The 52,887-nt window shown below is 34.6% G+C and carries 53 protein-coding genes, 3 pseudogenes and 1 riboswitch; of the genes and pseudogenes, 20 read left to right on the plus strand and 36 right to left on the minus strand.

Annotated elements, in window-relative coordinates; genetic code table 11:
* Nucleotides 1-46: 46 nt before the first annotated feature.
* The 3 genes from GFJ36_RS20585 to GFJ36_RS20595 form a co-directional block, all read right to left on the minus strand.
* Complete coding sequence (locus tag GFJ36_RS20585; protein ID WP_000536801.1) at nucleotides 47-175, minus strand: GapA-binding peptide SR1P; 129 nt, start codon at nucleotides 173-175, stop codon at nucleotides 47-49.
* 59 nt (nucleotides 176-234) lie between these two features.
* Complete coding sequence (locus tag GFJ36_RS20590; RefSeq protein WP_000536778.1) at nucleotides 235-363, minus strand: GapA-binding peptide SR1P; 129 nt, start codon at nucleotides 361-363, stop codon at nucleotides 235-237.
* A 194-nt stretch (nucleotides 364-557) separates the two neighbouring features.
* A complete protein-coding gene (locus GFJ36_RS20595) occupies nucleotides 558-854 on the minus strand; it encodes a DUF3055 domain-containing protein (RefSeq protein WP_088064496.1) in 297 nt (98 codons plus the stop codon).
* A gap of 127 nt (nucleotides 855-981) precedes the next feature.
* Here GFJ36_RS20595 and GFJ36_RS20600 point away from each other — a divergent pair, with 127 nt between their 5' ends.
* Nucleotides 982-1,374, plus strand: a complete 393-nt coding sequence (locus GFJ36_RS20600) for a DUF1885 family protein (protein ID WP_001163318.1) — start codon at nucleotides 982-984, stop codon at nucleotides 1,372-1,374.
* A gap of 1 nt (nucleotide 1,375) precedes the next feature.
* Here the strand turns inward: GFJ36_RS20600 and GFJ36_RS20605 are convergent, their stop codons facing one another.
* Nucleotides 1,376-1,603 carry a hypothetical protein gene (locus GFJ36_RS20605; RefSeq protein ID WP_048546134.1) on the minus strand — a complete coding sequence of 76 codons (228 nt, stop codon included), beginning with the start codon at nucleotides 1,601-1,603 and terminating at the stop codon, nucleotides 1,376-1,378.
* 246 nt (nucleotides 1,604-1,849) lie between these two features.
* Here GFJ36_RS20605 and GFJ36_RS20610 point away from each other — a divergent pair.
* Both GFJ36_RS20610 and GFJ36_RS20615 read left to right on the plus strand, forming a co-directional pair.
* A pseudogene (locus GFJ36_RS20610) lies at nucleotides 1,850-3,013 on the plus strand (MBOAT family O-acyltransferase).
* 29 nt (nucleotides 3,014-3,042) lie between these two features.
* A pseudogene (locus GFJ36_RS20615) lies at nucleotides 3,043-3,698 on the plus strand (DHHW family protein); the annotation flags it as partial.
* 40 nt (nucleotides 3,699-3,738) lie between these two features.
* On the opposite strand, the gene lpdA reads toward GFJ36_RS20615, so the two are convergent.
* The 4 genes from lpdA to pdhA form a co-directional block, all read right to left on the minus strand.
* Complete coding sequence (gene lpdA / locus GFJ36_RS20620; RefSeq protein WP_000260106.1) at nucleotides 3,739-5,151, minus strand: dihydrolipoyl dehydrogenase; 1,413 nt, start codon at nucleotides 5,149-5,151, stop codon at nucleotides 3,739-3,741.
* A gap of 5 nt (nucleotides 5,152-5,156) precedes the next feature.
* Nucleotides 5,157-6,446, minus strand: a complete 1,290-nt coding sequence (gene pdhC, locus GFJ36_RS20625) for a pyruvate dehydrogenase complex dihydrolipoyllysine-residue acetyltransferase (RefSeq protein WP_000863412.1) — start codon at nucleotides 6,444-6,446, stop codon at nucleotides 5,157-5,159.
* Between the two features lie 93 nt (nucleotides 6,447-6,539).
* Complete coding sequence (gene pdhB, locus GFJ36_RS20630; protein ID WP_000068162.1) at nucleotides 6,540-7,517, minus strand: pyruvate dehydrogenase complex E1 component subunit beta; 978 nt, start codon at nucleotides 7,515-7,517, stop codon at nucleotides 6,540-6,542.
* A gap of 3 nt (nucleotides 7,518-7,520) precedes the next feature.
* Nucleotides 7,521-8,636, minus strand: coding sequence for a pyruvate dehydrogenase E1 component subunit alpha (gene pdhA / locus GFJ36_RS20635; RefSeq protein WP_000536893.1), 1,116 nt, complete (start codon nucleotides 8,634-8,636; stop codon nucleotides 7,521-7,523).
* Nucleotides 8,637-9,149: 513 nt separating this feature from the next.
* Here pdhA and GFJ36_RS20640 point away from each other — a divergent pair.
* Both GFJ36_RS20640 and def read left to right on the plus strand, forming a co-directional pair.
* Nucleotides 9,150-9,296, plus strand: a complete 147-nt coding sequence (locus GFJ36_RS20640; protein ID WP_000274561.1) for a YjcZ family sporulation protein — start codon at nucleotides 9,150-9,152, stop codon at nucleotides 9,294-9,296.
* Between the two features lie 165 nt (nucleotides 9,297-9,461).
* A complete protein-coding gene (def, locus tag GFJ36_RS20645; RefSeq protein WP_076539891.1) occupies nucleotides 9,462-10,016 on the plus strand; it encodes a peptide deformylase in 555 nt (184 codons plus the stop codon).
* Between the two features lie 60 nt (nucleotides 10,017-10,076).
* On the opposite strand, the gene GFJ36_RS20650 is transcribed toward def, so the two are convergent.
* Nucleotides 10,077-10,850 (minus strand): Cof-type HAD-IIB family hydrolase, encoded by a 774-nt coding sequence (locus GFJ36_RS20650; RefSeq protein ID WP_157349729.1) that lies wholly within the window; start codon nucleotides 10,848-10,850, stop codon nucleotides 10,077-10,079.
* Between the two features lie 547 nt (nucleotides 10,851-11,397).
* Between GFJ36_RS20650 and GFJ36_RS20655 the strand changes: the two genes are divergently transcribed.
* Nucleotides 11,398-11,610, plus strand: coding sequence for a DNA-dependent RNA polymerase subunit epsilon (locus tag GFJ36_RS20655; RefSeq protein WP_048546139.1), 213 nt, complete (start codon nucleotides 11,398-11,400; stop codon nucleotides 11,608-11,610).
* Between the two features lie 4 nt (nucleotides 11,611-11,614).
* The gene (rnjA, locus tag GFJ36_RS20660) at nucleotides 11,615-13,282 is read left to right on the plus strand and encodes a ribonuclease J1 (RefSeq protein WP_000670370.1); all 1,668 of its coding nucleotides are present in this window, start codon (nucleotides 11,615-11,617) and stop codon (nucleotides 13,280-13,282) included.
* A gap of 38 nt (nucleotides 13,283-13,320) precedes the next feature.
* On the opposite strand, the gene GFJ36_RS20665 is transcribed toward rnjA, so the two are convergent.
* The 10 genes from GFJ36_RS20665 to GFJ36_RS20705 form a co-directional block, all read right to left on the minus strand.
* A complete protein-coding gene (locus GFJ36_RS20665) occupies nucleotides 13,321-13,986 on the minus strand; it encodes a potassium channel family protein (RefSeq protein ID WP_000504032.1) in 666 nt (221 codons plus the stop codon).
* A gap of 83 nt (nucleotides 13,987-14,069) precedes the next feature.
* Nucleotides 14,070-14,936 carry a hypothetical protein gene (locus GFJ36_RS20670; protein WP_046956446.1) on the minus strand — a complete coding sequence of 289 codons (867 nt, stop codon included), beginning with the start codon at nucleotides 14,934-14,936 and terminating at the stop codon, nucleotides 14,070-14,072.
* Nucleotides 14,937-15,190: 254 nt separating this feature from the next.
* Nucleotides 15,191-16,321 carry an N-acetyldiaminopimelate deacetylase gene (locus GFJ36_RS20675; RefSeq protein WP_000301171.1) on the minus strand — a complete coding sequence of 377 codons (1,131 nt, stop codon included), beginning with the start codon at nucleotides 16,319-16,321 and terminating at the stop codon, nucleotides 15,191-15,193.
* A gap of 61 nt (nucleotides 16,322-16,382) precedes the next feature.
* Nucleotides 16,383-17,105 carry a 2,3,4,5-tetrahydropyridine-2,6-dicarboxylate N-acetyltransferase gene (gene dapD, locus GFJ36_RS20680; RefSeq protein WP_000783245.1) on the minus strand — a complete coding sequence of 241 codons (723 nt, stop codon included), beginning with the start codon at nucleotides 17,103-17,105 and terminating at the stop codon, nucleotides 16,383-16,385.
* 71 nt (nucleotides 17,106-17,176) lie between these two features.
* The gene (locus tag GFJ36_RS20685; RefSeq protein ID WP_002008407.1) at nucleotides 17,177-18,061 is read right to left on the minus strand and encodes a LysR family transcriptional regulator; all 885 of its coding nucleotides are present in this window, start codon (nucleotides 18,059-18,061) and stop codon (nucleotides 17,177-17,179) included.
* 142 nt (nucleotides 18,062-18,203) lie between these two features.
* The gene (gene cbpB / locus GFJ36_RS20690) at nucleotides 18,204-18,647 is read right to left on the minus strand and encodes a cyclic-di-AMP-binding protein CbpB (RefSeq protein ID WP_000623572.1); all 444 of its coding nucleotides are present in this window, start codon (nucleotides 18,645-18,647) and stop codon (nucleotides 18,204-18,206) included.
* Between the two features lie 161 nt (nucleotides 18,648-18,808).
* Nucleotides 18,809-19,000 carry an antirepressor AbbA gene (gene abbA / locus GFJ36_RS20695; RefSeq protein WP_048546142.1) on the minus strand — a complete coding sequence of 64 codons (192 nt, stop codon included), beginning with the start codon at nucleotides 18,998-19,000 and terminating at the stop codon, nucleotides 18,809-18,811.
* A 108-nt stretch (nucleotides 19,001-19,108) separates the two neighbouring features.
* Nucleotides 19,109-19,627, minus strand: coding sequence for a ribonuclease H-like YkuK family protein (locus tag GFJ36_RS20700; RefSeq protein WP_097889651.1), 519 nt, complete (start codon nucleotides 19,625-19,627; stop codon nucleotides 19,109-19,111).
* Nucleotides 19,628-19,701: 74 nt separating this feature from the next.
* Entirely contained in the window at nucleotides 19,702-19,851 is a 150-nt protein-coding gene (locus GFJ36_RS29210) for a hypothetical protein (RefSeq protein ID WP_087985092.1), read from the minus strand.
* A 215-nt stretch (nucleotides 19,852-20,066) separates the two neighbouring features.
* Nucleotides 20,067-20,303 (minus strand): YkuJ family protein, encoded by a 237-nt coding sequence (locus GFJ36_RS20705; protein ID WP_000055151.1) that lies wholly within the window; start codon nucleotides 20,301-20,303, stop codon nucleotides 20,067-20,069.
* A gap of 233 nt (nucleotides 20,304-20,536) precedes the next feature.
* Here GFJ36_RS20705 and GFJ36_RS20710 point away from each other — a divergent pair, with 233 nt between their 5' ends.
* Nucleotides 20,537-20,773, plus strand: a complete 237-nt coding sequence (locus tag GFJ36_RS20710; RefSeq protein ID WP_001225788.1) for a glutaredoxin family protein — start codon at nucleotides 20,537-20,539, stop codon at nucleotides 20,771-20,773.
* A gap of 117 nt (nucleotides 20,774-20,890) precedes the next feature.
* Here GFJ36_RS20710 and GFJ36_RS20715 read toward each other — a convergent pair whose 3' ends face one another.
* From GFJ36_RS20715 to fadH, 3 genes are all read right to left on the minus strand, one after another.
* A complete protein-coding gene (locus tag GFJ36_RS20715) occupies nucleotides 20,891-21,379 on the minus strand; it encodes a DUF3993 domain-containing protein (RefSeq protein WP_001233813.1) in 489 nt (162 codons plus the stop codon).
* 182 nt (nucleotides 21,380-21,561) lie between these two features.
* Complete coding sequence (locus GFJ36_RS20720) at nucleotides 21,562-22,779, minus strand: EAL domain-containing protein (RefSeq protein WP_097889650.1); 1,218 nt, start codon at nucleotides 22,777-22,779, stop codon at nucleotides 21,562-21,564.
* A 255-nt stretch (nucleotides 22,780-23,034) separates the two neighbouring features.
* Nucleotides 23,035-23,799: a 2,4-dienoyl-CoA reductase gene (fadH, locus tag GFJ36_RS20725; protein ID WP_000660912.1), complete on the minus strand. Its 765-nt coding sequence runs from the start codon at nucleotides 23,797-23,799 to the stop codon at nucleotides 23,035-23,037.
* A gap of 244 nt (nucleotides 23,800-24,043) precedes the next feature.
* Here fadH and GFJ36_RS20730 point away from each other — a divergent pair, with 244 nt between their 5' ends.
* Nucleotides 24,044-24,901, plus strand: coding sequence for a metallophosphoesterase (locus GFJ36_RS20730; protein WP_048546146.1), 858 nt, complete (start codon nucleotides 24,044-24,046; stop codon nucleotides 24,899-24,901).
* A 97-nt stretch (nucleotides 24,902-24,998) separates the two neighbouring features.
* Entirely contained in the window at nucleotides 24,999-25,235 is a 237-nt protein-coding gene (locus GFJ36_RS20735) for a hypothetical protein (RefSeq protein WP_000283744.1), read from the plus strand.
* 169 nt (nucleotides 25,236-25,404) lie between these two features.
* Here the strand turns inward: GFJ36_RS20735 and GFJ36_RS20740 are convergent, their stop codons facing one another.
* The gene (locus GFJ36_RS20740) at nucleotides 25,405-27,513 is read right to left on the minus strand and encodes a polyphosphate kinase (protein ID WP_088064322.1); all 2,109 of its coding nucleotides are present in this window, start codon (nucleotides 27,511-27,513) and stop codon (nucleotides 25,405-25,407) included.
* A 107-nt stretch (nucleotides 27,514-27,620) separates the two neighbouring features.
* Nucleotides 27,621-29,159, minus strand: a complete 1,539-nt coding sequence (gene ppx, locus GFJ36_RS20745; protein WP_157349730.1) for an exopolyphosphatase — start codon at nucleotides 29,157-29,159, stop codon at nucleotides 27,621-27,623.
* Between the two features lie 177 nt (nucleotides 29,160-29,336).
* On the opposite strand from ppx, the gene GFJ36_RS20750 reads away from it, so the two are divergent.
* A complete protein-coding gene (locus tag GFJ36_RS20750) occupies nucleotides 29,337-29,795 on the plus strand; it encodes a YkyB family protein (RefSeq protein WP_000804864.1) in 459 nt (152 codons plus the stop codon).
* 31 nt (nucleotides 29,796-29,826) lie between these two features.
* Here GFJ36_RS20750 and GFJ36_RS20755 read toward each other — a convergent pair whose 3' ends face one another.
* Together GFJ36_RS20755 and GFJ36_RS20760 are read right to left on the minus strand one after the other, a co-directional pair.
* Nucleotides 29,827-30,489, minus strand: coding sequence for a YkyA family protein (locus GFJ36_RS20755; RefSeq protein ID WP_088064323.1), 663 nt, complete (start codon nucleotides 30,487-30,489; stop codon nucleotides 29,827-29,829).
* Nucleotides 30,490-31,148: 659 nt separating this feature from the next.
* A complete protein-coding gene (locus GFJ36_RS20760; RefSeq protein ID WP_087985096.1) occupies nucleotides 31,149-31,790 on the minus strand; it encodes a diguanylate cyclase domain-containing protein in 642 nt (213 codons plus the stop codon).
* A 163-nt stretch (nucleotides 31,791-31,953) separates the two neighbouring features.
* Between GFJ36_RS20760 and GFJ36_RS20765 the strand changes: the two genes are divergently transcribed.
* A complete protein-coding gene (locus GFJ36_RS20765; protein WP_000939452.1) occupies nucleotides 31,954-32,187 on the plus strand; it encodes an SPP1 phage holin family protein in 234 nt (77 codons plus the stop codon).
* A 31-nt stretch (nucleotides 32,188-32,218) separates the two neighbouring features.
* Here the strand turns inward: GFJ36_RS20765 and GFJ36_RS20770 are convergent, their stop codons facing one another.
* Nucleotides 32,219-32,719: a hypothetical protein gene (locus tag GFJ36_RS20770; RefSeq protein WP_088064324.1), complete on the minus strand. Its 501-nt coding sequence runs from the start codon at nucleotides 32,717-32,719 to the stop codon at nucleotides 32,219-32,221.
* 425 nt (nucleotides 32,720-33,144) lie between these two features.
* Here GFJ36_RS20770 and GFJ36_RS20775 point away from each other — a divergent pair, with 425 nt between their 5' ends.
* Together GFJ36_RS20775 and GFJ36_RS20780 are read left to right on the plus strand one after the other, a co-directional pair.
* The gene (locus tag GFJ36_RS20775) at nucleotides 33,145-34,686 is read left to right on the plus strand and encodes an MDR family MFS transporter (RefSeq protein WP_088064325.1); all 1,542 of its coding nucleotides are present in this window, start codon (nucleotides 33,145-33,147) and stop codon (nucleotides 34,684-34,686) included.
* Nucleotides 34,687-34,777: 91 nt separating this feature from the next.
* The gene (locus GFJ36_RS20780; protein ID WP_060488391.1) at nucleotides 34,778-35,335 is read left to right on the plus strand and encodes a PadR family transcriptional regulator; all 558 of its coding nucleotides are present in this window, start codon (nucleotides 34,778-34,780) and stop codon (nucleotides 35,333-35,335) included.
* A 190-nt stretch (nucleotides 35,336-35,525) separates the two neighbouring features.
* Here GFJ36_RS20780 and GFJ36_RS20785 read toward each other — a convergent pair whose 3' ends face one another.
* Entirely contained in the window at nucleotides 35,526-35,957 is a 432-nt protein-coding gene (locus GFJ36_RS20785) for an NUDIX hydrolase (RefSeq protein WP_046957439.1), read from the minus strand.
* Nucleotides 35,958-36,311: 354 nt separating this feature from the next.
* Nucleotides 36,312-36,499, plus strand: a riboswitch (cobalamin riboswitch).
* Nucleotides 36,500-36,627: 128 nt separating this feature from the next.
* On the opposite strand from GFJ36_RS20785, the gene metE reads away from it, so the two are divergent.
* Nucleotides 36,628-38,916, plus strand: a complete 2,289-nt coding sequence (gene metE, locus GFJ36_RS20790; protein WP_088064326.1) for a 5-methyltetrahydropteroyltriglutamate--homocysteine S-methyltransferase — start codon at nucleotides 36,628-36,630, stop codon at nucleotides 38,914-38,916.
* A 37-nt stretch (nucleotides 38,917-38,953) separates the two neighbouring features.
* Here metE and comJ read toward each other — a convergent pair whose 3' ends face one another.
* Complete coding sequence (gene comJ / locus GFJ36_RS20795) at nucleotides 38,954-39,343, minus strand: competence protein ComJ (RefSeq protein ID WP_048546163.1); 390 nt, start codon at nucleotides 39,341-39,343, stop codon at nucleotides 38,954-38,956.
* Nucleotides 39,344-39,379: 36 nt separating this feature from the next.
* Nucleotides 39,380-39,814: a DNA-entry nuclease gene (gene nucA, locus GFJ36_RS20800; RefSeq protein WP_000811502.1), complete on the minus strand. Its 435-nt coding sequence runs from the start codon at nucleotides 39,812-39,814 to the stop codon at nucleotides 39,380-39,382.
* Nucleotides 39,815-40,050: 236 nt separating this feature from the next.
* On the opposite strand from nucA, the gene GFJ36_RS20805 reads away from it, so the two are divergent.
* The gene (locus GFJ36_RS20805; RefSeq protein WP_000387495.1) at nucleotides 40,051-40,800 is read left to right on the plus strand and encodes a DUF3967 domain-containing protein; all 750 of its coding nucleotides are present in this window, start codon (nucleotides 40,051-40,053) and stop codon (nucleotides 40,798-40,800) included.
* A gap of 52 nt (nucleotides 40,801-40,852) precedes the next feature.
* On the opposite strand, the gene kinB is transcribed toward GFJ36_RS20805, so the two are convergent.
* A complete protein-coding gene (gene kinB, locus GFJ36_RS20810) occupies nucleotides 40,853-42,127 on the minus strand; it encodes a sporulation sensor histidine kinase KinB (protein WP_000420378.1) in 1,275 nt (424 codons plus the stop codon).
* A 309-nt stretch (nucleotides 42,128-42,436) separates the two neighbouring features.
* On the opposite strand from kinB, the gene GFJ36_RS20815 reads away from it, so the two are divergent.
* Together GFJ36_RS20815 and GFJ36_RS20820 are read left to right on the plus strand one after the other, a co-directional pair.
* Complete coding sequence (locus GFJ36_RS20815) at nucleotides 42,437-42,637, plus strand: hypothetical protein (protein WP_000929285.1); 201 nt, start codon at nucleotides 42,437-42,439, stop codon at nucleotides 42,635-42,637.
* A 123-nt stretch (nucleotides 42,638-42,760) separates the two neighbouring features.
* Complete coding sequence (locus GFJ36_RS20820; protein ID WP_157349731.1) at nucleotides 42,761-43,924, plus strand: aminotransferase A; 1,164 nt, start codon at nucleotides 42,761-42,763, stop codon at nucleotides 43,922-43,924.
* A 4-nt stretch (nucleotides 43,925-43,928) separates the two neighbouring features.
* On the opposite strand, the gene malR is transcribed toward GFJ36_RS20820, so the two are convergent.
* From malR to GFJ36_RS20840, 4 genes are all read right to left on the minus strand, one after another.
* A complete protein-coding gene (malR, locus tag GFJ36_RS20825) occupies nucleotides 43,929-44,960 on the minus strand; it encodes a maltose operon transcriptional repressor MalR (RefSeq protein ID WP_048546170.1) in 1,032 nt (343 codons plus the stop codon).
* 283 nt (nucleotides 44,961-45,243) lie between these two features.
* Complete coding sequence (gene malD / locus GFJ36_RS20830) at nucleotides 45,244-46,086, minus strand: maltosaccharide ABC transporter permease MalD (protein WP_001022607.1); 843 nt, start codon at nucleotides 46,084-46,086, stop codon at nucleotides 45,244-45,246.
* Nucleotides 46,087-47,388 carry a maltosaccharide ABC transporter permease MalC gene (gene malC, locus GFJ36_RS20835; RefSeq protein WP_001194989.1) on the minus strand — a complete coding sequence of 434 codons (1,302 nt, stop codon included), beginning with the start codon at nucleotides 47,386-47,388 and terminating at the stop codon, nucleotides 46,087-46,089.
* A 64-nt stretch (nucleotides 47,389-47,452) separates the two neighbouring features.
* Entirely contained in the window at nucleotides 47,453-48,712 is a 1,260-nt protein-coding gene (locus GFJ36_RS20840) for an extracellular solute-binding protein (protein ID WP_000709925.1), read from the minus strand.
* Nucleotides 48,713-49,035: 323 nt separating this feature from the next.
* Here GFJ36_RS20840 and GFJ36_RS20845 point away from each other — a divergent pair, with 323 nt between their 5' ends.
* On the plus strand, nucleotides 49,036-50,796 hold the full coding sequence (locus tag GFJ36_RS20845) for an alpha-glycosidase (protein ID WP_088064328.1): 1,761 nt from the start codon (nucleotides 49,036-49,038) through the stop codon (nucleotides 50,794-50,796).
* A gap of 40 nt (nucleotides 50,797-50,836) precedes the next feature.
* Here the strand turns inward: GFJ36_RS20845 and malL are convergent, their stop codons facing one another.
* Entirely contained in the window at nucleotides 50,837-52,513 is a 1,677-nt protein-coding gene (gene malL, locus GFJ36_RS20850; protein ID WP_097889648.1) for an oligo-1,6-glucosidase, read from the minus strand.
* A 262-nt stretch (nucleotides 52,514-52,775) separates the two neighbouring features.
* On the opposite strand from malL, the pseudogene GFJ36_RS29840 reads away from it, so the two are divergent.
* Nucleotides 52,776-52,887: pseudogene (locus GFJ36_RS29840) on the plus strand (sugar ABC transporter ATP-binding protein); the annotation flags it as partial.

The raw sequence follows: 52,887 nt of genomic DNA on the forward strand, positions 1-52,887 counted from the left end.
CTTTTCATTTCCCCCTGAGTTTTAATAATAATCTACTTATTTATAATTAAGCTTTCGCCTTGTCTCTATTAGCACAGTCACAATTTGTACCACATTTTCCGTAAAGCACTGTCGTTTTTTCATCTTCAAAATGTCCGATTGTTCCTTCACATACTTGGCATACGATTGTTCCCATTTTTCATTTCCCCCTAAGTTTATGGTCCTAAAAACTTTTAGCTGTCCATTTCCTATCAATTATTGGGCTTTTGTATGCTCTGTGTGATCACATCCGCAAGATCCACATTTCCCGTAAAGTACCGTTACTTTCTCATCCTCGAAGTGTGCAATTGTACCTTCACAATCTTGACATACGATCGTTCCCATTTTTCATTTCCCCCTAAGTTTATAATCCCAAAAACTTTTGTAACCGCTTAACTTTCTGTCTTTATTTTAATATGTTATACTTTTTACGTCAATAGGTTTTTAGTATAACACATTAAATATTTTTAATTTAAATTAGTATGCGATATTCGAACAAAAAAACAGCCATATTTATACGTACGACTGTTTTACATTAATTATTCTTCATATTCCGCATGCAAAGAAGTAGATGGGACTAAAAATTTAAAAAACTGAGCTAACTCTGCTGCTTCCTCTTCTGACCCTAATTTAAAAACTTCCTGTATATGTTGCACATTCTCTACATCATCTCTTCCAAGTAAAGTAGACCTTCCTGTTTGCATACAAACAATGAGCAGCTTTCCAAAAAACATATTTGTATAAATAACACCAAAATCATAACGAGTATCATGTGTCATAAACCCCAAAAATCGTACCTTCACACTTTCATGCTCATCATACAATTTTTCAAACATCGGTTTCCACCTTTCTACATCACCTTTCATTAGTATATTAAACAAAAAAAGGAATACTCCTTTTAATTGTCAAAAAATTCAGTAGGATGTAGAATGATAGTATTCTACTAAGTTAGGAGGAACTTATATGCAACATGCCTTTATTACGCTTGTACCTAAATCCAATCAACAAACTGTTTCAACAGATGATATAAAACAACTTTTTCAGTACTATAAAACAGTTACTTCCAAAACTGGTGTTCAAATTAATTACGCTTATACAAATACCGCTTTTCCTTATGAAATTTTAGATACATCAGCAACAACATTAAAACTACAAGCTACTCACGATCGATATGACTCCATATATGTTGGTGTTGGTATAGAAAAGGAACAATCTTTTATTCAGATTTCTTTACCACCTAATGCAACATTCGGTGATAAAGGAAAAGCAAATGAATTTTGCCGTTTTCTAGCGAAGAAATTAGAAGGAGAATTACAATTATTTAATGGAAGAACAATGTATTTCTATAAGCGTTAATTTAAAAACAAAAATAAATGATTAGAAAGATCATACTATTTGTGCAAGTAAGAAGCATCGCTTTTCTCCTTGCACTTAGTATGACATACGCTATTACATACGCTAAGTACAAAAATATAAGAAAAAGAAAAATTTTATAATGAAGTTTATCACGACTTGACAATAATAACACTACTGAAAATCCACTCCATAAAACTAGATGAAAAAATGAAGCTAGTGTAATTTTCATAGCGTTACCTCCTTTTTCTTCCTATTATATGCTTCAGCTCTTCCCTCTTAACATTTTGAAGGTAGACTTTTCCAAATCCCACCTAATTCATCGTTGTATTTTTCTTTTTCAAATTCTCCAACTATTCTAATGCGAATATTCCTCGTTTTTAACAATACATTCTCTCATATCTCCTATAAGATAGATTATTCATTCATCGCATGGCATACTCCTTAAAGAGAAAAGATAGAAAGGATTTAATGATACATGGTATTTAGCAATTTGTTTTTCTTATGCTTTTTTTACCTGCAATTCTTTTCGTGTACTACTCAGTACGGAAAGAATTACAAAACATAGTTCTTCTATTATTTAGTTTATTATTTTATGCTTGGGGAGAACCAATATATGTCTTCCTAATGCTTTTTTCTATTTTCATCAACTATTGGTTCGAAATATGGCTTAATAAAGACCGACTGTCTAGTACAAATAGAAAAGTTATTCTGACTATAGCAATCGTTGTCAATACTGCTATACGCGGATATTTTAAATACGCTAATTTCTTAGTAAATAATATAAATGGCATTTTTCATACAAACATTGTACTAGAAAAAATCCCCTTACAATTGGGATTTCATTTTTCACTTTCCATGCAATGAGTTATATTATTGACATTTATAAGAAAAAAGTAGAAGCTCAGCGAAATCTATTTGACCTTGCACTATACTTTACTATTTTCCCACAATTAATAGCAGGACCCATTGTTCGATATAATACAATCGCTTTTCAATTACATGTTAGAACAGTTACTGCTGATAAGTTTTCAGAAGGAATTCGTCATTTTATCATTGGATTAGGAAAGAAGGTTTTAATTGCGAATCAATTAGGAGCTATTGCCGATGAAATATTTGCGATGGATCCAGCAACAATGAGCGTATCCACTTGGAAAATCTATCGTAATCTCTTCATTGTATGGGCGTTAACCGGATTTTGGCATGGAGCTAGTTGGACATTTATGATTTTGGGGTATTTATTACGGATGTTTAATCGCTTTAGAAAAGGCTGGTTTCGAAAAATTATTACAAAAATTATGTTGGCCGATTCAACACGTATACGTTATGTTTTTAGTGATTATTGGTTGGGTGTTCTTCCGCGCTGATAATTTTAGCTACTGTTCTAAATTTTCACAAGCAATGTTCGGATTAAATAGATCGTTGACTGACATTACGAGTTATTTCTATGTGATGAATTATTGGTTAATCTTTAATACTTGCTATTATTACATCCGCTCCATTTTTCTCTTGGATCAAGAATCAATTAGCAAATAAAAAGGTCGTCATTTTATCTCCACTTTATTACTTGAGTGTCTTAATCATAACTATGATGTATTTAACGAATGCAACTTACAATCCATTTATTTACTTCCGCTTCTAAAGGAGGGCTAACTATGAAAAATTTCACTAAAGGAATTTACTCATGAACAATTAGAAGATCTATACTTTAAGACCGATCATCATTGGAATATGAAAGGTGCATTTTATGCATACGAGCAAACAATGAAGCACATTGCTAATGAATCTAAAACATTTAAAGGTAATGCTGTTAATCGAGATGATTATAAAATAACTATAGAAAAACCGAATGGACACTTTATCGGTAGTTGGAATAAACAACTGTATAATTTAATAGAAACACCTGAAACAATCCCATATGTACAATTAAAGCAAAACCCAAATATGTGGGATAATTACACTGTATATCTCGGTCCAAAATCAGAAGAATCGATGAAAATGCCGATGAAGGAATTCTTTGCAGTGGACAAAAATAAGCTTTCACCAGACTATAGTTTCGTTTACAAAACAGACTATGCACAGATAAATATTTTAAATCCAGATGCAAAAACCAAACTACATGCTGTCATTATTAAAGATTCTTATGCAGATGCAACTTATCCTTTATTTGCACAAGAGTTTGAACAAACAACATTTATTGATCCACGATTTGCGGCAAGCAAAAATGTAAAACAAGAACTCGAAAAACTAAATGCTGATATCGTGTTATTCCTTTATAATGACACTAGTACAAATAAAAAATGTATCAATTTGAAAATAAAGAATAAAAAAAAACGTCTTCTAAATTTAGAAGACGTTTTTTTATAATTATTTTACAATGTGAATTGGCATTCCAAGAGCAACTTCAGCTGCTTCCATTGTGATCTCACCTAATGTTGGGTGAGCGTGGATTGTTTGAGCGATATCTTCTGCTGTCATTCCAGCTTCGATAGCTAAACCAATCTCAGAGATAATATCAGAAGCGCCTGCACCTGCAACTTGAGCACCTACAAGAAGACCATCTTCTTTACGTGTTACAAGTTGTAGGAAACCGTCAGTGCTGTTTAATGATAATGCACGACCGTTAGCAGCGAATGGGAACTTAGATACAGCTACTGTCATTCCTGCTTCTTCAGCTTGTTTCTTAGTGTAACCAACAGATGCTAATTCAGGATCAGTGAAGCATACTGCAGGAATTCCGATATAATCGATTGCTGATGCATGGCCACTAATTGCTTCAACAGCTACTTTACCTTCGTAAGAAGCTTTGTGAGCTAATGGTGGTCCAGGAACGATATCACCGATTGCATAGATGTTTGATACGTTTGTACGACATTGCTCATCGATTTCGATGATGCCGCGGTCAGTCATTTTAACTCCAACTTGCTCAAGACCAATTTCTTGAGTGTTTGGACGACGACCTACAGTTACTAATACGTAATCTGCTTCTACAGTTTGGATTTCACCTTTAACTTCAAAGCTAACTTTTACGCCAGTTTCTGTTTCTTCAACGCCTTTAGCCATAGCTTTTGTATGGATATTTACGTTACCTTTCTTTTGAAGAGCACGTTTAACAACAGAGCTCATAGCTTTTTCGAAACCAGCTAAGATTTCGTCGCCAGCTTCTACTACAGTAACTTCTGTACCGAAGTTAGCATATGCAGTTCCTAATTCCATACCGATGTAACCGCCGCCGATTACAACAAGTTTTTTAGGAATTTCAGGTAAGCTTAAAGCACCTGTAGAGTTGATAACACGTTTAGAGTATTTGAATCCTGGAATTTCGATTGGTGTAGAACCAGTTGCAAGAACAGCATTTTTAAACGTATACGTTTGTGCTGCATCTTCAGTCATTACGCGTAATGTGTTAGCATCTACGAAGTAAGCTTCACCGCGAATGATTTCAACTTTGTTACCTTTAAGAAGGCCTTCAACACCGCCAGTTAATTTCTTAACTACGCCGTTTTTCCATTCTTGAACTTTTGTAAAGTCAACTTTTACGTTCTCTGCAGTGATACCCATGTCATCAGAATGCATTGCATTCTCATAACGATGACCTGCATTGATTAACGCTTTTGAAGGAATACATCCAACGTTTAAGCATACGCCACCAAGGTTAGCTTTTTCGATAATTGCTACCTTTTGACCTAATTGTGCTGCACGAATTGCCGCAACGTATCCACCAGGACCTGCACCAACAACGACTGTATCTAATTCAATTGGGAAATCTCCTACTACCATTGTTATTACGCCTCCATTACTAATAATTGTGGGTCATTCAATAGACGTTTAATTTGGTTTAATGCTTTTTGAGCAGTTGCGCCGTCAATTAAACGATGGTCAAAGCTTAGAGATAATGCTAATACTGGAGCTGCAACGATTTCACCGTTTTTCACAACTGGCTTCTCAGCGATACGGCCGATACCAAGGATTGCTACTTCTGGGTGATTGATAACTGGAGTGAACCATTGTCCACCTGCAGAACCAATGTTTGTGATTGTGCAAGAAGCACCTTTCATTTCAGCCGGAGCTAAACGACCATCACGTGCTTTACCAGCAAGATCATTGATCTCGTTAGAAATAGTGAAGATAGACTTGCGATCTGTATCTTTAACAACTGGTACTAATAGACCTTTGTCTGTATCAGCTGCGATACCGATGTTGAAGTAATGTTTATGAACTACTTCTTGAGAAGCATCATCTAAAGAAGTGTTTAACATTGGGTATTCACGTAATGCAGATGTTAAAGCTTTAACAACGTATGGAAGGTAAGTTAATTTAATACCTTTGTCAGCTGCAACAGCTTTGAACTTCTTACGGTGAGCAACAAGTTCTGTTACATCTACTTCATCCATTAATGTTACGTGAGGAGCTGTATGCTTAGAGTTAACCATTGCTTTAGCAATCGCTTTACGGATACCACTCATTTTCTCACGAGTTTCTGGATATTCACCAGCTGGGATTGGTTGTGCTTTTGGTGCTTCTTCTTTCGCTGCTGCTGGAGTAGCTTCTACTGCTGCTGGAGCCTCAGTTGCTGCTACTGCTTGTCCACCATTTGCAAATGCATCGATGTCAGCTTTTACGATACGGCCGTTCTTACCAGAACCAGCTACTTTATGAATGTCTACGCCGTTCTCACGAGCATATTTACGAACAGATGGCATAGCGATTACGCGCTCATTTACTACTTCTGCAGTTGCTGCTGGAGTAGCTTCCGCTGCTGGAGCTTCTACTGCTGCTTCTTCAGCTTTTGGAGCTGCATCATGATCGTCACCTTTAAATTTAAGGTTTTCGTATCCAGGAGCATCAAATTTAATTAATGTATCTCCTACAATTGCAACTGTTCCTTCTTCTACAAGTACTTCAAGTACTTTACCTTTAACAGGAGAAGGGATTTCTACTACTGCTTTATCATTTTGTACTTCAAGAAGTACATCGTCTTCGTTTACTTCATCGCCTGGTTTAATAAACCATTTTACGATTTCACCTTCGTGGATACCTTCACCGATATCTGGTAGTTTAAATTCAAATGCCACGGAATTCAGCCCCCTGATTCATTTCATTATTATGGAATATGTACAAAAGAAACCAGCATGTGCTGATTTCTTTTGCACATGAAAAGCTAAAAATTAGAAGTTCATTACTTTGTTAACAGCTTCAACAATATCTTTATGGTTTGGTAACCATACGCTCTCAGCTTGAGAGAATGGGAATACTGTATCAGCAGCTGCAACACGTACAACTGGAGCTTCTAAGTTTAAGATTGCACGGTCGTTAATTTCCGCTACAACGTTAGCTGCAATACCAGCTTGTTTTTGTGCTTCTTGAACTACAACTACGCGGCCTGTTTTTTCAACAGAAGCGATGATTGTTTCGATATCTAATGGTTGAACTGTACGTAAGTCAACTACCTCTAAAGAGATACCTTCTTTTTCAAGTTCTTCAGCAGCTTTTAATGCAGCATGAACCATAGCACCGTAAGCGATAACAGATACATCTGTACCTTCACGTTTGATATCAGCTTTACCTAAATCAATTGTGTAATCGCCTTCTGGTACATCTTGACGGAATGAACGGTACAATTTCATATGCTCTAAGTAGATAACTGGATCGTTGTCACGAATCGCAGAGATTAAAAGACCTTTTGCATCGTATGGAGTAGATGGAATAACAACTTTTAGACCAGGTTGTTGAGCCACTAATCCTTCTAAGCTATCAGCATGTAGTTCAGGAGTATGAACACCGCCACCGAATGGAGAACGAATTGTTACTGGAGCAGTCCAACGTCCACCAGAACGGTAACGCATACGAGCTAATTGACCAGAAACTGAATCCATTACTTCATAAATGAAACCGAAGAATTGGATTTCTGGAACTGGACGGAAGCCTTCTAATGCAAGTCCAACTGCAAGTCCACCAATACCAGACTCTGCAAGTGGAGTATCCATTACACGATCTTCACCGAATTCAGCTTGTAAACCTTCAGTAGCACGGAATACACCGCCGTTTACACCAACGTCTTCACCAAACACAAGTACGTTAGGGTCATTTTTCATTTCAACGCGTAAAGCATCAGTGATTGCTTGAATCATTGTCATTTGAGCCATGGCTTACTTCGACTCCTTTTCTTTGTAAATTTCATATTGTTCAGCTAAGTTGTAAGGCATTTTTTCGTACATGATTTCCATTAAATCAGTAACTTTTTGTTTTGGAGCTTGGTCAGCCTTAGCAATTGCTTGTTTGATATCTTCTTTTGCTTCTTCGATTACTTTCTCTTCAACTTCTTGAGACCATAGGCCTTTGTTTTCTAAGAATGCACGGAAGCGTACGATTGGATCTTTTTGTTCCCATTCGTTCTCGATATCTTTTGTACGGTAACGAGTTGGGTCATCACCAGCCATTGTATGTGGACCGTAACGGAATGTTAAAGTCTCGATTAAAGTAGGGCCTTCTCCGTTTACTGCACGCTCACGAGCGAAAGCAGTTGCTGCGTATACAGCTAATGGATCCATACCGTCTACTTGAATTCCGTAAATACCTGCTGCTACTGCTTTTTGTGCTACAGTTTTAGCTGCAGATTGCTTTTCTACTGGAGTAGAGATTGCATAACGGTTGTTTTGTACAACGAAGATTGCTGGAGCTTTGAATGCACCCGCAAAGTTCATACCTTCGTAGAAGTCACCTTGTGAAGCACCACCGTCACCAGTGTAAGTAATTGCAACAGATTTTTTCCCACGTAGTTTCATACCTAACGCAACACCAGCAGTTTGGATGATTTGCGCACCGATAATGATTTGTGGAGCAAGTGCATTTACATTCTCAGGCATTTGGTTACCCATGAAATGTCCACGAGAGAATAAGAATGCTTGGTATAATGGTAAACCGTGCCATACTAATTGTGGCACATCACGATATCCTGGTAAGATGAAATCTTCTGCTTCAAGTGCGAAATGACTTGCTAATTGAGAAGCCTCTTGTCCAGCTGTTGGTGCGTAGAAACCTAAACGTCCTTGACGGTTTAAAGAAATAGAACGTTGATCTAGTACGCGAGTATACACCATACGGCGCATTAATTCTTTTAATTGATCATCAGATAATTCAGGCATAGCCGCTTCATTCACAACTTCGCCTTTTTCATTTAAAATTTGTAATGTCTCAAATTGAGCTGCGATAGCTTTCATTTGCTCATCAACATTAAATAGGGTCTTTTTTGTTTTAGTACCCATTCCGTTCACCTCTTCCTCTCTTGAACCATATTCTGAAACGCTTTCACTATCTATTAGCTAGACTGAAAACGCAACAATGTAAACCAACAAATTTATCTGTCGGTTGAGAATAATTTTGTGTACCTAACAATCTGTACTAATGTTTTTTCAGAAACATATTAATACAATCTTGATCACGTTTTTTAGTTTACAACTATTCTAATTACGATGTCAATTACTTTGGATACGTTTTTTTATAAATAATCTGCAGGTTTCTTCTACACAAACGTGTTTTTATTTTTCACATCTGTATTAGTAAGCATTAACCTACTGTTATATTATTCCCTTTTCAACTTATTTTTTCTCTTAGAATAATATGTAAACGATTTAATTCTCTTTAGTTTTTCTCTCTTCTTAGCAAAAATATACAAACTCTTCTTCCTTTTATAGGTAATTACCCATACATTTCTATCCTTCCCTCCATACATTATAGTAACCGCAGTGTTAGCGGGAAATGATAAAGGAGGTCATCTCATGTACGGATACTCATATTGCTATCCAACTTGTTCAAATCCATCCTACGGTTATGGCGGTTCTTGTGGCGGGTCTGGACGCGGCTTCGCCTTAATCGTTGTGTTGTTTATTCTTTTAATTATCGTTGGTGCTGCTTGCATTCGCTAATGTAAAATGAAACAACTATGGAAAGAAACAGACGGCTTTGCCGTCTTTTCTTTTTATTACATACATAAATATTCTATAGTAAAACACTTTCCAAAGTGCTTCCCTACTTGTCGATGACTTTTTCCACCTCCTTTGGTAGACTAAAGAAGAAAGGAGAGATTACATATGCTTACAATGAAAGATGTAATTCGCGAAGGAGATTCTATTTTGCGAAACGTTGCAGAAGAGGTATCAATGCCGGCGAGCGAAGAAGATACAACTACCCTTAAAGAAATGATTGAATTTGTAATAAATAGCCAAGATCCTGAAATGGCTGAAAAATATAGTTTGCGCCCTGGAATCGGATTAGCGGCTCCACAAATCGGTATTTCGAAGAAAATGATTGCGGTTCATGTAACTGATACGGACGGTACGTTATATAGTCATGCATTATTCAACCCAAAAATCATTAGTCATTCTGTTGAACGTACATATTTACAAAGTGGAGAAGGCTGTCTATCAGTAGACCGCGAAGTACCTGGTTATGTCCCTCGTTACACAAGAATTACAGTGAAAGCAACATCTATCAACGGCGAAGAAGTAAAATTACGTTTAAAAGGTTTACCAGCAATCGTATTTCAGCATGAGATTGACCATTTAAATGGTGTTATGTTCTATGATCACATTAATAAAGAAAATCCATTTGCTGCTCCTGACGATTCAAAACCTTTAGAGCGATAATAAAAAAAGGCGGAAGTTAATCTTCCGCCTTTTTTTATATGAAATGGGTTCCATATTCACTTATAGCAATCCAGCCCATTTTAATCCATGATATATGCCGTCTTCACTAACATCCTTTGTCACGTGATTTGCAAGTTTTTTCAAGTCTTCATGACCATTACCCATCACAATACCTGTCCCAACTGCTTCGATCATTTCTAAATCATTTAAACCATCTCCAAATGCATACACTTGTTCACGGTTAAATCCTAATTTTTCAATGAATTTCTCAATTCCTTTTGCCTTCGAACCACCATTCGGAATAATATCCATTGAATATGCATGCCAGCGAATAAAATGAAAGTCTGGATAATGATTAATAAACTTTTCTTCTTCATTCACTTCACAGAAAAGAAGTGTTTGATAAATATTACGTTTCTCATAGAAATCAGGTTCATATGCCGGATGCTCAAAATTTAAGCTTCCAAAACCTTCCTTCACATAATCATGATATTCCACCGATGCTCTCATTTCTTGATGATCAAGATATACAAGTGGATATCCTTCTTGTTTTGCAAACTGAGTAAACTTATGTAAGGCAGCTGGATGTAACGGGTTATTAAATATTACCTCATCTTCAAATACAACGTACTGTCCATTAAAGCTAACATAATTATGTATATTGAGTTCCTCACGAATATCTTCAAACATAAATGGCGCACGTCCTGTCGCAATTGCTACATGCACACCTTTCTCTTGTAAATGTCTTACTGCATCTCGTGTAGATTGCAGAATCTTCTTATCATGATCTAATAATGTTCCATCAATATCAAAAAAGACAATTTTATCATTCATTTGTCAAAATCCTTTCTGTTACTCTATATTCCTATTTTGATTATCGCTTTTCAAATTCTAAAAAAAAGTATAACATATTAAACATCTGTGAAGAAAGCGTTCACTTTCTGACCTTATTTATGAAACCTGCATATATATATTAGTAAAAAATGTGGATACTTGTTCGTATGAATTTTCTTTTCTATTCTTTCTCATACTATACCTATAACTAACGGCTACTAATCGTTACTATAGAATAACTTTCCCTGTATGAGAAAGGACAAGATTCAACATTCACTTTTGTCTTCTTTCTTATATCAGAGACGGAGTTTTCACTAGTAATATGCATGTTTTAAATAAGGAAAGGAAGGAGTAATCATGCTGAAGAAGCTGAAGAAAAAGCTCAAGCGTTATTTAAAAGATCTAGTCCGTAAAAAGACAATCGCTTAAATTGTGCCCATTTCGGGCTTTTTCTTCATTCTCATTCGAAAAAACATGAAAATCGTGACTGTTTGCTTTATAATAAGTAACAGATAATGCAAAACATAGACAAGGAGAGGTTTTCCAAATGATTTTTAAAGTATTTTATCAAGTAAAATTGACTGAGGTTCCAGTACGTGAAAATACAAAAGTTTTATATTTAGAGGCTACGTCTGAAAAGGATGTTCGTAAGAAATTAAATAAGTTCGCATATAATATCGAGTTCGTTCAGTCTGTTACTGGTGCTCATCTTGAATATGAAAAAGAAAACGCTGATTTAATATTAGCGGAAATCGTATAGTCATATGAAATTTCTAAAGAATGATCAAGCTGCCGTTTTTGCTTTAGGTGGACTTGGTGAAATCGGTAAAAATACATATGCTGTTCAATTTCAAGATGAAATTATTATTATTGATGCTGGAATTAAATTTCCAGAAGACGAACTCCTCGGAATCGATTATGTAATACCAGATTACACTTATTTTGTGCGAAACGAAGATAAAATTAAAGGATTATTCATTACACATGGTCACGAAGATCATATCGGTGGAATTCCTTACTTATTACGTCAAGTAAACATCCCGATTTATGGCGGAAAATTAGCAATTGCACTAATCAAAAACAAATTAGAAGAGCACGGATTACTTCGTAAAGCAAAACTTTATGAAATTCAAGAAGATGATGTTATTAAATTTAAAAAGACATCTGTTTCCTTCTTCCGTACAACTCACAGTATCCCAGATTCATACGGAGTTGTTGTGAAAACACCTCAAGGACAAGTTGTTCATACTGGCGATTTCAAATTTGATTTCACACCAGTCGGTGAACCAGCGGACTTAACAAAAATGGCTGAAATCGGAAAAGACGGCGTACTTTGTCTCTTATCTGACAGTACAAACAGTGAAGTTCCAAACTTTACAATGTCTGAGCGCCGTGTTGGTGATAGTATTCAAGATATTTTCCGCAAAGTAGAAGGTCGTATTATCTTTGCAACCTTTGCATCAAATATCCATCGTCTACAACAAGTTGTTGAAGCGGCTGTTGAAAACAATCGTAAAGTGGCTGTGTTCGGTCGCAGTATGGAAGCGGCGATTGAAATCGGACAAAACCTTGGTTATATTCGCTGTCCGAAGGATACATTCATAGATACAGCTCAACTAAACCGCCTACCGGCTAATAAAGTTGTTATTTTATGTACAGGTAGTCAAGGTGAGCCAATGGCAGCACTTTCACGTATTGCTAATGGTACTCATCGTCAAATTCAAATCATTCCTGGCGACACAGTTGTTTTCTCTTCTTCACCAATCCCTGGTAATACAATTAGTGTAAGCCGTACAATTAACATGTTGTATCGTGCTGGTGCTGATGTAATCCACGGAAAACTGTCAAACATTCATACGAGTGGACACGGTGGACAAGAAGAACAAAAACTAATGCTTCGTCTAATTAAACCGAAGTATTTCATGCCAATTCATGGTGAATACCGCATGCAACGTATGCATATGAAGTTAGCAAACGATTGTGGTATTCCAGAAGAAAACTGTTTCATCATGGATAATGGAGATGTTCTTGCTCTTCGTTCTGATGAAGCAAGCGTAGCTGGTAAAATACCATCTGGATCTGTCTATATTGACGGAAATGGTATTGGAGATATCGGTAATATCGTGTTACGCGATCGTCGTATTCTTTCTGAAGAAGGACTTGTTATTGTAGTTGTAAGCATTGATATGAAAGAGTTTAAAGTTGCAGCAGGACCTGATATTATCTCACGTGGTTTTGTGTATATGCGCGAAAGTAGTGATTTAATTAATGATGCTCAAACATTAATTACAACTCATTTAGAAAAAGTAATGGAGCGTAAAACAACACAATGGTCTGAAATTAAAAATGAAATTACAGATACATTAGCACCATTCCTATATGAGAAAACGAAACGTCGCCCAATGATTTTACCAATCATTATGGAAATATAAGAAAAAGGACAATACCTTCATGGTATTGTCCTTTTCTCTTATCTTAAAAAGTGTTTAAAACGATCTACTTCATCGTCATGACCAATTACAATTAATATATCTCCCGCTTGAATATTTTCCGTAGCTCGAGGAGATACAATAACTTCTTTACCACGTTTAATCGCTACAATATTCAATCCAAACTTCGCACGAATATCTAATTCGATTAAAGAATGACCATCAATTTTTTTATTTGCAATAATCTCTACAATACTATGCTCATCTGAAAGCTCAAGATAGTCTAATACATTACTTGATGCAATATTATTAGCAATCCTTTTTCCCATATCACGCTCGGGGTGCACAATGTGATCTGCCCCTATTTTACTTAACACTTTTTCATGGTAATCATTTTGAGCTTTTACAGTAATATTTTTTACACCTAACTCTTTTAAAATTAATGTTGTTAAAATACTTGAATTTAAATTGTCTCCAATAGCAACGACTACATGATCAAAATTACGAATACCAAGACTTTTTAATACCATCTCATCTGTTGAATCTGCAATTACAGCATGTGAAGCTATATTTGCAAACTCATTAATTTTATCTTCATCTGAATCAATTGCCATTACTTCCATACCTAATTGAGCGAGTTCTCGGCAAATGCTTCCACCAAAACGTCCAAGGCCAATGACAGCAAATTCTTTCTCTTTTTCACCCACAGGAATTCCTCCAATAACATCGAATACTATGTATTTTTATTGTAACATACTTTAGATTTGCTACAAAAACCTGTATATCATTCTTATTTTTGTTTTTGCATATAAAAATACTGTTGTAAATAAAATGCGATACTGAAAATTAACATACCAAATACAAATATATTTCCAAATGAACTAAATGTTTCAAAAACGAATAATAACGTTTCTTGTCCGAAGAAAGCAAATAATAGTTGTGTAAATGCGAATAGCAATGCCAATATATAATGATGTTGATGGAATAAATAATGTGTTGCACCTAAAAAAGCGATAAACGAAATAATGAAAATCCACCAATTTTCTAAAAACAGTTGCCAATTAGTAAATTGATATCCATTTACTAATATCGCAATAATTCCTATAACAGCCATCGTTGGCACACTCCAAAATAATGCTCGCCCTCTAAAGAAGCGTGTTCCTTTAACATCACCTTTTTCATGTGCAATGTATGTGAGTACTACCGTACTTATGTACAAAACTGAAAGAATTGTTAAAACGATAATAAGCCAAAAATGTAATTGATAATACTCATGCTCTATGTTTGTCACGATAGCCGCTAACATACACGGGATTAACATTCCAGTCCAACCATCTACTTTTCTTTCATTCCAAAACACTGTGTTACCAATCCGTATCCCTAACAACATAAAAATAATGATACCTAGTACAAATAATGTCGTTTTATTCCCTACTAAACTCGTCGAGAAAGCAATTAATCCAATAAATAAAAAGAGCACAAACCCATTCATAATTTCTAATACAGGTGATAAATATCTTTTCACCCATTTATATGTTTCGTCATATTCGTGATTATCTACTAAACGGTAGGCATAAAAACTTATCCCAAAATACACCGCCGCAATAATAACATACGCATATAAGACGAAACACAACATTGCACTGCTAATTTGCACGTAATTCCCCACCCTTTTTTCTATGTTTCACCTTGATTTTACACACTTTCTACACGAAATGTAAACATATATAAGCTAGTTAACTAATCATCTTCTCAATAAGCGATAATGAATAATGAGCAGCGGCTCAAAACCGCTGCTCATTACTTTATCCATTTGTATGCCCATGTGTATCCAAAACAAATATGAAAGATGTTTTCGTCTTGGAACTAACAAGTACCCACTGTAAGTTTTTTCAAAGTTGGCGAGCGAGTTTACTTTCTAGTTCCTTTCCACTTTACATATTGATCTAAAAATGCGATAGCTTTCTCAATAACCTCTTCATCTGGTTTTAATTTTGCATGATGTAAACCATATTCTGAATTTACCCCAAGCCAAAACATAAATCCAGGAATCTCTTGAAGCATATAACCAAAATCTTCCCCTGTCATTGCCTCAGTACATGTAATTACATTCATATCAGTTTGTTCACTTACAAACTGCATAAACTCTCTCGTTAATACTTCATGGTTATATACTTGATGATACATCGCTCCATAGTCAATAACAGCTTCACATTGGAAGGAAGCTTCTATACCTGCAACAATTGCCTCAATCCTACTTTTAACACGCCTCATTGATTCCACTGATAAAGTTCGAATCGTTCCTTCTAACCGAGACTTTTCTGCTATGATATTTTGAACTGTACCACCTGTTATTTTTCCGATTGTAATCACTGCACTATCAAGAGGATTCACATTACGACTAATAACGGATTGAAGTTGTGTAACAAGGTGACTTGCCGCTACAATCATATCATTTGCAGTATGCGGGTAGGCTGCATGTCCACCTTTCCCTTTCAAATCAACATATAACTCTGATGTATTTGCAAATAATAGCCCCTCTTTTGTGGCAATTGTTCCTACAGCGTATTCAGGTGCAATATGAAGACCAAGAATTATATTCGGCTTCCATTCTTTTAACTCTTCACTCTCTAACATAGGAAGAGCCCCTCCTGGCCCTTCTTCAGCTGGTTGGAATAGAAACACAAGGTCATCATCTATTCTTTCTGTTACAGCTGCTGTTAGAAGGCCTAAACCGATTGTTGTATGCAAATCGTGTCCACATGCATGCATCATTCCTTCATGAATAGAAGCAAACTCATATCCAGTTTCTTCGGTAATTGGTAAACCGTCTATATCTGCGCGATAACCGATAATTTTTTCTGGATTTTTTCCATTTACTTTAACAATGACACCCGTTTTCCATACTTTCACTTCCACATATTCATTCGAAAGCGTTCCTATGTAATCTAAAATATACTGTTGTGTTTTCCACTCTTTAAATCCAATTTCCGGTATTTTGTGTAAGTCTCTACGAATTTGAACGAATTTGCTTACTGCCATTTTTGCACCTCTATCTATAAAAAGCGCAAGAGCCTGTTATGCTCTTACGCTTTTTTTGTGTTTATTTCTCTGGGTTTAATTGACGAAGCTCTTGTTTAATTTCAGTTTTTGCTTTTGTCTTCTCATCAATCTCTTTAATTACACGTGCTGGAGTACCGGCAACAACTGTATATGGAGGTACATCTTCTGTTACAACAGCTCCTGCTGCTACAACTGCACCCTTACCTACTGTAACTCCCTCTAACACAACTACGTTTGCACCAATTACAACATCATCTTCAACGATAACTGGTTTTGCTGAAGGCGGCTCAATAACACCTGCAAGTACTGCACCTGCACCTACGTGACAGTTCTTACCAACAGTTGCACGTCCACCAAGTACCGCGTTCATGTCAATCATAGTACCTTCACCAATTACAGCACCGATATTAATTGTTGCATTCATCATAATAACAGCGTTGTCGCCGATTTCAACGTGATCACGAATAATCGCGCCTGGCTCAATACGAGCTTTAATACCTTTTAAATCAAGCATTGGAATTGCAGAATTACGACGGTCATTTTCAACAACGTAATCAACGATGTGCTTGCTATTTTCATCAAGAATTGTCTTAATTTCAGACCATTCTCCAAATAATACACCAGACTTTTTATTTACAAATGCTTGTACCGTTTCAGGGAATGTTACTTCTTTTAAATCCCCTTTTATGTATACCTTTACAGGAGTTTTCTTTTCACTTTTTTGAATAAACGAAATAATTTCGTTAGCGTCCATCATTTTCATTCTTGTTGCCTCCTAAATCCATTTATAATGTTACTCTACCAAACGATAGAGCGAGTAGCAAGATAATAATCCTATTTTTCCATTTGAATTTCTTCTATAATTTCTAAAAATGCCCTTACTTGCTTCAATTGTCTGGCCGATTCACTCGTCAATAACCATGTTTCTCTCGTTAATTGAACAGGTGTTTTATACATATTTTCCTGTACTTCTTTTAAAACAGTAGAAGGTAAAAGAGCATAACCTATACCATTTAAAACGAGTTGCTTGCAAGTCTCAATTTGATCAACCACAATTGTTCTCTTAGGTGGATTAGAAAATAAACCATACCACCAATTTTGTATTTGTCCATAATAAGTCGAATCACTTTTAAATTGAATAAATGGTCTATTTGTTTCTTTTAACATCGTAATATCTTTTATTTCTTTATCCACTAAATAAAGTTCATCTTCAAATAATTGTTGCTTCTGACCTTTATATTCTTGTGTTCCTCTCAATATAGCAACATGAACGTCCCCTTCATAAAATTGCTTTTGTACTTCACTACTCCAGCCAGTAAACAGCGATATTTTCACAGAAGGGTATTTATGTACAAACTTCTTCAAAACAGGAGGAAGCCAATATTGACCAATAACTGATGCAACAGCTATTTTTAACGTTCCGTGAGTTTCTGTTCTAAAAACAGCTAGCTCACTTTTAATATCCTCTTCCTTTTGCAGCATTTCTTTTGCATAATTTGCGACTTTTTCCCCTTCAGGTGTAATTGTCAATCCTTTTTGTGAGCGAATAAAAAACTTCATTCCCCATTGTTTCTCCATAGATTGTAATCGTTGACTAAGCGCAGGTTGTGAAACAAATAAACGTTCCGCCGCTTTTCTCATATTTGATTCCTGAGCTAACACAACCATCATTTGAAAATCATCAATTTGCAACTTTCTCCCTCTTTCCTTAGCTTCCATACACCTTATCTCAATAAGCTTTTCATCCTTAATTTAACTATATACTCTTATATTTTTTATCTTTTTAAATATAATACATACACAACTGATATGCACGAAAAAAAAGTGACTTCTCCGCTTCTATGAAGTCACTTTTCTCACATTATCGATTATGTTGCCTTACTTTTTTATTCAACAATTTTAAAATAGCCCGACGTGTTAAAATCCCCTCAAAATACCCATCTTCATTGACAGCGCAAATAAAAGGATGATCAATTGTCATTTCTAAAGCTTTTGCAAACGAATCTTCTAACTTAAGAACCGGAATGTCTTCCTTCATCACCTGTTCTACTTTCATTTCGTCAAGTCTTTCAAACTCAATACGTTCTAACCCTAACATACCATCTAAAATCATAGCAGTACTAATTAACCCATGCAATTTATACATCGGGTCCAAAACAGGTATCGCCGAATATCCAGATTTCACAAGAACGAGTAAAGCATGCTCTAAACCATTCCCCATTTGGACATGTGCTACTTTTTCTGATGAAATCATTAAATCTTTCACAAAAATTTGTTGAAACTCGTCTTTCGGAATACTAATCATATTACATCCCCCATTTTCCTACTTTTAATCACCGAATCTATTCATATTTTATGACAGCGTTTTCATATTATTATTTTGTCCTTACTTTATTTCAATAAAAACAAAATTACACAGCTATTTTAGCATACAACACAAAAAAAAGACTACCATCCCGGTAGCGCTTAATACCCCTTATTTTTTAATCTGTAAAATAACCTTGTGATTTTTTTATATTGTGTCACATCTGTCTGTTTTAAACCATTCTCAATATCTGTAATTTCCACAGCTAAAATTTCACTCGCATAATTTTGCTGAAATAGAATATCTAGTAACAAACTCTCTTCTTCTTCTGTTAAAACAAATTCCCTTTTCATATACCCCTCTCCTTATACTCGCATCGTTACTCTTATTATATATAATTTCCAACCTATTTAATAGATGTAATATTCAGTTTTTAGCAAAGGATATATAAAAATTGTTTTTTATTTCGTATATCGATTTGCATAACTAAACGCCGCATAAGCATCTGGCTTAATTTTTGCAGTTAATCCCATCGCTTGAATTTTCGCTGTCATATCTAGAATAAATTCTTTTGTTAAACCATCATTTCCGATATCCAAGTGAATTTCCATTATAAATCCAGCTCCCTCTTGAGCATATGGATGCAATAAATCCCATATTGTTTGTATATGATTTGGAGTAAATAGGCATGCGATCTCTTGGCTAAACTGCGTTTCTAAATATATTTTCTCACGTAAATTTGCTGGCTTATCTTTCACTGATTTATGGTGTAAACACCCCCAGGCACCTTTTCCAACGCGATGAATATGAATTGCCGTAATAAACCTCGTATCCTTTTGATGTGCTTGTGAGTCTGTCCCAATGGATAAGCGATATAAATTTCGTGGATCCTTTTCAATGAAACTACAAATACGGCTAAAGACCATATCAAAATTTAAATGTCTCTCTGAAACATTATAAAATGTATGTTCACCGGCCACATAGTCACGTCCTTTCAATTAGACAGACTTTTCGTATTCTCATTGTATGGGACAAAAATAAAAATTATAACTTCCTATCCTTTATTCGTTTCAATATTTCGAATTACATAATGGCAAACTTGGCACGTATAAATTACATTTTGATTCGATTGAGCTGTTAATACATGAATAATCTCAGCAGAATTGTGACATTTAGGACAAAGCACAACTGGTAAACGTTCCATACAACACACCTCCTCGTTATTTTTATCTCGCTTTTGCTATCTGTAAACAACCAATTGGTGATGACTAATATTCAGTATAGGACGAAGAAGCCCCACTGATTACAATTTCACTTTATTACCATTGTAGGAAAAATGAAAACTCCCTATACATATATGCTAAAAAGTAATAGAACTAAAAAAGGTGTTGCCATATGGCAACACCTTTTTTATATGTATCAAGAAATGATATCGTAAATCTCAATTGCAACCATATCGATATTATCGAATTGATACACTTGAGGTTTTTCACCTTGTTGATACACTTCTAACTCATACATTTCACTTTTATCGAAAAATTTCACGCTACATTTGCGCTCACCGTTCACTTCAAAATAGCGTTGTGCTACTTCACCGCTTTCAGCTTGTTCTTGTAGACTAACAAGTCGAGTTAAAATTCCTTGGAGTAGAGACATGAAATCTCTCCTTTCTCTGATCTTCCTACCAATAGGTTTTACAGCTATACTCATTCTATCCGTCATAACAGAAAAAATGTTCCACAGTCTAGGATAAAGGTTATTGGCCAGAAACTCAACTAAAAATTTGTCGAAATGCGAAGGAAAAAACAGAAAGAATATCTTTTCCCTTCTTTATTGCGATTTTTATACTGGAAGAATATAATAAAAAACAGAAAAAAGGAGGAATTACAATGAGAAAAATTGAGGTTTACACACAACCTGATTGTCCGCCATGTGTCATTGTGAAAGAATTTTTAAAGCATAATAACGTTGTATATGAAGAATTTGACGTAAAAAAAGACGCTGCTGCACGCAATCGTCTTTTATACGACTATGATTCGTATTCAACTCCAACAGTTGTAATTGATGGAGAAGTTGTTGCTGGTTTTCAAATTGAAAAATTACAACAGCTACTCAATATTGAATAAGAATAGGTAAAGACCTATTCTTATTTTTATCCCACTATTTGTGGGCAGTAATAGCCCGATTGGTGCGAGCTATTAATCAGTGAGAGATAAACATCCCCCACCAATTACAGTTTCACTTTATAATTGTTGTAATCGTTTTATTTCAGTTAAAAGTTCTTGGCTTTCATGATATCCGGCCAATTTCCATTTCCCTTGATCTCTTTGCAATGTTACAATTTGATATTGTCCACTTTTCGCCCGCTCATATACATATAAAATTTTATGCTCTTCATCATATGACATTTTCGTTTCTGAATGAAAAGAAAACGGCGCTTCTTTTGCTGGAAGTAAATATTCACCACTTTGTTTATCACTTCTACTATTTTCATCTGTAAATACTTGAAGGAAATTCTCTGTAAAATATGGTGATAACGTTTCTATCATCTTATTCATCGGCAAATGCTTCCCACGAATTGAAAATTGGGTTTCATAGCCCTTTTGTATCGTTGTAAACACTTCTTCCCGATCGACTTTCACTTCCTCTTTTCCTAAAACAGTTGTGACACTATAACCAACTAGAAAGGCAACGCATACAAATAGAACTAACCATATTCCATATTTCCTCATTTTTTCACCTTCCTTTTAAGAAAACTTGTCTTTGTAGTATTCATTGTAACAATGATTATGCAAAGACAGGGGTGGTTTCGTTCGTAAAATCTTTACAACGATAGACAGCATTTTCATCACCATTTTCACTATTACCAATTTATGATAAAAACAAACAAAAAATGCACGAATCTCTTCGTGCATTAAAATAAAACATCTTCTTCATATAAATATTCATACGATAAATCTATAAATAAAAAGTTTTCATCATCAATTGGGAAGGAAAATGTTCGTACCATCTCACCGGTTTCAATATCAGCATATAAATCTGAAAGTCTTGCCTTATTCTCAAAACGCATTTTCATAATATTTTCTAGAAAATACGGACGCCAACTCCAGTTCTTCATATAATACTCAGGCATCACAATCCATTCCCCATCTTTTTTTATAACGTTTCCTGATTGTTGGAAACCATCTTCGTTACAAATAAATATGCGGAAACTACACTGTGATACACTTTGGCTAAATTGTAATAACCAATCATTTATATCTTCATTCTTTTTCTGTTTGGCTAGAACATCACCAATTCGATCACGTAACATTTCTGTTAAATTATAAATTTTTTGTAATTTCTTCTTCTCATGTTGAATAAATTGATGACACTCATTACCAAGTCGTTCTTTCAAAACATTCGTTTCAATAAAATCAGGTAAGCACTCTTTCAAATAATTCCCTTGATAATATCTACCACCGTTTTTCCAAGCATATTGTAGTTGATAAAAAGCATCTATTTCTTCATATAACAATGTTGCACCAATTCTTCTAGCAAGTAATGATAAAGAATATAAAATATCTTGATAAGATTGTAAAAGTGCAGTTTGCCTTAAGTTTGTTAAATCTACTTTTAAAATATCCGGTGCTAACACGCTAATACGTTCTAAATTACTTGTACCCGTTCCGACTTTATTAATCGAAATTTGAATACCATATGTACGATAATACATAAGCAAATGATTAAATTGCTCTATATCTTCTTTACATTCATGTTCTGTAATTTCTAAAACAATGTGTTTCAAATTTAAACCTTGCTCTTCATACATCAATAAAAGTTGAAGTAAACTTTCATCATCATCGTTCATTAATACGTTAGCATTCCGATGTATGAATAATAATAGTTTTTGATCACTTTCTAAATAACGATTTAAAGCTTTTTCTACTATAATGTTATCCGCTTCCAGTTGAAACTCACTCGGAATAGAATCATCATGAAAGAAAGAAGCTAAACTTTGTATGCCCTCTTCTGTTTGAATACGTCCTACTACCTCATATCCAATTACAGTATGCTCATCAGCACTAAAAATAGCTTGATAATAAGGAAGGACTTTATCCAAGTTACTCATTACATCTAATGCATCTATCAATGTACTTCCCTCCCTTTACTTTTCAAAAATTATAACATGATATTTACGGAAAAATAATAAAAAATCCCTTCAGTTTTCCTGAAGGGATTAGAGGGGTAAAATGCTAAGGGGAATTAGCAATTCTACTATGAAGAAAAAAGAGGTCTTAAATATAACGTATATATGACCTCTTGTAAACACTTTTCTTTCACATGTCACAATTCCGTCACATTTAACCGTGAGAATATGAATCAAACATTCATTTTCTTATCCCTTTTAAAATGGATATTGATGTAAATGTTGTCCTCCATCCATTGTCATGCAAGTTCCATTTATGTACGCAGCTTCATCTGAACATAAATAATAAGCTAGACCTGCAATTTCTTCTGGCGTGCCCAGTCTTCCAAGCGGAACACTTTGTATCGTACGCTTAGCCATTTCTTCTGAAATCCATAATTTATCAGCACCGCCCGTACGTTCAATTGGTCCTGGCGCGATAGCATTAACTCGTATTCCATATTTACGGCCCCACTCAACAGCGAGTGTCTTCGTCATTGCTAATACTCCAGCCTTCGCAGCAGCCGAATGAATAACTCCCGGACCTGCATCCCATGCATATGTTGCTACCATGTTAATGATATTCCCTTTTATGCCTTTTTCAATCCAATATTTTCCGACAGCATGGCTGCAGTAAAATGTACCGTTTAATACAATATTAATGACTGAATTCCAGCCATTCACGGATAAATCTTCTGCTGGACAAATAAAGTTTCCAGCTGCATTGTTTATTAAAACATCAATTCGACCAAACTTCTCATCAATCTCTTCAATCATTTTCTGAATGTCATCAGTATTTCTTACATCCATTTGTACGGGTAATACTTGCCCCGGAAATTGTTCAATTTCCAACTTTGTTTCCTCTAGTTTTTCCTTTGTACGTCCTGTAATAACAACTCGTGCCCCTTCTTTTGCAAAACGGGTCGCCATTCCTTTTCCCATTCCGCTCGATCCACCTGTTATAATAACTACCTTTTCTTTCACATACATCCCCTCCCAAAAATGAATACACATTCATTTTATCATTTTATTTAATAGAAATCTTTATATTTTTAAACTTTTCTGATATTTTAACGTAAAGAGGTTTCTTTTTATTCGTTTTTTTCGTAATCTATACTACTTTTTTATTATTTAAAATATATTTTAAATAAACTGAAAGGAGATTTGAGTAACCTATAAATGTAACGAAAACATGTGATATAAGTTAAATAGGTATACTCATATTTTTATGAAGAAAATTACAAGAAGAGATTTTTTTAAAGCTGGAATGCGCACTTGTCTATATTCATTTATAACCACTAGCATCGGATACTATTACGCTAAATATATTGAGCCTCATTTACTCTCTTTTACAGAGCATACACTTAAATCACAACTCATACCCAAAAGTTTTCATGGTATGAAGATTCTTCAATTTAGCGATTTACATCTCGGATACTATTTCTCTCTCCAACATTTATCTCAAATCGTTTCTAAAATTAATGCTGTAAAACCTGACATTGTTCTTTTCACTGGTGATCTCATTGATAATTATCAAACATATACTGACACTCCTTTCGTTCCATCTATTTTAAAAAATATACAAGCACCCTTCGGTAAATTTTCTATTTATGGTAACCATGATCACGGCGGATATGGAACGGAATACTACGAGCACATCATGCGTGAATCTGGATTTGAACTACTACTAAATAGCGAAAAGAGAATTCGTCTACTGGATAATAGTGAAATTTCAATTTTCGGTCTTGATGATATACTACTAGGCAAACCCAAAATAGAGAAAACACTACAGCACGCGAGGCAAAACACTTATAACATTGTTCTTGTTCACGAGCCAGATATTGCACCACAAATCGCTAAATATCCAGTTAACTTACAACTTTCTGGTCATAGCCATGGCGGACAAGTACAAATTCCCTTTTTAGGTGCTATTATTACCCCATCACTTGCTAAAAACTATGTTGAAGGTTTCTATACGATTCAAGATTTAGCTCTCTATGTCAATCGAGGTCTTGGCAGAACACGCGTCCCATTCCGATTTATGGCAAAACCTGAAATTACAATTTTTACGCTCCAACATTCGTAATAATTCGCCTATTTTCTTACATATCCTTTCTTGTACGCGCTCATCCACGTTTCATTTACCATATGATAAAAATGAGTCCAATAAAGGAGGTTTGTTCATGTATCCATATTATCAACCAATCCCAGTCCGTTCAGCACCTATTGGTCCAGTAGGCGACTCACGCTTCTTTCCGTTTTTTGGTGTTCCATTTCTAGCTGGGATTGCTGGTGGACTGCTCGGTGGAGCATTAGCTTTCGGTCCTAGACCGTATTACCCACCATATCCACCACCTTTCCCACCGCCAACACCTTATCCTTGTTATGGCGGACCTTGTCAACAACCATTCTATTATTAATGTACTCCAACAATTCTACCAATGTTATTCCCTCTCTTAACTGATCCATTAACATGCTTACAATAAAAACTATTCTCTCTACGCATCCTTCTATTTAGAGAATGTATAATAAGTAGAGAACAAAGTAAAAAAACCTCTTAAAAAAAGAGGTTTTTTTACTTTGTTCTCATTATTCAGCATCCGTGTTTTGATACGCCATCTTAAACAACTTCACTTGGCTATCAATTTCTTCTGTACTACTATTAATAACATAGTAGTACTCACCAGATTTATTCTGTTCACGTGTTTTCACATTATCAGCTAATATAAGTTGTAAAATCGCCTTAATTCTCGCCTTCATTTCAATATCTAATATCGGGAAAGATATTTCTACTCTCTTCTCCATATTCCGCGTCATCCAGTCAGCTGAAGATAAGTATATTTTCTCTTCTCCATTATGATGGAAATAATAAATTCGGCTATGTTCTAAATATCTCCCGACAACACTAACTACCCGAATATTTTCACTTACATTTGGAATACCAGGCCTTAAACAACAAGTTCCTCGAACGATGAGCTCTACCTTTACTCCAGCTTGTGATGCTTCATACATTTTTTTGATTAATGGTTTATCTGTTAATGAATTCATCTTAGCGATAATATATCCATTTCCATATTGCCTATGATAACGGATTTCTTCATCTATTAAATCCATAAATTGCTCTCTTATATCAAATGGTGCAACCGATAAATGATGAAAATGTGGCTTGGTTGTATAACCACTCAAATAATTAAAGAAATTTGTTGCATCGACCCCAAAGTCTTTTCGTGATGTAATATACCCAAAATCAGTATATAACTTTGCTGTTGCGTCATTATAATTTCCAGTCCCGAGATGTACGAACCTTTCGATTTTTCCGTTTTTTCTTCTTACAACTAGCGTAATTTTACTATGTGTTTTCAAATGACTTACACCGTAAATAACGTGACAGCCTGCCTTTTCTAATTCTTTAGCCCAATGCACATTATTTTCTTCATCAAATCTTGCCTTCAATTCAACTAATACCGTAACTTGCTTCCCTTTTTCAGCTGCTACCTTTAGCGCCTGAATAATCGGTGAATCCCCACTTACTCGATATAATGTTTGTTTGATTGCAAGTACATTCGGATCGTCTGCCGCATCACGGACAAAATCAACTACTGGCTGAAATGATTCAAAAGGATGATGTAATAAAATATCATGCTCAATTGCTTTTTCGAATACATCTTCCGCATCCCCCAAGTCTTGAGGCCGTTGCGGAATAAGAGCCGGATATACTAGATGTTCATATAAAGGAGCTAGTTTTTTATATAAAGAAAATAGACATGTTAAATCTAATGGTCCATCCATTATATACACATCTTCATCTTTTACTTCCAACACCTCATATAATAATGCTAATACTCTTTCATCAATATGCTCTTTGCCAACTTCTAAACGTACAGCAGCTCCCCACTTACGCTTTTTTAATTCTTTTTCAATTACCTTTAATAAATCCCTCGCACCTTCTTCATGAATCGTTAAATCCGCATTGCGTGTAATACGGAAACGAGTAACAGACGATACTTTATATCCTGTAAATAATTTATGAGTAAAACCACTAATTACATCTTCTAATAAAATAAATTTATGCTTTTGCCCCTCACTCGGTAAAAATATGAAACGTTCAAGTAATGAAGGAACTTGTACAATTCCTAACTTCGTGCGGTTTTCTTCCTCCACTTGTTTCTCATCATATAAAAGAGTAGCTAAATTCAAACTTTTATTTAATAACATCGGAAATGGACGATATGCATCAATAGCTACAGGTGTTAAGACTGGAAAAATCTGCTCATCAAAATACTCTTCTATAAATTCCCTCTGTTCTTTCGTCAAATCGTGGAATGTTAAACGTTCAATCCCCTCTAACTCCAGCGCTGGCAACACATAATTTTTAAACGTATCATATTGTACAGTCATTAATTCATGGGCCTTTATCGCAATTTTATTTAATTGCTTTTTTGGTGTTAAGCCAGCCTTATTTTCTGGTTGGTTAAACCCAGCACTCACTTGATCCTTCAATCCTGCTACGCGTACCATAAAGAATTCATCTAAATTGGAACCGAAAATGCTAATAAACTTTAACCTTTCCAAGAGCGGATTTGTTTCATCCTGCGCTTCTTGTAGTACACGTTCATTAAATGCTAACCAACTTAATTCTCGATTATTGTAATAAGCTGTATCATTTAAATTCACTATATTCCCCATCAACATTTCCATCCTCTTCACACTTCCCCTGAAACTTTTTTACTATAATTTAGTTACTTTTATTTTAGCAAATTACAATATTCCAAGGTGTTAATTTTTTGTAAAGACATCCGTACAACTTAACGTTTTGATTCGAAGGATAAATTAATAGTCGTTTTCAACACTCTTTCCAGCTGCTTTTTTTGTTTTTCAGCTTGCACTTTTTCCGCTAATGCCGATTGCTCACATACAATTTTAAATGTTAATCCTTCTTTACTTTCTGTTATAGATATCGATTCAACAAGCGATCTTTGTCTTATATTCAGAGCTGCTGAAAACTGTAAAACAGCCCCTAATAGGCGGATTTTTTTTTGTTCATTTTTATCAAACCATCCTTCAAATGGGGACAAATGTTGTTTGAATAACATTTTTGATTTATAAGACGCAATAAGCGCTAATCTAACTCGCTCTTTATGCATCATCCCATCAATTGTTTTATTCGCTAATAAATAAAACGTATGTAAGCGGCTCGCTTCTTCGTCTATATATTTACCTATATTAAATACTTTCGCTGCTTGATGGAATACTTCCCAGTCTTTTACTGACATAGAAATCAGCCCTGTTTCTTCAAGTTGTTGACAAATGAGTCTTCCATGTTTAATAAGCTGCATTACAAATTCCATATCCATTTCATATTCATGTGATAATAAATACAAACTTTCTTCGACTACGTTCGGATAATATGAAATCCCCAAATCTTTTGTCAACTCTTCATAGAAAACACCTTCTCGTAACCCTTTTCTACTTAACACAAATGCTGGTGCCTCTATAACATTAACAAGCGTATGAAAAACTTCGACTGCTGGAATAATTGTATCTGCTCGATCTTTTGCCAATCCTTCCAATTTTTGAAGTTCTATGAACGACAATGCTTCCAATTCTTCTTTCACATTTTTAATATCTTCTTCTTTCATTTTATATAAATGTACCCCTGCTATAGGATAACAAATTAAATTTTGATGGATTTTCACTAAGTTCCTCGCACTACCACCAATTGCAATAAGAGGCAATTCCTTATCAATTAACCATGGTAATGTTCGAAATTGATATTCTAAGTACGTTTGAATCTTTTCCAACTCGTCTTCAGTAGGTATATCCTCTTTAATAAATTGTTGCTTTAAAGAAAGTGCTCCAAAGGGAAAGCTATGGTACTCTAGAATCTCTCTATTTCGAAAATATGTAACTTCTGTACTTCCTCCACCAATATCTACTGTAATTCCTTCAGAGAACGAAGTTGAATTCATAACCGCTAAATAGCCGTAACGTGCTTCTTCATATTCTGATAAGACTCTAAGAGTAAAGTCTGTTTGTCCTTCAACCAGTTTTTTAATTGCCTCTTGATTCTCAGCCTGTCTAATTGTTGCTGTTGCAACACAAAGTACATGATGCAACTGGTGGAATCGTGTACTTTCTTGAAATTGAAATAACGTTTGTAACAATACCTCTATTCCTTCTTCATTTAACACACCATCAATTAAGTAATTCCTTAGCCGAGCAACCACTTTCGTATTTTCAATCTCCTTATAAAAACCTCCGTTTTGCTTTTCATAAATAACTAAACGCATTGTATTAGATCCAATATCTATAATGGCATATTGCTGTTTTAATATTTCTTTCAAACTTCTCACTCTTTCATTATCAAATTTCTAAAACACGTTCTATTACTATTATACAAAATAGTTGTTTTTTGTAACAATATTGCTTTAATATTGAAAATATATACAATCACTTTTTGCATATAATAAAAACCTCTTTTATTTATGTTATAATAATGAAAAATTGAAAGGAGATTCAATATGAAGCCTTCACAACCACAATCTCAATTACAAAACCAACATTCTATTAATCGACTAGCTCAATCTATTTTCGTTGTGAATCGTCATGCTAAAGCTGCAACTAATCCGAAGTATTTATACTGGTTAAAAAAGACGGCTTTAGAACGCTTAATTGCTGAGAAAAAAGCTATTAAAGAAGGATTACATTTTTCTAGAAATCCACGTTTTAGCCAACAACAATCTGATGTTCTTATACGTTTAGGTGATTATTTTTTCCATATTCCTCCTACCAAAGAAGATTTTCGAATCCTACCACATCTTGGTCATCTTGAATCCTCCTATCGAAATCCGAAAACAACCTTATCTTTAACAGTAGCAAAAAAAACACTTCAAGATTATATTGGTCCTGAAGCATTGAAACAAGAAAAAAAATTAAGTGAACCTGTTCCATGGTATAGTCGTACTTATACAAAAAAATAAAACAGTTTGGCCAATTGTAGGCCAAACTGTTTTATTTTTTCTCTTCTTTAATTTTAATATTTGCTTGTTTATAAAAAGCTATTTTTTCTGTATTATAAGATTTCGTAAATTCATTAAACTTGTCTTTTTCTGATTCAATATCCTTATAAGATTGATTTACTACTTTTACCTTTTCACTAATATCTTTTAATTTTGTACCTTTATCTTGTAACATTGTATATAATTCTTTTTCTTGTTTTAACGATTTATTATAGCTATCATACATCTTGTTAAATGAATCTTGTCGTTTCTCATATGCGCTTTTCACTTTACCTGCTTGATCTTTCAATTTCTTATCTTCAATTTTCTTCACATATTTATCTACTGATTTCACTTCTTCTTGTGCCTTATTTAAAGATTCTTTTTCTTTTTTTAGCACTTTTTCTCGTTCATCTGTATTTTTCACTGCTTGGTTCAGTTTTTCCTTAACAGTTTGATTATTATCTTTTCCTTCTTGAACAATCTGGTTATATAATTCTTGTCCTTCTTTCTCTAAAGTTTCAAGTTTCTTTGCATCTTCAAACATTGTTTTTTCTTGCTTTGCAGCATTTTCAAACGCAACATATAATTCCTCTTCTGGTTTCGGCCCGAAACAACCAGCTAATAAAGTCATTGATAATGCAGTTACAATTGCTAATTTACTATACTTCAACATCTTTTTCCTCCTACTTATATACGATCATCGTGTAAAAAGCTATGAAAATTATATACCCTTCTATAAACTCCACACTCGCACCTTTTTTACGAAAATCATTGATATTATTTATTATACTTGTCAAATTGTATTACTTGAAATTACATTTTGCGTCTTTGAACTCAATAGCAGTTTCGTATCCATCTTTACATATACTTTTACTTGGTACTTTTTAAAACTTGTTCATACTATGTATTACATAAAAGTACAACGGAATTCATCACAGCCATAATAATTTGAAGAACAACAGTAATAATTCACCTGATAAGAGATGTTCGTTGTTCTCTCACGTCTATCATTCTATCATTCCCTTTCCGCTTTCTATCAAATAATTTCTTTGTTCATTTTACACAGTTTAAATGCTAACTTGCAACAACTTACAATTATTCTTGTCATTCCCTAAAAAGGAAAAGTGTAGAGCATGCTTCCCTCTACACTTTTAAAATGAAACACATTGTGCAAAATGCATTGACACATCCATCATAATTATATGCTTATTCCATATATTTTTAAAGACTTTTATTACAATAAAAGTTCTTTTTGTAATAAAAGTCAAAAAAATGTTACATTAAAAACTTCTTCATATCATATTTCTTTAAATCAAAGTTTCACTCATTTTCTTACAAATCCCTATGCTGGTACAATTGATTTTGTGCCTTTCTTAACAATTCTTCAAAAGTTTTTCCTCCTATTGGATAACTAGCAGCTCCAAATAATAGCGTCATACTTAACAAACCATTTTCTATTTCACTTTCAATATTTTTCATTAATCGATTTGTTATTGTCGACTTTTCATGTCCGTTATCAATCGCCACAATAACATACTTATTTTCATCCCACCTAGTAACGACATCTCCTTTACGAATTGTCTTTACAATCGTACTCTCCAATTTTTGTACTAACACCTCCAATTTTTTTTCTTGCACTGTTTCTTTTAGTTCTTTCCATTCTTTCACAGAAAGAATGTACACTGTAATATTATGAGAATCCCGTTCTGATAAAGCAGCTACTTTCTCAAAGAAATCAACTACAAAATCATTACTTGCCATTCCCCCTACTTCCGTATCCATACGCCCACTCGCTCTTTTATCATACCAATGTCCAAAATAATAGCTGAGTATCATTTGCAATATATAAATAATAAAGACGGTATAAAATGATCGCGAATCCAGTTTTGTAATTACATCCTGAAGCGCAATCCATTCTGTAACTGCCACTGTATTCCCAAGTAATAACCCACTAATTTTCCCTTTATGTTTCATACTTCCCCTCCTTTCTATACCAATATATGTTTCTATAACAATTATGTTTTTCTACAAAATAAAAAATGTACATATTGAGTGTACATTTCCGCTTAAGCTTGTCTACCATTTCTATTCTATTTCATATATATACTATATATCGTTTTAGAAAGAGGTGACTTATATGCTACAAAAAGAGAATCTATCAGATATTATACGTTTACTAGCAGGTTTTCTATTATCATTAAAATTACTGTTTAATTCTTTCGGAGTGAACTTTATTACAAACGATCAAATTGATGCTATTGTAAATGTTGCTTCCTTTCTTTTCATTTTATATTTTGGTTATAAAAATAATTATGTAGGAAAAAAAGGAATCGAGCAAAAAAAAGTACTCAAAAAACACAATCTTCATTAAAAAAGGAACCTTTCTTACAGGTTCCTTTTTATCATTGCCGCACAACAACTTCATTTGTTTGCAGTGGACCATATGATACTCCTTTATATTGAAATGTATATGTAGCCTGAAATAATGCGTTTTTAAGTGCTTTATCTTTATTTGCTTTTATTTTACAAATTAGTTCTACCTTCTCATTCGGTAATAAATTATCAATCCGCCACCTTACAAGCTGGAACAGGAACTCACTCATCCCCTTATCAGCCTTTAATGAGTTTGGAATATAGGCAAAATAATCTCGAATCATATGACTTACTACAACTCGTGAAATCATTTCCATTCCTTTATTTTCAACTTCAATTCGAATAATAAGTATGTCATTTACATCATAGGTCAGTTCATATGCAAATTTTTCTTTATACATACTACGGATTTGCAATGTAACTGCTACATTAGGACATTCGTTTTCTTTTTTTGAGCCATCAATCCATAACACCGGTTGTAGCGGCATTGAACGCCTACCTTGATCTGAAATTCGTTTCCAGATTTTCATAATAATATTCACCCCATTTCAGATGCATCATATCCATACGACCTTATTCTGCCTCTCCACACAATATTAATAAAGCTTGTTACAAACGATATATAGTTATTACTCTTTCTTTTATCCTATTCGACAATATAAAGAAAAAACCATTTTTCCTCTGTTAACAGAAGGTATTCTTACTGAAATATTTTTTTACAATTTCCTTCATTGACTTTAAACCAATACTAAGTATTGCTCACTCTTTCTCTGTCCATACAACAGAATATTTTGGCGGAAGAAAAAGTTTGCCTTTTAGTCAAATTTGACTATAATATTCTTTATGGCTTTGTCAGTGCACTTATGTAAATTAATTTTAAAAACTATATTTCAAATTTTTATGCGCTGCACTCAAAACTTCATATAGTTTACTTATTATTAAAGGAGGGTTATATTTGGAATCTCAATTATCAAAAAAAGACTCTAACAATACAAAATTTGTTGTTGCAGGTTTATTACTTGGTATTTTAATGGCGGCAATGGATAATACAATCGTTGCAACAGCAATGGCAACGATTGTTGGAGACCTAGGAGGATTTGACAAGTTTGTTTGGGTCACGTCTGCATATATGGTAGCAACAATGGCAGGGATGCCTATCTTCGGAAAACTTTCTGATATGTACGGACGGAAACGCTTTTATATTGGTGGTCTCATTCTTTTCTTATTCGGTTCTGCACTTTGCGGGACAGCATCTAGTATTGAGCAACTAAGTATTTATAGAGCAATTCAAGGGATCGGTGGCGGTGCTCTTATGCCTATCGCCTTCACGATTATGTACGATATATTCCCACCAGAAAAGCGAGGAAAAATGACAGGGCTATTTGGTGCGGTTTTCGGGACATCTAGTGTATTTGGCCCTTTATTAGGTGCTTATATTACAGACTATATAAGTTGGCATTGGGTCTTCTATATTAATATTCCATTAGGAATTATCTCCTTCTTCTTCATTACTAAATACTACAGTGAATCTCTAGAATTTAGAAAACAAAAAATTGATTGGGCTGGCGCTATTACACTTGTTATTAGTATCGTTTGCTTAATGTTCGCCTTAGAACTTGGTGGTAAAGAATACGCATGGAATTCCACTGTAATTATCGGTTTATTTACAACAGTTGTTATTATGCTTATTATTTTCTTCTTCGTAGAACGAAAAGCAACTGAGCCTATCATTTCTTTCCATCTATTTAAAAAACCTTTATTCGCAGCTAGCCAAGGCGTTGCCTTTTTCTATGGTGCCGCTTTTATTATCTGTACAGTTTATATCCCAATCTTCGTTCAAGGCGTTCTCGGTGGTTCAGCCTCCAATGCTGGATTAATTTTAACACCTATGATGGTTGGCTCTGTAATTGGAAGTCAAACAGGTGGACAGTTAGCTTCTCGAACAAGCTATCGTAACATCATGATGGTATCTGGCATTTTCTTCGTAATTGGTATTTATTTACTAAGCACTTTAACAATGGATACACCTCGTCTACTTGTAACGCTATTTATGGTTCTCACTGGACTTGGAGTTGGTTTCTCGTTCTCAGTTTTAAGTATGTCTTCTATCCACAAGTTAGAAATGCGAGACCGTGGTTCTGCTACATCAACAAACTCATTCTTCCGTTCACTCGGTATGACTCTTGGTGTAACGATTTTTGGTACAATTCAAAACCATATTTTTACTACTAAATTAAACACTGTGTTCCCTCCAGAACTAGCTAAATTAGCTCCAAAAGGCGGAGACACAAGTTTCTTATTATCACAAGGTGCTACCGAGAAGATTCCAGCTGAAATATTAACTGGTATTAAAGATGCTCTCGCTACCTCTATTGCCAGTACATTCTTCTGGGCACTGATCCCGGCTGTACTAAGTGTTATTTGTATTTTACTTATGGGAAATGAACGCCTCTTTACAGGTCCAAAAACGAAACAAAAACAAAAGCAAGTAAGTTAATATAGAGAAAAGAAACGGCATATCCCTTTATGAAAACGGATATGCCGTTTATACTATGTATAAAGTTTTTATTTATAGGAGTTGAGACAGCATGAGCATGAAACTAGTCATTCTCGGCTTGCTACTCGAAGGGGATAAACATCCATATGAAGTGCAGCACATCATGAAAGAACGACAAATGGATTGTTATATTAAATATGCAAAAGGATCACTTTACTACGCCTTCGAGCAATTAGAAAAGCAGGGTGCAATTCGTATTACCACGATTGTTCGGGATACGAATAGACCCGATAAAACAATCTTTCATATAACAGAAGAAGGTAAACGGTTATTTCACACGTTACTATTAAAACAATTCGAGGCAAAAAATCAAATATATAAACCAATTTATTCAGCACTCTCTTTCGCTCATTTTGGTGATGATCAAGAGTTAATTCCTATTTTAGAAAAAAAGAAAAATGATACCGTTCAATATTTACATAAAATGCAAACTATATATGATTGTAGTAAAGGACAAATTCCACGTGCACAACTATATATTTTACAAAGCGTTATTGAACATATTACAGTTGAATTGCAATGGTTAAACACCCTCCTTACAGATGCAGTTGCAGGGCGACTGTCGGAAATTGATATAGATACAAATTAAACTTATAAAGAAGAAACTGTAAAAAGACAATAAAGTTATTTCTTTTTACACCCTAAAACAAGCATAGCCCCGTTCTAATTTAGGACGGGGATGCTTGTTTTATTTTCGCTATAAGATACTTATTTCACTGCACTCAAAAATATAACAAAGATTTATTTATCACCGGCATCCCATAATAGAAGATTATTTCTTAAAATTCTATATAAAAAGGTTGTTGATTTTCATCCAAACTGTATTCAATTCTTTGTCTGAAATTCATAAAATTCACCATCTCTAACGCCTGCTCAATAGGATAGAACCCTACTTCCAAACTTTCTGGTGTAGTCGTTAGTTTACCTCCAACTGGTCTAGCTAAAAACAACGTATTACATATTGAATGGTTCACATTTTGGAATACTCCACAAAATTTTAAAACTTCAATATCAACACCTGTCTCCTCTTTAGTCTCCCTTATTGCAGCATCCTTCAAAGACTCTCCTTCTTCAACTTGTCCACCTGGCATTTCCCATCCTCTTCTAGGTCCCTTAATTAATAAGATTTCTTTTTGTTCATTAATTACAATTGTCGCTGCTGAAACTATATGTTTTGGTGGTGAATAAATATTTTGTGTACTTTGTTCCAATTGAAATTCCCCATTTCTATAAACTTAGTATATGTATCTTTATACAGAAACCTTTTTCTTTCTTGTGATAACTTACTATTTCAAAATGAACCATTCAATCCCCTTCCTTATTCCAGAATATGGATTAATTTTCAAGTAACATAACTAGCATCTTAGCTCTGTACAAGTACATACTTCTTTGTATGTTTAATCGTACTTACTTTCAATTCCTCTTACTTTTCTTCGCCTTATAAAAACCAGAATAATCCGAATAATAAAAATAAAAAACTTTAGAATTTTCTTATTTTAAAACAGTAGACAAAATTCCAAAAATTGTGTTAGAATTTGTTTCAATATCATATCGCTTGTTAACTTCCTTTCAAAAGGAAAATAGGTACACGAAAATTTTGTTTCGTGTTTAAAAGGGAAGCTTGGTGAAACTCCAACACGGTCCCGCCACTGTAAATGCTGAGATTTCTTTTCTATGCCACTGTGAAAACGGGAAGGTAAAAGAGATTATATGAAGCATAAGTCAGGAGACCTGCCTGTTTTAACAACACTGATAGATTCACGGATGATGATGAGGTGTTAAAACAAAAAGGAAGGCTTATTTTCTATGCCTTTATGCTTTTTGTTATAGGTATTTCCTAGTAAACGGAAATGCTTACTTTCAATTAGGGAGGAATTTAAAATGGCAATTCAAACAAGTAACTTAGGTTATCCACGTATCGGACTACAACGAGAGTGGAAAAAGACATTGGAAGCTTTTTGGTCCAATAAAATCGATGAAGAACAATTTTTAACAAAGATGAAAACAATTCGCCTTCAACACGTAAAAGTACAGCAAGAAAAAGGGATTGAACTCATTCCAATTGGCGACTTTACATATTATGATCACGTTTTGGATACTGCTTATATGCTAGGATTTATCCCATCACGTTTTTCTGAGTTTACATCTTACCTTGATGTATATTTCGCAATGGCGCGTGGCTCTAAAGATCACGTAGCTTCTGAAATGACAAAATGGTTTAACACAAACTATCATTATATCGTTCCTGAATATGAAGAGGGATTACAAATCTCTTTAAAAGATAATCGTCCACTTCGCTTATACGAAGAGGCAAAACAAGAATTAGGAGTAGATGGAAAACCTGTTATTTTAGGACCATATACTTTCTTAAAATTAGCTAAAGGCTACACACAAGAGCAATTTGCTACGATTTTAAAACAGTTAGTTGCACCTTACGTACAACTGATTTCAGAACTACATGCAGCTGGTGCACAAGTCATTCAAGTTGATGAACCGATTTTTGCTTCTTTAACGAAAGAAGAAGTTCAACAAGCAAAAGAAATTTATGAAGCTATTCGTAAAGAAGTTCCAAATGCGAATCTTCTTTTACAAACATATTTTGATAGTGTAGAAGAAAACTATGAAGAAATTATTACATTCCCTGTATCCGGTATTGGATTAGATTTCGTTCATGGTAAAGAAGGTAATCTAAATGCTATTTCAAAATATGGATTCCCAGCTGATAAAACTTTAGCTGTCGGTTGTATAGATGGCCGTAACATTTGGAGAGCTGACCTTGATGAAGTTCTTACGTTATTTACAACGTTACAAAAACAAGTCCAAACGAAAGATTTCATCGTTCAGCCTTCTTGTAGCTTATTGCATACGCCAATTGATAAAACAGAAGAAACTCACTTATCAACTGAGCTATTCGATGCGTTAGCATTTGCAAATCAAAAATTAGAAGAGTTAGTTCTTATTCATTCCGCTCTTACTCAAGGTACAGAAAGCATTAGTAATGAGCTGGAAACATACCGAAATGTACATCATACAATTCGTTCATCTGCTGCACGTAACCGAGAAGATGTTAAAGCAGCACGAACAGCACTAAAAGAAGAAGATTTTTCACGTCCTCTTCCATTTGAAAAACGATACGAATTACAACAAGTTGCCCTGGAGTTACCGTTATTACCAACAACGACTATTGGTAGCTTCCCGCAAACAACTGAAGTTCGTCAAACTCGAAAAGAATGGCGTAACGGTGTTATTTCAAATGAACAATATGAACAATTTATTGAAAAAGAGACAGAAAAATGGATTCGTTACCAAGAAGAAATTGGTCTTGATGTTCTTGTACATGGTGAATTCGAAAGAACTGACATGGTCGAATATTTTGGTGAGCGCCTTGCTGGTTTCTCATTCACTAAAAACGGTTGGGTACAATCATACGGTTCTCGCTGCGTAAAACCACCTGTTATTTATGGCGATGTTGCCTTTATTAACGGAATGACTATTAAGGAAACAGTTTATGCACAAAGCTTAACAGAGAAAGTTGTAAAAGGAATGTTAACTGGACCTGTTACGATTTTAAATTGGTCCTTCGTTCGAAATGACATTCCAAGAAAAGAAGTTTCGTATCAAATTGCATTAGCTCTTCGTCACGAAATTGAACTACTTGAATCTTCCGGAATTCGAGTAATCCAAGTCGATGAGCCAGCACTTCGTGAAGGAATGCCACTAAAAGAAAAAGATTGGGATGCTTATATTACATGGGCAGTACAATCCTTCCTTTTAGCAACTTCTTCTGTAGCAAATGAAACACAAATTCATACGCATATGTGTTACAGTAACTTCGAAGATATTGTTGATGCGATTCGCGCATTAGATGCAGATGTGATTTCTATCGAAACATCAAGAAGTCACGGTGAATTTATTGACACATTAAAACATACAACATACGAAAAAGGCATCGGTCTAGGTGTATATGATATTCATAGCCCACGTGTACCGAGTAAAGATGAAATGTATAAAATCGTAGAACAATCTTTAGAAGTATGTGATCCTAAATATTTCTGGATTAATCCTGATTGTGGTTTAAAAACGAGAAGAACGGAAGAAGTTATCCCGGCTTTAGAACACATGGTGCAAGCAGCAAAAGATGCTCGTTCCCTGCTAAAAACAAACGCATAACAAAAATGGGTTATCCTTTTTGAGGATAACCCATTTTTTATTCTTTACTTTCAAAAAAGAATTCGTATTGTATTTTATATAATTCATCATCCGTTGGTTCTTCAAGAGGAGTTGCCTGTAATACAACCGTATACTCACCATTCGGAATAGGGATTTGGAATTTATTCGAAAGAATACTTGTTACAACGATACATTCATTTTTAACTGTAAAAGGAACTGTAACCGTTCTAATCACCTCTTCTTTCTCAATATGTTTCCCAGGGGTCACTTTTACTTCACAAGTATAATCAGAGAGTGCTTCAAAAATAACAGTTCCATCCACCTTCGCATAACCTCTTTCAAAATCTTCATCCGTCCAGTCTACGTAAGGCTGATCACCGTCATAGTTCATCAACATTAATTGCGAATAAGAAATTGTTAACTCCATCGTTCCCCTTCTCCTTCATTATGAAATATGCAACTACTACTTTACGTCAAATTTCACACGCGTACCATCTGGGTATTTATCTAACTTATTTCCTACCCAAGACCCTGCTCCGCGGTTATCTGCTGGACTTATATATTCAATATGTGCCCCTTTTCCGCCTTCTTTACACATCGCCATTGGCCATTCATCACGATCATACCCTTTTTTTGATGGGTATGGAGCTAACGATAATTTTCTTCTATCCGCAGCACCACCACGGTCGATTGTACAAACTTCTGAATGTCCTTCTTTTATAGCATCCGTAATATGTTTCCCTGTCTCTGGATATCGCTCTTTCGGAAATTCTAGAACTTGATCATATGCATTCGTTTTTTTGATACTTGTTTCCTCTGGAACAAGTACTTCATAAACCGCTACTACAATAGAAAGAATTGCAATAATTGAAATGATAATACCTTTTAATTGCTTCATGTATACCTCCATGCTTCTACCAGTTTCTTTTCCTCAGTTATTATAACAAACTTCTCCTGTATATGTTTTCAGACATTATTTTAGCTCTTCTTCGCCATTCCGCCAAAAACTCTCATTTTTCTTCATCTTTTCACTAATGCTGTAGAAAACTAATAACCTTCCGACATTCTTTTTTAAAGGAAGTCCTCATAAAAGATTGAAATGATATATACGATACTTTTTGGGGAGGAAATAACATGGAAGCTATCTATAAAACGAAAGATGTCACGAATAAAACAGGCATCCCAAAACATATAGTCCGTAAATATAGCCAACTGTTAGAGGAACATGGTTATATCATTTCAAAAACAGCTGATGCTCGTATTTATAAACTGGATGATTTAAAACTATTGAAATCTATACATGAAAGAGCTGCTAAACTGCAAGAAGATATTTCAGAAACGATACCTATTATTTTAAAAGAAAAAGAGGCCCCGCCTGTACCCGCTATACAAGATAAGCAAGAAATACAAACGAAAGAAAAAGAAGATGGGCGTAACTTTGAGGAGTTCATGTTAAAACTTGAAATGCTCGCTCAATTAAATGAAGCAATTATTCATCAAAATTCTACCCTTATTACCCAAAATCGTTTAAAAGATGAAAAGCTAGATGAATTGATGCAACAAGTTTATGTAAAAGAAGGCTCTCAAGAAAAAATGCTACAAGAGTTAGTAGATCATGCCGCTCAAACAGATGCCCTGCAAAAAGAAAAGATGGACTTATTAATGAATCATATGTATAAACGAGAATCCAAGCAAGAGGAAAAAATGAATAAACTCGTAAATCAAATTTATAATAAAGACAGCAACCGGGATGCACAACTTATGCAAGTGATTCGCGAAATTCAAGAAACAAAAAGATTAGTCGCAGCTTCGAAAGAACAAAGTTTTTTTCAATCATTTAGAAGTTTATTTAGCCGATCAAAACAAGAAAAAACATCTGAATAAAATAATATTTTTTTCCTATATAAAATAAAAAGTTACCTTCCATCGGTAACTTTTATTCCTTATTTCTTACAGCTGGCAATATAATAATCGCTTCAGTTCCTTTCCCACTTTCGCTTTTATATTCCAGCGTACCATTATGCGCTTGTAAAATACTAAATGTTACCATAAGTCCTAATCCTGTCCCTTTTTCTTTTAAAGAATAATACGGTTGTCCCAGTCTTACTAACTGTTCTTTCGTCATTCCAACACCACTATCTTTAACTCTTATTACTATCGTTTCATCTTTTTGCATAGCCGTTACTTTTAAATATCCTTTATTTCCTTGGATTGCTTCAATACCATTTTTAACAACATTCATAATAGCTTGCTTCAATTTCGTCTTATCACCGATCGTATAAAGACTTTCAGAAATCTCAACTTGCAAATATACACCTTGCATCGCTGCAAATGATGACATAAGAGTTGTCATTTCAATTAATTGAGCGGATAAGCAAATGTGTTCTTTTTTCTCAATTTGCGGCCTTGCTAAATTCAAATAATCTGAAATAATTTGTTCTGCCCGATCCAATTCGGCTAATACGAGACGCATATAATCCTTATTCTTCACATCTTCCGTACTTTCTAACAATTGAATAAAACCACGAACAACAGTGAGCGGATTTCGAACCTCATGTGCAACACTTGCTGCCAACTCACTTACAATATTAAGCTTTTCTGACTTTTGCATCTCTGTACGTAATATTGCATTTTCGTTTAAATATTCTGTTAAGTACACTTGAAATACCATAGTCATAACCATAATAAGCGAAGCAAATATATATCCGCTATATAAGTGTGAAATGTGTGGTGTAAACCCCGTTTCTAACAGAACGTTAATCATACCAATCACTAAAGAAACAAGTACGTACAATGATGAAATCATAAATGCTAAAATTAGCTTCTTATCCCTTGAAAATAGAGACCATTTCTTTGATAAAAATAATGGAACTATCAATAGAAATATTACTTCTATGACCGGAAGAAGGCTCATTCCCTTTAGCGCCCATTCATATGCAACAAAAATAACGGCCGGGATTAAACCAACAATCCCACCATATAAAAAACCACTAACAATCGGGATTGGGTGAAAATTATACCCACAAATGTCACCAAAACAAATAGAGTATGTCATGGAGAGAATGAGTGTAATGCTGGATAAAAACATAATAAAGTAGCGGTTCGGCTTCGGAGGCATTTCTTGATAACGATTTAAACGAATCGCTTCATATAAAAATAGTGGCAAAATAATGATGGCAATTTGGATCATTAAATCACGGATCAGCTCCATAGCCTCTCATCCCCTATATGTATTTTGATATGATTATATCATTTTACGGGTTTATTTGTTTTAAAATTTTGATTTTTCTTAACATATTTGTTAATTCTTTGTTAACAGCACATAATAATTGTTACAGATTTTCGAAATGAATGTAAACCCTGTACCAAATTTCTGCCTGACAGTATACAATGAATACGGATTACAAAGAAAATAAAAAATACTTCATGAGACGGACAACTATAGCAAAATACAGCATATAATCCATACTATCTATGTTTACAAATAAGTGATCATTATTTTAGTAGGAGGAAGATAAATATGGCGGGTACTACGCTTGTTTTAAAAGAAGAAAATTTGGTCGTTCTAGAAAATGTTGAAAAATCAGTATATGAAGAGTTACAGCATAAAACCGGAGAAGAAAATTGCACATGTGCTGTGAATGAATCAGTTGTTCACCTTGGCAAAGTATCCTCTGTACTTTGGAATGAAGATGAAATAGATTGGGAGTACGGATATTAAAAAGTCGCTTACAGCGGCTTTTTTTCTATTATCCCTCTCTTTCTACATAACATATACGCAAGCGAAATCATAGAAAATATGTTAAAATGAACTTAATTTTCAAACGGAAGAAAGGGAGATACAATGGAAAAATTCATTAATCCTAGAGTGAAAGACATCCAAATTTCTGGAATCCGTCAATTCTCTAACATGATTCAAAACTATGATAATCTTATCTCTTTAACAATTGGACAACCCGATTTCCCTACGCCTTCTCTCGTAAAAGAAGCGGCAAAACGGGCTATTACAGAAAATTATACAAGCTATACACATAACGCTGGTTTACTAGAATTACGCAAGGCAGCTTGTAACTTTGTAAAAGATAACTACGATTTACAGTATTCACCTGAAAACGAAACCATCGTTACAATCGGTGCTAGTGAAGCAATTGATATTGCATTCCGAACGATTTTAGAGCCAGGAACAGAAGTTATTTTACCTGCCCCTATTTATCCAGGATACGAACCAATTATTCGATTATGCGGTGCTACACCTATTTTTATCGATGTTCGTGAAACTGGCTTCCGTTTAACAGCCGAAGCGCTAGAAAATGCTATTACAGAAAAAACAAGATGCGTTGTACTGCCATATCCTTCTAATCCAACTGGTGTAACTTTATCAAAAGAAGAATTACAGGATATTGTAACTGTTTTAAAAGATAAAAATATTTTCGTCCTTTCTGATGAAATTTATAGCGAACTTGTATATGAACAAAAGCATACATCTATCGCTCATTTCCCAGAAATGCGTGAAAAGACTATCGTCATTAACGGTTTATCAAAATCTCATTCTATGACTGGCTGGCGTATCGGTCTATTATTCGCACCAAGCTATTTAGCAGGACATATACTAAAAGTTCATCAATACAACGTAACGTGTGCTACTTCAATCGCTCAATATGCTGCAATTGAAGCATTAACAGCTGCTAAAGATGCACCAAAAATGATGCGTCATCAATACAAGAAACGCCGCGATTATGTATATAATCGACTCATTCAAATGGGCTTAACAGTTGAAAAGCCAACAGGTGCATTTTACTTATTCCCATATGTTGGTCATTTAACATCTTCATCATTTGATTTTGCACTTGACCTTGTCAAAGAAGCTGGACTAGCTGTCGTTCCTGGAACTGCATTTTCTGAATATGGTGAAGGCTATCTTCGCTTGTCCTATGCGTATAGTATTGAAACTTTAAAAGAAGGCTGTGATCGATTAGAGGCCTTTCTACAACAAAAAGCTAAGAGTTAAACTCTCAGCTTTTTGTTGCATAATGATCGCAAGTTTGGCGCTTTAGTAATTTATGAGGAATAATAATACACTTTGCAGTAGACTCTGCATTCTCTACTTTATCCACTAAAGCTTTTGCTGCCTCATATCCTAGTTGATAAATATTCACATCAACTGTCGAAAGTGGCGGACTCGCAATTTCTGATAATAAAGCATTGTTAAAGCTTATAATGGAAACATCCTTTGGTACAACGAATCCTTTTTTAGAAAGAGCACTTAACACACCAAGTCCAATTAAATCATCCGTTGCCACAATTGCTGTCGGTGGTTGCTGTAGTCCCATTAACTCCTCAACGGCTTGTTGACCACTTTCCCTCGAAAAATCAAAATGTAAAATATACTCTTTTGGTAATACAATGTCCGCTAATTTTAAAGCATCACTCATACCAGCCAAACGATCTCTCGTTACAAGTAAATCTGATCCACCGCCGATGAACGCGATTTGTTTATGACCTAATGAAATCAAATATTCTGCTACTTCTCTTGCAGCTGTATAATTGTCATTATCTACATATGTAATTTCATCTTTTCGATCATACGGTTTCCCAATTAAAACAAACGGGAAATTTTGTTTATGCAAATATTGAATAATCCGATCATTCTCTCTTGAATATAAAAGAATAATGCCACCAATTTGGCGCCCCTGTACCATCTTTACAACACCATTAAAAATTTCATCTTCCGTCTCACCTGTCGACATATAAAGCGCATACCCTTCCACATGTGCAAATGAACTAATCCCTCTTATAACTTCTGGGAAAAACGGATTTTGAAAAGCTTTACTTGCAGAACTTGGCATAACAAGACCAAGTGTTTTTGTTGTTTGGTTAGCTAGGTTTCTTGCGTTTAAATTGGGATGATACCCTAGTTCACTCATTACTTTCCGAACACGACGCTTTGTTTTTTCACTTATACTTGGATTATCAGCAATTACACGAGAAACGGTAGATGGTGCTACATTCGCCTTCTTCGCCACATCTTTAATTGTAACTGTCATAAAAATCCCCCTCCTCTCACTTCTCTGCCATTTTGTTATATATTTTAATCTTGCACCCGTTGCAAGTAATAGGAGCAATCATAAACTTTCATTGATTCTATCTTGTAATACCTATCATATTCTCCCTCTCCATGTATTGTAAGGGATATAGCTCTTTTTTCCTATACTATAATATACTATTTATTTCACTTCTTTTCATATGTGATGTCAAATCTCTTTTCATCTCCCTATAAAGCTTTTTATAGGGAGATGAAAAGAAAAATGGGACATAATGTCCCATTTTTCATCCTTTCGTACCTCCAGCAGTTAAACCAGAGATAAAGTATTTTTGTAGTGATAGGAATAAAATTGAAATTGGGATTGCAATCAATACTGAACCCGCTGCGAACGTTGTGAATTCATTACCAAATTTCTTCGCTACCATTTCATATAACCCAACTGCTAACGTATAATTTTCTGGTGTGCGCAAAATAACACTCGCTAAAATGAAATCTGTAAATGGACCGATGAAAGTGAATAACGCCACAACCGCTACGATTGGCTTTGCAAGTGGCATAATGATTTGCCAAAAAATACGGAAATGTCCTGCCCCATCCATACGAGCTGACTCATCCAATTCTTTCGGAATCGTATCAAAATATCCTTTCATAAGCCATGTATTCATTGGAATTGCTCCGCCTACATAAATTAAAATTAATGCAAGGTGCGTATCGATTAACCCTGTTAACTGTGCTAATACGTATAGAGCGATTAGCGCCGCAAAGTTTGGAATCATTTGCAGAATTAAAAATGTTAATAAACCATTTTTTCTTCCAACAAAACGGTATCTTGAAAATGCATAAGCAGTAAAACTAATTGCTAACACTGAGAAAATCATCGTTATAACACTTACTTTTAATGTGTTTTTATACCATAGTAAATAATTACTATTCTCTAAATCTAATAACTTACGATAATGATCTAACGTTGCATTTTGCGGAATAATACTTGATCCAGATAAACTATCACCCGGATTAAACGATGAGCCAATAATCCATAATAATGGATAGAAAATGATGGCACACATTACGAAAATAACGAGATAACTTAATGAGAGACGTAACATCTTTTGTCTTTTAATATTCATTTACATCATATCCTCTTCTTGGAATGATTTTGTTCTCTTAAATTGCCATAACGCAACTGTAATAACGATTAACGATAAGATCATTGTAAGAGCTGCCGCTTTCCCGTACTGCGCCGAAGTCATCGTTAACTTATAAATCCATGAAATTAAAATATCTGTTCCACCTGCGTCTTGTCCAGCTACAGCAGGACCTCCGCCGTTAAATAGATAGATGATACTAAAGTTATTAAAGTTAAACGTATATTGCGTAATTAATATTGGTGCTGTTGCATATAGAACAAGTGGCAATGTAATTTTACGAAACTGTTGCCAAGCTGTAGCTCCATCTACTGTAGCAGCTTCATATAACTCCCCTGGAATCGATTGCAGTATACCTGTTGTCATTGCAAAGACGAACGGGAATCCAAGCCACGTTTGAATCATAATTAAAGCAATTTTTGCCCAAAATGGATCTGTCATCCAAGCAATCTTTTCGATTCCAAATAAAGCTAATACTTGATTGTTAATTGCTCCAAATGTCTCATTAAACATACCAGAGAAAACAAGAATAGATACGAATGCTGGAACCGCCCACGGTAAAATGAAGATTGTTCGAATAATTGCCTTCCCTTTAATACCAGGCTGATTTACGATAATCGCTAAGAAAATACCAAGCGCAACTTGTAATGTCGTTGCAACGAATGTCCAAATGACAGTCCAAGAAAATACGCTTAAAAATGTCTCTCTCCACATCGGTAATGTAAAGATATCAATAAAGTTTTTGAAGCCCACCCAATCTACTAATTTAGCTGGAGGAGAGTGGTATAAATCATAATTCGTAAATCCAATTAAAATTACGAAGATGATTGGAAATACAACTACAAAGATAAGTAATAGAAAACCTGGTGAAACCATTAAATATGGAAAACCTTGATCTAGTAAATTACGGTATTGCTCTTTTACAGAGTTTAAAGGTGTTCCTATATCACGCTTCTTCCCGTTTTGGTATGCATCATATAAATTAAATGCATATATTCCGAGTCCAAAAACGATGACGATGAGTGCCAAGATTCCTTCTACTAATAGAAAGACAGAATGATCACGTGGAACTTCTGTACCTAGCGTTACAATTCCCCATAATCCCATATTTAATAAATCAGCAAAGGCTACAATAAATGAACCTGTTAATACTAGAAAAATAAGCCCTTTTACAAATTGCTTATTATACATTTGGCCCACGCCTGGAATGATAGATAACATGGTTGCCATTTTCCTATGCTTTGAACCGTTTAAACCGTTTGCTGGTTCCATAGATGTTTGCATGTTCCTTCCCCCTTTTTTCTGGGAGAGAATTCATGCCCCTCATATGAGAGGCACGAATTTCACCTTATTTTTTCTTACTATGATTTGCCTCAATATTACCTTTAATTTGCTTCACTGCATTGTCAAGTGCTGCTTTTGGTGCCTCTTTTTCCGTAACAACTAATTGAAGCGCATCTCCAGCTGGTTTCCATACTTCTTGCATTTCTGGAATGTTCGGCATTGGAATTCCATTTTCAGATTGTGTTGCAACTGCTTTTGCAGCTTCATTATCTTTAATGATTGGATCTTCCATTACTGCTTTTACTGGAGGAATTTCTTTTGTTTTCTCAAATCGAATTTTTGCGTTCTCTTCATTTGTTACCCATTCAGTGAACTTTGTAGCTAAATCATTTTGTTTAGAGAAACTTGTTACATGCCACCCTTTAACCCCAACAAATGTTTTCATTGGTTGACCGTTTGGTAATTTCGGCATTGGAGCAACGCCATAATCAATTCCGTTCTTTTCCATTGCTTGGAACGCCCATGGACCATTCATGATAGATGCTGCTTTTCCTTCGTTAAATAGTCCATCAGCAGCAGGTCCACCCGATTCACCGATAATACCTTTCGGGAATAACTTTTCTTTGTACCATTTTTGAAGATATTCAGCACCTTGTACTGCCCCACTATTATTTAATCCAACATCACTTGCATTTGGCTTTCCATCTTTTTCACCAAACACATAACCACCCATACCTGCCATGAATGCATTAGCAAAGTAGAAGTTATCTCCTAGTGTTAAAAACCCATACTTGCCATCCTTCGTAAATTCTTTTGAGAAGTTAAACAGCTCGTCCATCGTTTCTGGTGCTTTTGGCATTAATTTTTTATTGTAAATAAAGACTGGTGTCTCAATTGCTTTTGGTAAACCATATAATTTCCCGTTATATGTCTGTGCTTCTATTGATGATTCAGTAAATCTACTCTTCACAGCATCATCAGCTTTCACTTCAGAAAGTAAACCTTCTGTTACTGCATTTCCAATTTGATCATGTGGCAATGTTACAACATCTGGTCCCGTCCCCGCTGGTCCATCAAGGCGTAACTTCTTCACTTGATCTGTCATTTGCATTTCAACGACTTTTACTTTTACTTTATATTTTTCCTCAAAACTTTTCACTGCTGGTTCTAAACCAACACCTTTTTTATCATCTTCCCAAACGAGAAGATCGTAATCTTTCTTCGCTTTACTTTCTTCTTTCTTCCCTGAATCTTTCGGTCCACATGCAGATAACATACCAATTGATAATGCTGAAACCGTTAATAATGATAATGCTTTCTTCATCCCAAAAACCTCCCTAAATTGTATATGTACCTTACTAATTGAAAACGTTTGCATTAAATGGTTTAATAGAAGCACAAACAATATCTCAATCTATGAAAACGTTTGCGCTATTTGTCTCTCATTATACATTCTTTTATTCATTTTGCAAATATTAATTTTAAAATATTATTACTACACTCCTTATACATTGACTTTATATGAAATGAATACTACTCTTATAAGCAATATTAAAGCTATGCAAAAAGCAATCGTTTGCAACATATACTTTATTATTATACTTAAGGGAACAATATGCATGGAGATATTAAAGGGGGATTTTCTATATGCTTAAAGAAGCTATTTATCATAGGCCAAAAGATAATTACGCATACGCTTATGATGAAAAAACGATTCATATCCGAATACGTACTAAAAGAGAAGATGTTCAAAGCGCCACTCTTATTTACGGTGATCCTTATGAATGGAAAGACGGGAAATGGATTACATCAAGCACACCGATGAAAAAAACTGGTTCTACTGCATTGTTTGATTATTGGTCCATTTCCATCGAGCCTAAATTTAAGCGCTTACGTTATGGATTCGAATTAAAAAATGATACAGAAACGCTTATTTATGCAGAGCGAGGATTTTTTTCCAGTATTCCAAATGATGACGTTGGTAACTTTTTCTGTTTGCCATTTATTCATGCAAATGATGTGTTTCAAGCACCTTCTTGGATTAAAGACACCGTTTGGTATCAAATTTTCCCAGAACGGTTCGCTAATGGAGATCGTGCACTAAATCCAGAAAACACTCTTCCTTGGGGAAGCGCTGAGCCAACTCCAACTAATTTTTTCGGCGGAGATTTTGCTGGTATTATTCAAAACCTCGATTACCTTGTTAAGCTTGGAATTTCGGGAATATACTTCACACCTATTTTCAAAGCACATTCAAACCATAAATATGACACAATTGACTACATGGAAATCGATCCGCAATTCGGGACGAAAGAAACGTTCAAAGAACTCGTTCAGGCATGTCATACACACGGTATAAAAGTAATGCTCGATGCCGTGTTTAATCATAGTGGATACTTTTTCGATAAATTCCAAGACGTACTAGAAAACGGTGAGAAGTCTGCTTATAAAGAGTGGTTCCATATTCATGAATTTCCAATTGTAACGGAGCCACTCCCGAATTATGATACTTTCGCGTTTACACCGTATATGCCTAAATTAAATACAGCACACCCAGATGTAAAAGAATACTTACTTGAAGTAGGGCGTTATTGGGTAAGAGAATTCAATATAGACGGTTGGCGCCTTGATGTAGCAAATGAAGTAGACCACAGCTTTTGGAGAGAATTCCGAAGTGAGATAAAGGCATTAAATCCTGAAGTATATATTTTAGGAGAAATTTGGCACGATGCACTTCCATGGCTACAAGGAGATCAATTTGATGCTGTAATGAGCTACCCTGTTACAAACGCTCTACTGTCTTACTTTGCTAATGATTCCATTAAAGCAAATGAATTTATGAAACAAATTACAGAATCTCTACATTCCTACTCTATGAATGTAAATGAAGCAGCGTTTCATTTACTAGACAGTCATGATACACCAAGAATATTGACAACATGTAACGGAGATAAAAATAAGTTACAGTTACTTTATGTATTCCATCTTTCCTTCATCGGCTCTCCTTGTATTTATTATGGAGACGAAATTGGTATGGACGGTGGTATGGACCCAGATTGTCGCAAATGTATGGTTTGGGATACGAAAGAACAAGATCATCTATTATTTACACATATACAAACATTAATTTCATTACGAAAGCAATATAAAGCATTTGGAGGACATGGTACTTTCCAATTCATCGAAGCAAATGATGAACATAATTATATTTCTTATACGAAAACATATGAAGATGAAACTATCTTTTTCGTTTTAAATCCGACTAATAGTGATGTTACAGCTTCACTCCCTCTCCATGTTACTGGAAAGAAAATTATTAACATTTATACAAACGAAGAATTTTCAGCGGAAGCAAGTGTATTACAAGTTACACTTCCTCCATACGGATTCTCAATCTTAAAATGGTAATAAAAAATCCTTATGCCAAGTTGTGGCATAAGGATTTTTCTTATTTTAATTTAAATACCATCGCTTCATATGGACGTAATACAATGTTATCTATCGATCCACTCTCTACGTCGTAATTGTGTATTAATAACTCTGATTCACTATAACTAATGTCCTTAGGCAATTCAAATACACATTCTTCCGCCGTAAAGTTTGCAATAACAAGAAGTTTTTCTTCTTCATATGTTCTTACGTATGCAAAAATAGAAGGATTATTATCTAATATTAAATCATATGATCCGTACACAACTATTTCATTATTTTTGCGTAGGTTAATTAATTTTTTATAGTAATAAAAAATTGAATCTTTATTTTGGATCGCTTGTTTCACATTGATTTCTTTGTAGTTAGGGTTTACCGTAATCCAAGGCTCACCTGTTGTGAATCCAGCATGATCTTTATCATTCCACTGCATCGGTGTTCTAGCATTATCTCGGCCTTTTACATAGATAGACTGCATCACTTTATCTATATCTTCACCGCACTCTATCACTTTTTCCTTATACATATTTAACGTTTCAATATCTCGATATTCATCAATCGACTCAAATCGAACGTTCGTCATTCCGATTTCTTCTCCTTGATAAATATACGGTGTTCCTTTCATCATATGAAGCACCGTCGCTAACATTTTCGCAGATTCAATGCGATACATTCCATCATTACCAAAACGAGATACAACGCGTGGCTGATCATGGTTATTCCAATACAGGCTATTCCACCCTGTATGCTCTAATGCTTTTTGCCACTTCGTTAAATTCTCTTTTAAAGTAAGAAGTGAGCATGGTTTTACATCCCATTTTCCGCCTTCTCCCGAATCTAAATCCATATGTTCAAATTGGAATACCATCTGCAGTTCTTTTCGTTCTTCTCCAGTATACATTTTCGCTTCTTCTGTCGTTACACCAGGCATTTCACCAACCGTCATAATATCATAATGAGACAATACTTCTTCATTCATTTCATGTAAATATTTATGAATGTTTGGACCGTTCATAAAATGCTTATGACCTGAAACATACCCCTCTTCTTCGGTTTCAACAGCTGGTAATCCCTCTTCTTTAGAAATAAAATTAATAACATCCATACGGAAGCCATCAATTCCTTTTTCTAACCAAAACTTCATCATTTCATAAACATCTTGTCTTACCTTTTCATTATCCCAATTTAAATCCGGCTGTTTTTTAGAAAACAGATGTAAATAATATTCATCTGTCATTTCATCATACTTCCATGCAGATCCACTAAAAGCTGCTCCCCAGTTGTTCGGCTCTTTTCCTTCTTTTCCAGGACGCCATATATAGTAGTCTCTATATTTATTATCTTTTGATTTACGTGATTCAATAAACCAATTATGTTCATCAGAAGTATGGTTAACAACTAAGTCCATCATAAGTTTCATATTACGTTCATGCATTTCATGTAATAGCTCATCCCAATCTTCCATTGTTCCGAACTCATTCATAATTTTACAATAATCACTTATATCATAACCATTATCATCATTTGGAGATTCATAGACCGGTGATAACCAAATGACATCAATCCCTAATTCTTTTAAGTAATCTAGCTTTGAAATAATCCCACGAAGATCCCCAATACCATCACCGTTACTATCCATAAAGCTACGAGGATAAATTTGATATACTACACTTTCTTTCCACCACTGTTTTTCCATTATGCTACCCCATTTCATTAATAATTCGATTTTCTCTATTTTAAGGCGCAAACGTTTTCATTAATGAATGATAACAGATTCTATCTTAATTTAAAATAGCGCTTACAACTTTTATTCTTATTTTTCTAAGAAAACATACGCAAATTACTAATATTCCTCTAATAAATGAAAACGTTTTATTTTTTTGTTTATTTTTTGAATCTATTAGTTTATAATGAACTCAAAGAAAACGTTTGCATAATTTTTTCTAGGGGGCAATACCATGGCAGAATTGAAATTAGAAAACATTTATAAAATATATGATAATAATGTAACAGCTGTAACAGATTTTAATTTACACATTCAAGATAAAGAGTTTATCGTATTTGTCGGTC

The organism is Bacillus sp. EE-W1 (assembly GCF_009760835.1).
Taxonomy (GTDB): Bacteria; Bacillota; Bacilli; order Bacillales; family Bacillaceae_G; genus Bacillus_A; species Bacillus_A wiedmannii.

Bases quoted from the DNA above. Each gene is read 5' to 3' on its own strand.
- GFJ36_RS20605 (WP_048546134.1), bottom strand. From the start codon at position 1,603: ATGAAAATTACACTAGCTTCATTTTTTCATCTAGTTTTATGGAGTGGA.
- dapD (WP_000783245.1), bottom strand. From the start codon at position 17,105: ATGAAAATGATGGACGCTAACGAAATTATTTCGTTTATTCAAAAAAGT.
- GFJ36_RS20815 (WP_000929285.1), top strand. From the start codon at position 42,437: ATGGCGGGTACTACGCTTGTTTTAAAAGAAGAAAATTTGGTCGTTCTA.
- GFJ36_RS29210 (WP_087985092.1), bottom strand. From the start codon at position 19,851: ATGGAACGTTTACCAGTTGTGCTTTGTCCTAAATGTCACAATTCTGCT.
- GFJ36_RS20845 (WP_088064328.1), top strand. From the start codon at position 49,036: ATGCTTAAAGAAGCTATTTATCATAGGCCAAAAGATAATTACGCATAC.
- pdhB (WP_000068162.1), bottom strand. From the start codon at position 7,517: ATGGCTCAAATGACAATGATTCAAGCAATCACTGATGCTTTACGCGTT.
- GFJ36_RS20750 (WP_000804864.1), top strand. From the start codon at position 29,337: ATGAAGCCTTCACAACCACAATCTCAATTACAAAACCAACATTCTATT.
- GFJ36_RS20730 (WP_048546146.1), top strand. From the start codon at position 24,044: ATGAAGAAAATTACAAGAAGAGATTTTTTTAAAGCTGGAATGCGCACT.
- metE (WP_088064326.1), top strand. From the start codon at position 36,628: ATGGCAATTCAAACAAGTAACTTAGGTTATCCACGTATCGGACTACAA.
- kinB (WP_000420378.1), bottom strand. From the start codon at position 42,127: ATGGAGCTGATCCGTGATTTAATGATCCAAATTGCCATCATTATTTTG.
- GFJ36_RS20710 (WP_001225788.1), top strand. From the start codon at position 20,537: ATGAGAAAAATTGAGGTTTACACACAACCTGATTGTCCGCCATGTGTC.
- nucA (WP_000811502.1), bottom strand. From the start codon at position 39,814: ATGAAGCAATTAAAAGGTATTATCATTTCAATTATTGCAATTCTTTCT.
- GFJ36_RS20760 (WP_087985096.1), bottom strand. From the start codon at position 31,790: ATGAAACATAAAGGGAAAATTAGTGGGTTATTACTTGGGAATACAGTG.
- lpdA (WP_000260106.1), bottom strand. From the start codon at position 5,151: ATGGTAGTAGGAGATTTCCCAATTGAATTAGATACAGTCGTTGTTGGT.
- GFJ36_RS20715 (WP_001233813.1), bottom strand. From the start codon at position 21,379: ATGAGGAAATATGGAATATGGTTAGTTCTATTTGTATGCGTTGCCTTT.
- GFJ36_RS20655 (WP_048546139.1), top strand. From the start codon at position 11,398: ATGATTTTTAAAGTATTTTATCAAGTAAAATTGACTGAGGTTCCAGTA.
- comJ (WP_048546163.1), bottom strand. From the start codon at position 39,343: ATGGAGTTAACAATTTCTTATTCGCAATTAATGTTGATGAACTATGAC.
- GFJ36_RS20590 (WP_000536778.1), bottom strand. From the start codon at position 363: ATGGGAACGATCGTATGTCAAGATTGTGAAGGTACAATTGCACACTTC.
- GFJ36_RS20805 (WP_000387495.1), top strand. From the start codon at position 40,051: ATGGAAGCTATCTATAAAACGAAAGATGTCACGAATAAAACAGGCATC.
- malR (WP_048546170.1), bottom strand. From the start codon at position 44,960: ATGACAGTTACAATTAAAGATGTGGCGAAGAAGGCGAATGTAGCACCA.
- GFJ36_RS20740 (WP_088064322.1), bottom strand. From the start codon at position 27,513: ATGGAAATGTTGATGGGGAATATAGTGAATTTAAATGATACAGCTTAT.
- pdhA (WP_000536893.1), bottom strand. From the start codon at position 8,636: ATGGGTACTAAAACAAAAAAGACCCTATTTAATGTTGATGAGCAAATG.
- GFJ36_RS20780 (WP_060488391.1), top strand. From the start codon at position 34,778: ATGAGCATGAAACTAGTCATTCTCGGCTTGCTACTCGAAGGGGATAAA.
- GFJ36_RS20765 (WP_000939452.1), top strand. From the start codon at position 31,954: ATGCTACAAAAAGAGAATCTATCAGATATTATACGTTTACTAGCAGGT.
- GFJ36_RS20600 (WP_001163318.1), top strand. From the start codon at position 982: ATGCAACATGCCTTTATTACGCTTGTACCTAAATCCAATCAACAAACT.
- GFJ36_RS20585 (WP_000536801.1), bottom strand. From the start codon at position 175: ATGGGAACAATCGTATGCCAAGTATGTGAAGGAACAATCGGACATTTT.
- GFJ36_RS20685 (WP_002008407.1), bottom strand. From the start codon at position 18,061: ATGGAAGCTAAGGAAAGAGGGAGAAAGTTGCAAATTGATGATTTTCAA.
- GFJ36_RS20820 (WP_157349731.1), top strand. From the start codon at position 42,761: ATGGAAAAATTCATTAATCCTAGAGTGAAAGACATCCAAATTTCTGGA.
- cbpB (WP_000623572.1), bottom strand. From the start codon at position 18,647: ATGATTAGTATTCCGAAAGACGAGTTTCAACAAATTTTTGTGAAAGAT.
- GFJ36_RS20840 (WP_000709925.1), bottom strand. From the start codon at position 48,712: ATGAAGAAAGCATTATCATTATTAACGGTTTCAGCATTATCAATTGGT.
- GFJ36_RS20705 (WP_000055151.1), bottom strand. From the start codon at position 20,303: ATGTCTCTACTCCAAGGAATTTTAACTCGACTTGTTAGTCTACAAGAA.
- GFJ36_RS20650 (WP_157349729.1), bottom strand. From the start codon at position 10,850: ATGAATGATAAAATTGTCTTTTTTGATATTGATGGAACATTATTAGAT.
- malL (WP_097889648.1), bottom strand. From the start codon at position 52,513: ATGGAAAAACAGTGGTGGAAAGAAAGTGTAGTATATCAAATTTATCCT.
- GFJ36_RS20675 (WP_000301171.1), bottom strand. From the start codon at position 16,321: ATGGCAGTAAGCAAATTCGTTCAAATTCGTAGAGACTTACACAAAATA.
- GFJ36_RS20735 (WP_000283744.1), top strand. From the start codon at position 24,999: ATGTATCCATATTATCAACCAATCCCAGTCCGTTCAGCACCTATTGGT.
- def (WP_076539891.1), top strand. From the start codon at position 9,462: ATGCTTACAATGAAAGATGTAATTCGCGAAGGAGATTCTATTTTGCGA.
- GFJ36_RS20595 (WP_088064496.1), bottom strand. From the start codon at position 854: ATGTTTGAAAAATTGTATGATGAGCATGAAAGTGTGAAGGTACGATTT.
- malC (WP_001194989.1), bottom strand. From the start codon at position 47,388: ATGCAAACATCTATGGAACCAGCAAACGGTTTAAACGGTTCAAAGCAT.
- GFJ36_RS20755 (WP_088064323.1), bottom strand. From the start codon at position 30,489: ATGTTGAAGTATAGTAAATTAGCAATTGTAACTGCATTATCAATGACT.
- GFJ36_RS20640 (WP_000274561.1), top strand. From the start codon at position 9,150: ATGTACGGATACTCATATTGCTATCCAACTTGTTCAAATCCATCCTAC.
- rnjA (WP_000670370.1), top strand. From the start codon at position 11,615: ATGAAATTTCTAAAGAATGATCAAGCTGCCGTTTTTGCTTTAGGTGGA.
- GFJ36_RS20770 (WP_088064324.1), bottom strand. From the start codon at position 32,719: ATGAAAATCTGGAAACGAATTTCAGATCAAGGTAGGCGTTCAATGCCG.
- abbA (WP_048546142.1), bottom strand. From the start codon at position 19,000: ATGAAAAGGGAATTTGTTTTAACAGAAGAAGAAGAGAGTTTGTTACTA.
- malD (WP_001022607.1), bottom strand. From the start codon at position 46,086: ATGAATATTAAAAGACAAAAGATGTTACGTCTCTCATTAAGTTATCTC.